Consider the following 56,826-nt stretch of genomic DNA (forward strand, 5'->3'; position numbering starts at 1 on the left):
GAGCGGGGAGCGGTGGCGGGGCCTCCTGCTTCGCTGCCACAGGCTCGGTCTGCACCTTGCACGAGGAGGCGGCGAGCGAGGCCTGCGCCTGCGGCATCAGGCCGGGCTCCGGCGCCAGCGCCTTCAGCAGGATCAGGCCGGTTGACGTCGGCGAGTCGATGATCAGCCGGTCGGCAGCGGTGATTTCCTCGTCCTCCGGCAGCTCGTTGTGCTGCGCTTCCGTCATCAGGTCGAGCTCGATCACCTTCTTGCCGGCGGAGCGGTCGTTAATCGCGTAATAGGCGACCTCGTTGCGGGTATAGAACGACACCGACGTATAGGCCTGGCTGACCGGCACGGTGAGCTTGAGCGGCCCGGTCGAGAGATCGTAGCGGCAGATCGCCACCGCGAAGGCCGGATCCATCAGCGGCATCGGCGAATGGCTCGGGTCGGCCAGCGGCAGCTGCGTCACCTCGTTGAGCTTGGTCATCGGCGTCAGCCGCGAATAGGCGTCCTGCGAGGCGATGCGCGGCAGCGCCAGCACGCTGACGAGATGCACCACGCCGCCGAGCAGCACGCCTGCGAGGATGGTGAGCAGCATGCGGATCATGGGCAGCCCGTCGTTGCGATCGAGGGCATCGGCGCGTCGCGCTGCGTGCGGGTCGCGACCCCAACCGGCGTGTCGTAGAGCCGCAGCATCAGCGCGTAGCGCTCGATGCCGCCGGTCGGCAGCCAGTTGCCGGCGCGCGAGCGCGAGGCGACGTGGATCTCGAACGTGCCGTCGGAGGCGCGCATGATCTCCTGGCTGGTGAAGCCGTAGCGCTGCAGCGTATTGGCGACCAGATGGCCCTTGCGGTCGAACAGCGTCAGCGTCCAGAACCGCGCCGCCGGCGTCACGCCGCTGACCACGATGTCGCAGCGGCCGTCGAGCGGCTTGTTCTTGTCGTCTGTGGTCGCCGAGAACGCGATGCCGTCGCCGGTGCCGATCGGCAGCTCGCCGCTGCGCGCGATGGTGGCGCGCGAGTAGGGGTCGACATCGGAGGTGCCGCTCTTCGGACGCGCGGTCCAGGCGCCGATCTTCAGCGTGCCGAGATCGGTGCCGCGGGTCGCCGTCGCATAGGTCAGGCCGAGGCCAACGGCCGTGGCGATGACGAGTGCCAGCAAGGTTGTGAGGAGGAGCCGCACGTCAGTTCTTGCGTGGCACGGCCGGTGTCGCGCCGTCCGGCCCGGCCGCGGCAACGTAGTTTTCGGGGAACGCCAGCGCGCTCGAGGACTCGGCCTTGCCGGTCTTCGAAGGTTCGTTCAGCGTGGTCTTGCCGGCGGTCTTGGCCGCGTCGTCGAGCAGCTTCTCGACCCGCACCAGGATATCCGCGCCGCGCTTGGTCAAAACCGGCGGCGGGCCCGGCTTGGTTTCCAATACGCGCGGCGCCGCGCTGGCCTGGGCATTGGCTTGCGCCGGCTGCGGCGGCAGCTTCTGGCCCATGCCGACGCCGACGAGCTCCTTGACCTCCACGCCCTGATGCGCGGCGACCATGATGTCGTGCCAGGTCTGCGCCGGCAGCGAACCGCCGGTCATGCGGTTGGTCGGCGAATAGTCGTCATTGCCGTACCAGACCGCGCAGGTGAAGTTGCCGGTGTAGCCGACGAACCAGGCGTCGCGATAGGCGTTGGTGGTGCCGGTCTTGCCCGCGGTCGGAATGCCGTCGAGCGCGGCGCGGCGCGCGGTGCCTTCGCTGACCACGTGGCTCATCATGCCGGCCATGTCGGCGGCGATGTTCGGCGGAATCGCCTGGCGCGGTTTCGGGCCGTCGCGGTCCCAGCGCCACACCAGGTCGCCGGCGCCGGTGCGCACCTCGAGCACCGAATGCGGCGTCACCGCCTTGCCGCGGTTCGGGAAGGTCGCATAGGCGACCGCGTGCTCCAGCACCGTGACTTCGTCGGAGCCGATCGGCAGCGACGGCGTATCGGGCAGCGGCGCCTTGAGGCCGAAGCGGCGCGCGACCTCGACGATCTTGGCGCGGCCCGCCTTCGGCCCTTCCTTGCCGCCCATCATGATCGAGAGCTTGACCGGCACCACGTTGATCGAGCGGGTGATCGCCTGCGTCAGCGTGACCTGACCCGAATAGGAATGGCCATAGTTCTGCGGGCACCAGTTGCCGATGCAGACCGGGCCGTCGACGATCTTCGAGTTCGGCGTGAAGCCGTTCAGCAGCGCCGTGGTGTAGACATAGGGTTTGAACGACGAGCCCGGCTGGCGATAGGCGTCGGTGGCGCGGTTGAATTGGCTCGCACCATAGTCGCGGCCGCCGACCATGGCGCGGATGCCGCCGTCGAGATCGGACACCACGGTCGCGGCCTGCGTGGCGTGATAGTCGCGCCCGAACTGCCGCAGCTGGTTCTCGATCGCTTCCTCGGCCGCCTTCTGCACGTTCATGTCGATCGCGGTGCGGACCACGAAGACGCGCTCGGTGTAGGATTTCGGGAAGGTGTCGACCAGCTTGCGCATCTCGTCGAAGGCGTAGTCGAGATAGTAGTTCGGCGAGTTCTCGTCGCGCCGGTCGACCGCGACCGCGGGATTGCGGCGGGCGCCGAACACCTGGCCCTCGGTCATGAAGCCGGCATCGACGAGGTTGTCGAGCACGACATTGGCGCGGGCGCGCGCCGCGGGCAGGTTGATGTGGGGGGCGTATTTGGTCGGCGCCTTGAACAGGCCGGCGAGCATCGCGGCCTCCGCGAGGTTCACGTCGCGCACCGACTTGTTGAAGTAGAAGTGCGCCGCGCCGTCGACGCCGAAGGTGCCGCCGCCCATATAGGCGCGGTCGAGATAGAGCTTCAGGATCTCGTTCTTGGTGAGCCGCGTCTCCAGCCAGATCGCGAGGAAGGCTTCCTTCACCTTGCGCTCGATGGTGCGCTCGTTGTTCAGGAACAGGTTCTTGGCGAGCTGCTGGGTGATCGACGAACCGCCCTGGCGGACGCCGCCGGCCTGCGCGTTGGTGACGAGCGCGCGGGCGAGGCCCGGCACGTCGATGCCGAAATGGTCGTAGAAACGGCGGTCTTCGGTCGCGAGCGTCGCCTTGATCAGATTGTCCGGAAAATCTTCCAGCGGGATCGAGTCATTATGCTTGATGCCGCGGCTGCCGATCGGGTTGCCGTAACGGTCGAGGAAGGTCACCGCGAGGTCGGACTTCTTCAGCCAATCCTCGTCGGCGGTCTCGCGGAAAGCCGGGATCGCGAGCGTCAGCATCAGGATCATGCCGCCGAGCCCGAGGGTTGCGGCCTCCGACAGTGGCTCGATGAACACCCAGCGCTTCCAGCGGCCGACATAGAAGCGGTCCATGAAGGTGGAATAGCGCTCGTAGAGCTCGCGCAGGCCCTTGCCCGACGAGAACAGCGTCGAGTCGATACGCGCATCGAGGTCCAGGAAGAAGTTCCGGACCTTCTGTTTCCAATGCGACGGCATGATCTGAAAGGACCGGACCCTTGATCAGTTCGACAGCGCTACGGGTGCCCAAAACGGGCACGGGCCAGCGTCTTGCTTCGATGTTGCGGCAATCCCAAGGCGCTTTTGCGTCGTTGGGGACTCGTTCGTTGTTCTATCCGAGCGGCTGCCATAAACCAATGGCGCGGCTTGTGAATTTAATGAAAGCCCTAACGCTGCCCACCGGCTTTTTCGACCCCGCAATACCACCCCCTTGCGGAGGGAGCGCCGGCATCCCAAGAAGAGTTGCACCGTCATTTCAGGGATATCATGACTGCACCGCCCAAGCGCCCGTCGGACCAGGAGGGATTCTTCTGGAAAACCAAGACGTTGGAAGAAATGTCCAACGCCGAATGGGAGAGCCTGTGTGACGGCTGCGCACGCTGCTGCCTGGAGAAGCTCGAGGACGAGGACACCGGCAAGATCTATTTCACCCATATCTCCTGCAAGCTGCTCGATTCCGGCCTCTGCACCTGCAAGGACTATCCGAACCGTTCCGACCAGGTTCCGGATTGCGTTCGCCTGACGCCCGAAAATGTCCGGACGCTGAACTGGCTGCCGCCGAGCTGCGGCTACCGGCTGGTGGCCGAGGGGCGGGACCTCTATTGGTGGCATCCCCTGATCTCGGGCGATCCCAACACCGTCCATGAAGCCGGAGTCTCGGTGCGCGGGCGGGTGGAAGGCACCGAGCTCGACGTCAACGACGCCGATCTCGAGGATCATATCGTGCGATGGCCCGCTCTGCTGCCGAAACGGGCACAATTGAAGAAGCGGCCGAAGGTTTCCAAGGCGTGACGATGACGCTGTTGGCGTCGTTCTCTGCGGCTCTGCGATCACGTCACCGCGAGAACATCGCGGCGGGATGCACCCATGCGCTGGGGTGCCTGCCTCAGCATTCAATTGCTGCATAAATTGCGAACCAGAGAATGATTCCATCGCGGGACGCGCCCGCGCAGCAGCATTACGCCCCAAATGAACAAGTATGAACGGCAGAGCCGTTTTCCTGCCGAACAATCCACATTGCCTGAAGACATTGCCGAAGAGCTGTCTCATCTCCCGAGCGAGGTGATCGAACTCAGCGACGCGCCACCACTGGCGCCGCCGGCACCGCTCAATCCGGACGAAGTCCGCACCATCGTTATCAGCCTGATGCTGACGATGTTCCTGGCCGCGCTCGACCAGACCATCGTCGCGACCGCGCTGCCGACGATCGGGCGCCAGTTTCACGACGTCACCAATCTGTCCTGGGTGATCACGGCCTATCTGCTCGCCTCCACCGCGGTGGCGCCGGTGTTCGGCACGCTGAGCGACATCTATGGCCGCCGCGTCATGATCATCACCTCGCTCAGCCTGTTCGTGGTCGGGTCGGTGCTGTGCGCGATCGCGCCCAGCATGACCATGCTGATCGTTGCCCGCGGCTTGCAGGGGCTCGGCGGCGGCGGCATCATGCCGGTGGTCCAGACCGTGATCTCCGACGTGGTGAGCCCGCGCGAGCGCGGCCGCTATCAGGCCTATTTCTCCAGCGTCTGGATGGCCGGAGGCATCCTCGGCCCGGTGGTCGGCGGCGTGTTCGCCGAGCACCTGCACTGGTCGATGATTTTCTGGATCAACCTGCCGCTCGCGGCGGCGGCGCTGGCGCTGCTGCTGCCGAAGATGAGCAAGATCCCGGTGTTCCACCGCAAGCGCAAGGTCGACTGGCTCGGCGGCGTGCTGCTGATGGCCTCGGCCGTCGTGCTGATGCTGGTGCTGACCTGGGGCGGCACCAAGCTGTCCTGGCTGTCGCCGACGATTACGGCGATGATCGGCGCCTCGATCGCGCTTGCCGGCGCCTTCGTCTGGCACGCGCGCCGCGCCGACGAGCCGTTCCTGCCGCTGTCGCTGCTCGGCGGCTCGGTGGTGCCGTTCGCGATGGGGGCGGGCGGCTGTGCGCTCGGCGCCATGGTCGGCCTCACCGTCCACCTGCCGCTCTATTATGAGGTGGTCTATCACCTCACCGCCAGCGAGGCCGGCCTCGCGCTGATCCCGCTCGCGGCGATCTCGACCTTCGGTGCGGCGATCGCCGGCCGGACGATGGCGAAGGCCAAGCACTACAAGCGTGTCGCGATCGTCGGCACCTCGGTGGCCGCGATCTGTGCCGTCGGCATGGCGGTGACGACGCTGCCGCTGTGGGGATTGTTGCTGTTGATGAGCGTGTTCGCGCTCGGCCTCGGCACCACTTTCCCGATCAGCGTGGTGTCGCTGCAGAACGCGGTGGCGCGGCCGCAGGTCGGCACCGTCACCGGTGCGATGAACTTCTTCCGCGCGATGATGGCCTCCTTCACGGTCGCCGCCTTCACCACCATCCTGCTGATGACGCTCGGGACCGACATCTCGCTCGCCGGCGAGCATCATGCCGCGGCCAGCACCGTCAGCGCGATCCCGATGGCCGACATGATCCATGCGTTCCGCTACGTGTTCGGCGCCGCCGCCGTGCTGCTGACCACCGCCTCGATCTGCATGATCACGATGGAAGAGCGCCCGCTCGCCGGTCCCGCCGCCCACCCGCCGGCGGAGATGGCGGAGTAGGGGCGGTCGCCTCATACACCGCTGTCGTCCCGGCGAAAGCCGGGACCGATACGCCGCGGCGGATGTTGTGAATGGGACTCGTCGTTCCAACATCGCGTAACAATCAGCATCCGTGGTTATGTGTCCCTGCTTTCGCAGGGACGACACGGAGCTTGTCGCACGGCCAGTGGGCAACAATTCGCGTTCTCGCGACATGAATTGCCCGAGCCTTTGCTTTTTGTTCCGCTTTCTCCGCTTCGCTCGCCCTACGTAATTTGCGCAGCGGGGAATGACGATCTGAGAGATCGGCGCCCCACGACCTTTTATTCCCCCCTCTGCCTCAAATTTATTCAGCCGCACCGCGCCGACCCACTACTTTAGTCGCCGTCCATGCATGACGATCTGCGCGCAGTTTCACTTGCTGCGCATTTTGTCGCGGCTATAGTCGCGCCCCAAGAGCTCGAAGCAGCCGAAGAAAAAGAGGAGAGAAACAGGGTGACAAGAACATCGCGACTCCCCGTGCATGCGATGCAGAAACTTGCAGGAGCGGCCGTGTTGGGCCTGTTGGCTGCGCCCAGCGGAGCGCTGGCTGCCGACACCCTCAAGATCGGCGTGATTGCCGAAGCGCAGGCGATTGCCGGTGCATCGATCCCGCAGGCGGCGCAACTGGCCGCCGACGAGATCAACGCCAAGGGCGGCATCGACGGCCGCAAGATCGAGATCGTCAGCTACGACAACCACTCGTCCTCGGCGGATTCGGTGCGTGCGTTCCAGCGCGCCGTCAACGAGGACAAGGTCAACGTCGTCATCTCGAGCTACATCAGCGAAGTGGTGCTGGCGCTCGAGCCCTGGGCTTCGCGCCTGAAGACGCCGTTCGTCACGCCCGGCGCCGCCTCCAACGAGATCAGCAAGAGCGTCCACGCCGATTACGAGAAGAACAAGTACACCTTCCACGGCTACCTGACCTCGGCCGCGCTGGCGCTGTCGGTCTGCGACGCCGCCAAGGAGCTCCTGGTCGATCAGAAGCACATGAAGACCGCGGTCATCATGAGCGAGGATGCGGCGTGGACCAAGCCGCTCGACGTCGGCTACGAGGAGTGCCTGCAGAAGATCGGGCTCAAGGTCGTCGACCATATCCGTTTCTCGCCCGACACCACAGACTTCACGCCGATCTTCAACAAGGTCGAAGGCTCCAAGCCCGACGTGATCATCACCGGCATCTCGCATGTCGGCGTGCAGCCGACGGTGCAGTGGAAGAACCAGCAGGTGCCGATCCCGATGTTCGGCATTTCCTCGCAGGCGACCAATGAGACCTTCGGCAAAGACACCAATGACGCGGCGGAAGGCGTGCTGTATCAGGGCGTGTCGGGCCCGAACGTCGCGGTGACGCCGAAGTCGGTGCCGTTCGCGGAGGGCTTCAAGAAGCGCTACGGCAACTATCCGTCCTACGCGGGGTACACCGCCTATGACGAGGTCTACTACATCGCGGATGCGGTGAAGCGCGCCGGCTCGGTCGAGGCCGACAAGATGGTCGATGCGCTGGAGAAGACCGACTGGGAAGGCACCATCGGACGCGTCCAGTTCTACGGCAAGGACGATCCGTTCACCCATTCGATCAAGTACGGCAAGGGCCTGATCACCGGACTGATGCTGCAGTGGCAGGGCGGCAAGCAGGTCGCGGTCTGGCCGAAGGAGGTCGCCAAGAGCGACCTCAAGTTCCCGAGCTTCGTCAAGGTTACCACGAATTAGTTGATGATCATGCTCCCGGGCCCCTCCCGGGAGCATCGGTCTTCGGTTCCGCGTCCTCCACAACAGGCAGCCCTGCTGCCGCGGCCAATCTGAGATGCTTGTCCTACAAATCCTGATCGATGGCTTTGCCATCAGTGCGCTCTATGCACTCGGCGCGACCGGCTTCACCCTGATCTTCGGTGTCTCCGGCGTTCTCAATCTCTCCCACGGTGCCATCATGGTGGCCGCAGCGGTTGCGGCCTGGGCCGCGGCCAGCGTGCTGCACCTCGACATCTACACCGGCGCGCTGTTCGGTGTCGGCGTCGCGCTGATCGTGTCGTTCGCGACCTATTTCGCGGTCGTCAAGCCGATTCAGAATTCGAGGCGGATCCCCAACGAGGAGAAGGAAATCTTCGTCCTCACCGGCACCCTGCTGTGGGGCATCATGATCCAGGAGCTGATCGCCTATTTCTTCACCAACAACGCCAAGACGGTGCTGCCGATCGTCGAGGGCGTCGTCGATATCTTCGGCAACCGCACGCCGCGCAACAATATCTTCACCGCGCTGGTCTGCTGCCTCGTGATCGGCCTGCTGTGGCTCCTGGTGAACCGCACCAGGACCGGCAAGGCGGTGCTGGCGGCCTCGATGAACCCGCGCGGCGTCACGCTGCTCGGGCTCGAGCTCACCCAGATCTACATCGTGGTGTGGGGCATCTACGGCATTCTCGCCGGCATCGCCGGCGTGCTGCTCGGCATGTTCCTCGGCGTCAGCTCCTACAGCGTCGGGCCGCTGACCGCGAGTGCGTTCTCGATCGTCGTGCTCGGCGGCCTCGGCAGCGTATCAGGCTCGCTGATCGCGGCCTTCGTCGTCGGCTATCTCGAGACCATCACGGCCTACATGATCTCGCCAGCCTATCGCACCATTCCGGCGCTGCTGCTTCTGGTGTTCGTGATGTATATCCGGCCTCAAGGCCTGCTCGGGAGGCGCTGAGATGGCCAGCTTCTTTTCTTCGCGCCTGTTCTTCATTTCGCTGGTCTGCGTGGTGGTCGCGGCGACGCTGCCGTTCTACGTCTCGGGCTACATCCTCGGGCTGCTGACCGTCGCGTTCTATTTCGGCGTGTTCGCGATGGCCTGGGACCTCCTGTTCGGCTTCGCCGGCGAGGTGAATTTCGGGCCGACCTTCCTGATCGGCACCGGCGCCTACACCGCCGGGATCCTCAACAACCAGTTCGGCTGGTCGGTCTATGTCTGCATCCTGCTCGGCGCATTGGCGTCGGTCGTCGCGGGCTTCGTGCTGGCGCTGCCGGCGCTGCGGGTGAGGGGACCTTATTTCGGCCTGACCACGCTGGTGGCGGTCTTGATGCTGCAGAACTTCGTCGTGGTGTTCGCCGATCTCACCGGCGGCGAGATCGGGCTCACCATCCCCGACGTCATCACCATCAATGCCGGCGCCAATTACTGGATCGCGCTCGGCTTCATGACCGTGAGCGCGGCTATCCTGTACGGCCTGTCGCAATCGCCTGTCGGTCTCGTGCTGCAGGCGAGCGGGCAGGACCCGGTGCAGGCCGGTGCGCTCGGCTTCAACATCGTCAAGCACAAGCTCGCGGCCTTCATCGTCAGCGCCTTCTTCTCGGGACTGTCGGGCGCGCTGCTGGTGTTCTATTTCGGCACCGCCTCGGTCGGCACCGTGGTCGACGTTGCGGTCGGCGTGAACGTGATCGTCTCCGCCGTGCTCGGCGGCCGGCGTACGGTGCTGGGCGCCGCGCTGGGCGCGATCTTCCTGATCGTCGCCGGCGAATTCTTGCGCCCGACCGGCGAGCTAGCGACCTTCATCGTCTCGGCGGTGGCGCTGCTCGTCGTCCTGTTCTTCCCCGGCGGTTTCCTCGGAGCGGCCCTGTCACGCGAGGCGCGCTCTTAAATGGATCAGACTGTGACCACAGCAACGCTCACCGTCCGTGGATTGACCAAGCGATTCGGCGGCTTGACCGCCGTGAAGAACCTCTCGTTCGACCTGCATCCCGGCGAGATCCTCGGCCTGATCGGACCGAACGGCTCGGGCAAGTCGACCGCGATGAAGAGCGTGATGGGCATCGAGCGTCCGACCGCGGGCGAGGTGCTGTTCGAAGGTGAGAACGTCGCCGGGCTGCCTGCGCACAAGATCGCGCGCAAGGGCTTCGGCATGGTGTTCCAGCACTCGCGGCCGCTGAACCGGCAGACCGTGCTGGAGAACATCATGGTCGCGCTGTTGCCCGACAGCCTGTTCATGCTGTTTCCCGACAAGGCGCTGACCGAGCGCGCCAAGTGGATCGCCGAGCGCGTCGGACTGGGGGCGGTGATGGACCGCCGCCCGCCGACGCTGCCGTTCGCCGACCTGCGCCGGCTGGAATTGGCCAAGGCGATCGCGCGCGATCCCAAGGTTGTGCTGGTCGACGAGCCCTTCGCTGGTCTCACCAGCGCCGAGGTCGGCACCTTCTCCGCATTGATCCGCAGCTTCCGCGACGAGGGCCGCGCGGTGATGCTGGTCGATCACAACGTCAAGAGCGTCGCGGCGCTGGTCGACCGCGTGCTTGCGATGTATCTCGGCGAGGAGATCACGACCGGCCGCGCCGAGGACGTGATGAAGAACGAGACCGTGCGGCGGGTCTATCTCGGCGGCGCGATCGAGACCCACGCGCGGCCCGAGACCTCGTTCAAGGACAAGGTGCCGCTGCTGCAGGTCGAGAATGTCAGCGTGCATTACGGCAAGGCGCAGGCGCTGGAGAACGTCTCGATCCACGTCCATGAGGGTGAGTTCGTCTCCGTCGTCGGCCTCAACGGCGCCGGCAAGACCACGCTGTTCAACACCATCTCGGGCTTCCTGCCCTATACCGGCGAGATCCTGCGCGGCGGACAGCCACTGCGCGGCACGGGGCCTGCGAAGATCGCCCGCTCAGGCCTCGTGCAATGTCCGGAATCGCGCGAGCTATTCGGCGAGATGACGGTGCGGGAAAATCTCGATCTCGGCGGCCAGCATCTCGACGACGCGGCGAGGGCCAAGCAGCTCGCCTGGTTGTTCGAGCTGTTCCCGATCCTGAAGGAGCGTCAGGGCCAGATGGCGCAGACGCTGTCCGGCGGCGAGCAGCAGATGCTGGCGATCGGCCGCGCGCTGATGATGCAGCCGCAGATCCTGATCCTGGACGAGCCGACGCTGGGGCTTGCGCCTGTTATCCTCGAGCTGCTGTCGAAGGCGCTGGAGAAGCTGCGCCAGACCACCAAGATCACGGTGCTGCTGGGCGAGCAGAACGTGACGTTTGCGCTCCCGCATGCCGACCGCGTCTATGTTCTGGAGCACGCGCGGATCGTCTGGGAGGGCGATCCGGGCCGGTTCGCCGCGGAGGCCGGCAAGGACTTTCTCTGACGTTCGCAGTTTGAAAAGAAGAAAGCAAAACAAGGGAGATCATGATGACAGCATATTCCACCGCGACCCGCGTGAGCCTGTTGGCCTCGGCGCTCGCGCTCTGCCTCGCGGCGCCGGCCTATGCGCAGTCCAAGGACCCGATCAAGATCGGCATCATTGCCGAAGTGCAGTCGATCGCGGGTGCGGCGACGCCGGGCGGCGCGCAGATCGCAGCCGACGAGATCAACGCCAAGGGCGGCGTGATGGGCCGCAAGATCGAGATCGTCACCTACGACAACAAGAGCTCGTCGGCGGACTCGGTGCGCGCCTTCCAGCGCGCGGTGAGCGAGGACAAGGTCTCCGCCGTGATCGCGAGCTATATCAGCGAGGTCGTGCTGGCGCTCGAGCCGTGGGCCTCGCGGCTGAAGATGCCGCTGATCACGCCCGGCGCCGCCTCCAACGAGATCACCAAGGCGGTTCACAACGACTATGAGAAGAACAAGTACACCTTCCACGGCTACCTGACCTCGGCCGCGCAGGCGCAGCTGGTCTGCGACGCGGCCAAGGAGCTGCTGGTCGACCAGCTCAAGTTCAAGTCGGTCGCGATCATGAGCGAGGACGCGGCCTGGACCAAGCCGCTCGACGTCGGCTACGAGGCCTGCTTGCCGAAAGCGGGCCTGAAGGTGGTCGAGCACATCCGCTTCTCGCCCGACACCACCGACTTCACGCCGATCTTCAACAAGATGGAAGCCGCCAAGCCCGACGTGATCGTCACCGGCATCTCCCATGTCGGCGTGCAGCCGACCGTGCAGTGGAAGAACCAGCAGGTGCCGATCCCGATGTTCGGCATCAGCGCGCAGGCGCTGAGCCCGACCTTCTGGGGCGACACCAACGGCGCGGCCGAGGGCGTGCCCTCGCTCGCGGTGGCGACGCCTGATGTTGCCGTCACGCCGAAGACCAAGCCGTTCGCGGCGGCGTTCAAGGCCAAGTTCGGCACGCCGCCGGCGTATACCGGCTACACCGCCTATGACGAGGTCTACATCATCGCCGAGGCAATCCAGCGCGCCGGCTCGACCGATCCGGACAAGATGGTGACGGAGCTCGAGAAGACCGACTTCGAGGGCACGATCGGCAAGATCCAGTTCTACGGCAAGAACGACGAGTTCACCCACGGCATCAAGTCCGGTCCGGGCGCCGTGACCGGCCTCGTGTTCCAGTGGCAGGGCGGCAAGCAGATCACGGTCTGGCCGAAGGCGATCGCCGAGGGCCAGATGAAGTTTCCGAACTTTGTGAAGCTGTCGCAGTAATCGCGGCGCGAGTGTTAAAGGCGACCAGGGGCGGTCATGCGGTGGCCGCCCCTTTTGTTATTTGCGCGTCGGCGGCGCCGTCTGGATCGTCGGCGCGGCCGCCGCGAGTAGCGCGGCGCGGTCGCCGTTGCGCGGCGGATAGATGCGCTGCTGGTTGATGGTCTGCTTGGTGAGCTTGGCGGCAGCGCCTGTGGTGTGCACCTCGCGGTCCCAGCCGGTGGTGTAGAGCGCGCCCCAGGCGCCGAGATCGAGCACTGTCACATACCAGTCGATATTGAGCGGCAGCAGCTTTTCACCAAACAGATCGGCGACCACATTGTGGCCGGCGAAGCGGCCCATCGGCCGCGCGAACTGGCAGGACATCACGGTCGGGTGCTCGCCGTCGATCAGGCAGGCGGCGACGTCGCCGGCGGCGAAGACATCCGGCAGGCCTTCGACGCGCATGGTGTGGTCGACTTTGATGCGGCCGAGCGAGTCGCGCCTGGCCGGCAGCGAGGTGGCGAGGGGGCTGGCGCGCATGCCCGCGCACCACACCACGGTTTTGGTCGGAATGATCTCGCCCGAGTTGAGCGTGATGCTGTCGGCGCCGATGGCGCTGACCCGGACATTCAGCCGCATCTCGACGCCGAGCGTGGCCAGCGCCTCGTTGATGACCGGGCGGCCATGCACGCCGAAGGTCGCGCCGACCACGGGATTGGGATCGATCAGGATGACCCGTTGATCGCCGGTGATGCCGGCGTGCGCCAGCTTGGCCGGCATCTCGGCCGCGACCTCGATCCCGGTGAACCCTGCGCCGACGACCGCGACCGTCGCGCGTGCCTCTGACGGCGGCTCTTTGCCGAGCGCCGCCAGATGCGCGTCGAGACGCATCGCCGCTTCATAGGTGTCGACATCGAAGCTGTGGGCGGCCAAGCCTGAGATGGCGGGGCGGACCAGCTCGCTGCCGGTGGTCAGCACCAGCCGATCGTAGCTCAGAACCTCCGTGCCCGCGCTGGTCTTGACCGTGGCTGCGCGCGTCGCCGGATCGATCGCCGCGACCTCGGCCACCCTGTGGCTGACGCCGACCGGATCGAGCAGGTCCTTGAGCGGCAACGCGACGTCGCCGAGATCGACCTCGTAATTGCGCACCCGGATGTTGTGATAGGCGTTGCGATCGACGACGAGGATTTCGGTATCCGCTGCTCGTGCGCCGATCTCGTCGCGCTTGCGGGCTGCACCGAGCGCGGCCCACAGTCCGGCAAAGCCGGCCCCCAGCACCAGGATGCGCGCCATCTCTCCCTCCGAAGTTGCACCGGAGGGAGCTTGCCTGCGCCGGCGATGTCAAATCAAGTGGCAGAAAGGCGTGTGAGGTGCCCTCACGTCCCCGGCCGCGACACCTCGGTCTCCTTGCTGGTGATGAATTCCAGCAGCACCGGCACACCTTCCTTGGTCTTCTGGATGCCGCGCTTGATCGCGGGGATGATGTCCTCGGGCTTGGTCACCCGTTCGCCGTAGCCGCCGAACGCGCGGGCCATCGCGGCGTAGTCGCCGGAGATGTCGGTCGAGCGGTATTTCTCGGTCGAAATCGGCATCACCTTCAATTCGATCGCCATCGAGAAATTGTTGAGCAGGATCGACATGATCGGAATCCGCTCGCGCACCGCGGTCTCGAAGTCCATCCCGGTAAAGCCGATCGCGGCGTCGCCCCAGACATTGATGCAGAGCTTGTCCGGCTTTGCCAGTTTGGCGCCCATCGCAAGGCCGAGGCCGTAGCCGAGCTGCGTGGTCTTGCCCCAGCCGATATAGGACAGCGGTTCGACCGACTTCCAGAACGGCGAGAGCTGGTCGCGCGGGCTGCCGGCGTCGTGGGTGATGATGGTGTTGTGGATGTCGACGGTGTGCTGCAGGTCCCACAGCACGCGATAGGGATTGAGCGGCGCGTCGTTGTGCGTCAGCTTCGGCATCCACTTGGCGAGCCACTCCTTGTGGGAGGCGGTGATCTCCTCGGCGACCGCGCTGGCGTTGCGGTCCGTGGTCACGGTCTTGCCGATCTCCTCCAGCAGCGCGTCGAGCACCAGGCCGGCGTCGCCGACCAGGCCGACCTTGGCCTCGACATCCTTGTTGATGTGGTTCGGATCGAGCGTCGAATGGATGATGGTCTTGCCCTTCGGCATCGCGATGCCGAACGACGTCTCGGTGAAGGAGCAGCCGATGCCGAGGATCACGTCGGCTTCGGAAAGAAACTTCGGCACCGCGCGCGGCACCGCAAGGCCGCCGGAGCCGAGCGAGAGCGGATGCGTCTCGGGGAAGGACGACTTGCCGCCGAGGCTGGTGGTGACCGGTATCGCGAGCCGTTCGGCGAGGCGCTTCAGCTGCGGCCAGGCCTTTGCATAGTGCACGCCCTGGCCGGCATAGATCACCGGACGTTTTGCATTCACGAGCAGCGCCGCTGCCTCTTTCACATGCACGGGGTCGGCGCCATAGCGGGTGCGCAGCACCGGCGTGTAGTTCAGGGGCTCCGGCACCTCCTCGTTCCACATGTCGGCTGGGATTTCGACGATGACCGGCCCGCCGCGGCCGTTCTTCAGTTTGGTAAAGGCGCGGCGGAAAATGTTACAGACCTCCGCCGCGATGTTGATCGGCTCCGACGATTTTGAAAACGCCTTCATCGCCTGGCTGGAATTGAAGTTCGGGTCGATATTCGCGAGCCGGCGCGCATAGCCCATCGGCAGCACCAGGACGGGCACGGATTCGCCGTAGCACTGCGCGACGCCGCCCATCGCGTTCTCCGCGCCGGGGCCGTGCTGCATGCAGAAGGCGCCGATCTTGTCGCCCGAGGTGACGCGGGAGATCGCGTCCGCCATGTGCACGCCGATGCGCTCCTGGCGCACCATCACCGGGCGGATGTCGGCATTGGCGGCGTATTCGATCAAATGGTTGACCGGGTAGCCCGTGAGGATCTCGATGCCCTCGCGCTTCATGATTTCCGCGATCGCGGTGCCGAGCTTCATGACGGTCACTCCCATTGCATGCGGCCGGTTCGTTCCGGCCTCGTTGTCGCCTGTCCGATAAAGGAACAGGATTCCGCGGCACCGGTAAAGCGCGGCCGGGGCCGGATCAGGTAGTCCTGATATGCGTTTACGACTGGAGCTGTTTTCGCTCAGACAGGATCAGAACGGAGCTCTTAAATTCTTGTTTTGACGCGTTTTCTTTGCGCGAGCCGGTGTCGCCTTCGCTTGAAAGCGCTCCGGTCGCGGCCCGGTGCCTCGCCCGGCGGCAACCCGATGCAGGCAGAACTAGCATGGAAATTCGCTGCAACTTTTAAGCGACCGTTCATCCTTTCCCTCAATGGGCCGTCAACCAATGTGGCCTAGTTTGGCCGGCATATTACTACGGCGCGGGAGAAAAAGCCGCGAGCGTCGGACAGGAGCTTTTCATGCGCGCGTTGATGGCAAGGTTTCTGCGTGATGAGGTCGGGGCGACGGCCATTGAATACGCCATCATCGCCGGCGGCATCAGCATCGTGATCGTCGCCGGCGTCAGGGGCATCGGCACCAGTGTGAGCGGCCAATTCAATGCCGTCAGTTCGGCATTCAAGTAAGCGCTGCCGGCAGCCCGGCATTTTCCGGATTCAGTCGTCCCCGTTCAACGCGCGCAGCATCGCGATGCGCGCGAACATCAACCAGCCGGCACCTTGTTCCGCCGCATTGATCAGATGCTCGACCGCGATCTGCCAGCGCGTCTCCTGCTGGGTGTCTTCCGATAGCTTCATGATGTAGTCGGCAGCGTGCTGCAGCGTCACCAGCGTGCCGCCGCGATGCAGCGCGATTGGTTCGTCAAACGGCGTCGACCAGGGCATCTCGACCAGGACATCTCAGGCGCGGCGGACCGGGCTCAACTTGCGGTCGCTGCGCTAGTGTCCCGAATCCGAAGTTCGCATCATTTGCCGCACCTTCGGAGCGAACTTCGGATTCGATAAGGACACTAGCAAACTTATGATTCTAGTGTGCTTTATGAATGCGAAGTTCGTGAAAGTGGCTGCCGCGAAATCGCACGAACTTCGCATTCAGCACACTAGCCTGCCTTCTTCCGCGCCGCGGTGCCCTGGGCGCGCGTTGTCTTCTCGGCCTTCTTCGGCTCGGGCTTGGCGGCCTCCTTGGGCTCGCGCTTGCCGCTGCCCGAGATCGGCAGCAGCATTTCGCGCTGGCCCTCGATGCGCTTCTTCGGCTTCTTGCCCTTCGCGGCCTTTGCCTCGGCCTTGGCGGGCGCGGCCTGCTTCTCGTTGGCGAGGCTCTTTTTCAGGGCGTCCATCAGGTTGATGACGTTGCCGCTGGTCTTCGCCGCGGGCTTGGCAATCTTGATGCCGTCGCGCTTCTGGTTGATCAGGTCGATCAGCGCCTGCTCGTAGCGGTCCTCGAACTCCTCCGGATCGAAGTCGGCGGACTTCTGCTCGACGATGTGCTTGGCGAGATCGAGCATGTCCTTGGTGATCTTCACATCCTGGATGTCGTCGAAATACTCCTTCTCGCTGCGCACCTCGTACGGGTAGCGCAACAGCGTGCCCATCAGCCCGTTATCCAGTGGCTCGAGCGCGATGATGTGCTCGCGATTGGTCAGCACCACGCGGCCGATCGCCACCTTGTTCAGGCTGCGGATGGTCTCGCGGATCACCGCAAAGGCGTCGTGGCCGACCTTGCCGTCGGGAACGAGGTAGTAGGGGCGGATCAGATAGCGGCTGTCGATCTCGCTGCGCGGCACGAATTCGTCGATCTCGATGGTGCGGGTCGAATCCAGCGCGATGTCGTCGAGCTCTTCCTTGGTGACCTCGATATAGGTGTCGGTGTCGACCTTGTAGCCCTTCATGATGTCTTCGGTAGAGACTTCCTCGCCAGTCTCCGCGTCGACCTTGGCATATTTGATGCGGTGGCCGGTCTTGCGGTTGATCTGGTTGAAGGAGACCTTTTCGGTATCCGATGTCGCCGGGTACAGGGCAACCGGGCAAGTCACGAGCGAAAGGCGCAAGAAGCCCTTCCAATTGGCGCGAGGGGCCATAGGGAAACTCCGGGGAAACTCCGATTACGCAACCGACGGAACGGTCAAGGATAACACCGGGAACCCCAGTTTGAAACAACACGGCCCGGTGAATCTCGCAACGGCGTTAACCGTGACCTCGCGCTGCGCCCGTTTGACGCGGCGGCGGGACTGCGGTTGGGCAGCCGTTGAAGCGCTCGGAACATCACTCCCGATCACGCGTTGGCTGTCGAAGGGGAGCGGCAAACGCCGGAATTACAGGCACTTAAGCAAAGAGGTTGCCATGGCAACGGAACGACACGGTCAAATCGTCGAAACCCCGACAGAGGCGCGCCAGGCCGAGCCTGGACCTTCGGTTCTCGCGCTGCTCACGGCCTCGACAGGGCTGGCTGTCCTGATCCTCGGCATAGTCTGGTTCGCCTTTTTCCGCGTGTGAGGCGATGATCATTGGTTGGCTGCGTGCGAGGACTTGATTGTTAAACTGAGAGGCGGGGCGAAGCGGGCAGATTGCTCCCGGGAAAAATCCGTTCGGTCGATCGCACGGGCTTCCGGCGCGCCGCTATCCCGCATGCGGGCCACATCGCATGGTCAAGCTGCACGATCGTCTTGACGTACGGACGCGACGCCGATCGGACCAGAATGCAAGTGGAAATTCCGGCGCGCGGGCTGCCGCGATCGCCGACGTCGAATTCCACATCGTGTCGAATGGAATTTCCCTGAGCGATGACGTGCGGCTTGGCAGCGTTTTGCAGCGGTGATCTGTGATGCGCGCGGCGAATGGCTGCGGCGACGCGTCACGAGATCATCGAAATTGACTGCTAGCTGATTTGAATCAGATACGTCCTGAGCCTGAGATGTTCTATTCGCAAGAAGAAAAAAACTCGTTGCTGGCCCGCCTCAAGGAGAAAAGCGTTTCAGGTGTCTTCGTCGGATTGACGGTGCTGGCGATGGCGGGGTGGATCTATCTTCTCAGCTCGATGTTCCTGAAATTCATGCTCTGGTGGTTCTCCTGAGACGTTGTCTCGCGAGAACAACCATTGTTGATGCCTGATCATTGTTGCGCCGTTCGATTGCACAAAAATTCCAGCGGCTGAACAATCTTTCGGCGCGTCCAATCATGATGTCGTCACAACTTCGAATGTTAATAACATCGGGGCGAACGTGGACGATTGTGATGGTTTCTCCTGCTCTGATTCTCGCGGCGGTGTTCGTCGCAGGCTTCTTCTCCGGTTTCGCTGCGCGTTCGTGGCGGTCGCACAAGCGCCGCGCGCAATATCGGATCTATGCACCGTATGTGGCGCCATCAGCCGCGAAATCGTCGAGGCGGGAACAGCCGGTCAGTGCGTTCGGCCACATGCGTCGCGCGTTCTAGCGGAGTAGTTCGATCGAGGTAGCGCGACTGTGCGTGGTGAGTTGGGGTTGGCTGGCAACATGCAATCGGTCATCATGTCCGCGTCCGTTGCGGCAGGCGGGTTGGTTGCGCGCCAGCGTGCGGCTGATCTCGTCGCCAGCCCCGCGGATCGCAAGGGAACTTTCACGTCATGAGTGATCTCAGGGGGCATTCGCCAAGGCGGTATGTCGTCGATGTCAGTGGCAAGCGCGTGCTGGTCGGGCTAACGCTTGAGGAGACATCGGAGTTCGAGGACCTGGACTCCTCGCTGCCGGGACTGGCGGACGGAGACGATAAGGGCACGGGCCTGGTGCCGTCAGCGGGTGAGGGACGGTGGCTCGAACTCTATGACAAGCATGACAAGGCCTGGATCAAGTGGAAAGCCGACCTGAGGGCCGGGCATGAGGGCAATTCATCCTTTTTTAACTAAGACCGGGCGATTTTTGACCTGTGCTGCCTGAATGGGCCCGAACCGGATACTGACAGATGTTTCAGCTGTTTTTGCGGTCTCGCGCGCATGACCTGATCAGGTCGCGCCGCGGCGAGGAAGGTTTCAAGGCACGCTCGGCCGAGCGCGATGCCGAGACCGATCGCGCCCGGATCGGATCGATCATGGCCGCGATCGAGGCCGCGTTGCAGGCAGCCGAAAGCGAGCAATCCGGTCTTGGCCGCCGTGTCGATGATGTTCTGGCCCGCGCCGCGGTGACCCTCGGCAACGGCACCGACGAATATCTGGAACGCGAGGCGCTTGACAACTATCATCAAGACCTGTTTGACGCCGAGATCTCCAACGGCCAGCGCCGGCTGAAGGAATTGGCGACCGAGATTGCGCACTTCAAGTTCATGAAGGCCGCGGTCCTGAGCCGCTTTCCGGACTACAAGCCTCCGGCCGCCGGCAACTGACGCCTAGCGGCGCGCAACGTGCAGGCAGCTGCGGCTGCCGCGTGTAACGGCGTTTCCCGAAGGTCCGGCGCAAGGCGAAAGGCACAGGCAAAACGTGGTGATCGCAGGCAATCTACTCGTCACGGGCTGCGCCGGCTTCATCGGCTTCCATCTGGCGGAGCATCTGCTGCGGGCAGGGCAGCCCGTCATCGGCCTCGATAATCTGAACGACTATTACGACCCGGCGCTCAAGCGCGCGCGCCTCGATCTGCTCAAGCAGCACCGTGGGTTCACCTTCGTGGAGCTCGACCTCGCCGACCGCGCCGGCATGAAGGCGCTGTTCGAGCGTTATCGCTTCGAGGTCGTGGTGCATCTCGCTGCGCAGGCCGGCGTGCGCTATTCCCTGCAGAACCCGCACGCCTATGCGGATTCCAATCTGGAGGGCTTCCTTAACGTCCTCGAGGGCTGCCGGCACACCGCGTGCAAACACCTGTTGTTTGCGTCCTCATCGTCAGTCTATGGCGCCAACACCAAGTTGCCGTTTTCGGTCCACGACAATGTCGACCATCCGGTCAGCCTGTACGCCGCGACCAAGAAGGCCAACGAGCTGATCGCCCATTCCTACAGCCATCTCTATCGCGTACCGACGACCGGGCTGCGGTTTTTTACCGTGTATGGGACGTGGTATCGGCCCGACATGGCGCTCTATGCGTTCGCCGACGCGATCACCAAGGGCAAGCCGATCCGGCTGTTCAACAACGGCAACATGCGGCGCGACTTCACCTATGTCGACGACGTGGTCGAGGCGATGGTGCGGTTGATCGGCCGTGCGCCCGAGGGCGACGTCAACTGGTCGGGAGCGCATCCCGATCCGGGTTCGAGCCGGGCGCCGTGGCGGGTCTACAATATCGGCAACAGCAGGCCGGAAGAATTGATGCATGTGGTGGCGCTGCTCGAGCAGGGCTTCGGGCGGCAGGCCGAAAAGCAGTTGCTGCCGATGCAACCGGGAGATGTACCGGAGACGTCGGCCGACGTCTCCGACCTGGAGCGTGAAATCGGCTTCCGCCCGCAGACGCGGATCGAGGATGGCATTGCCAGGTTTGTCGCCTGGTATCGGGCCTATCACGACGTCGATCGGGCCTAGGCGCCGCGAGAATCGTCGTCGCTTTTCAACTCGCGGTCAGGGCTTGATCTTCGCGCAAACGCGATCCCCGTTTGTTGCGACGGAAAACCGCTTCGCACTTTTCCGGATCATGCTTTAGTGCGCTCCTTGCGAGTCCGGACTCGAGAAAAAAACTGGTTCAGCTTGGAACGGAGTGTGGCAATGCGAGTTATCTCGGGTTTTGCGATCGCTTCAGCCGTGGTCATGATCTGCAGCATAATGGTTCCGGCGCACGCGATCGACGTGCAGGTGGCGCGCGCCTGCGATGCTTTGGTGGCGAAGGCATTTCCGCCGCTACAGCCCGGCAATCCTGCTTCCGGCAGCGCGCGGGGCGGTGCGAAAGCCCAGCGCGACTATTTTAAAAAGTGCGTCGCCAATGGTGGCAAGATGGACGACGATGCGCCTCCTAAATCGAAATAGCGCGCGATCGCGACGCGCGTGGCGAATTAGCGATGCTTATGGCGAATCTTCGCTGCCGCTGCTGTTTGTGGCGACTGTGCAAGCGCGTGCGAATGGAGCGCCAAGCGCGCGAAAGGCGTTCGCTCCCTCTGTTCAAGTCGGACGCCTCGGTCCCGCTCATTTGAATTAGAATAGCGTTAGCGCGGTTGGGGCCGGCGGAGGCGAAATCGCGCTTGATCCGATGTCCAGCGTTGAATTCATTTTGCAAGGTTGCTCGAGCGCTTCAGGACACCCTCAACCGCTTCAATATTCGCAACCGGTCGAAACACTCTGCGATCCTTGATGGACATGGCAGCAGCAGATTTTGCGTCTGGGGAGCAGCTTGGTGGAATATCTTGTGTGCGCCTGAACGCGTCCTTTGATGTGCGATCGCTGTAACACGGCGACATTGTGATAGCCGAACAATGCGCGTTCAGCATTGCACGGCACGGCGGCCATCAATGATCACCAAGCAATATCATGCGCTTGGTAGAGCTTCTGCCCCGCATTGAGCCGCGTTGTCCAGCCGCGCGCCTTATCGCTGCCGCTGCCAACTCATCGGTACGACACATCAAAGGCCGCCGATCGAGCGCTTCGCGATCAGGTTGTGGAACCTGATTGAGAAAATTTAACTCGGAGCCGCGTTGGTCGCAAACCTGCCCCATTAACCGCCTTCCATGTGCGCGGAATAACCCTGTCATCGAAACTTCAATCACATCGCTCATACCCTTAACCGCAGAGCGAGGGCGCGCCATGAAGCAGCACAAAGTTCAACATTTGCATCAGCCGATCGAAGAGGCGTTGCTCGCGACCAATCAATCGCTGCGCAACGAAGTCGTTGCGCTGATGCTTGATATCGCTGAGTTACGTGAAATCCAGGAACGCCCGGGCTCGTCGCGTTCGTTCGGCATGTCTCGTGAGCAGAACACCCCGCGCGTCGCGCTGCGCCGGGTTCACAGCTGAAGTTCGTCAGCCTATTTCTCACCGGCAAGATATGCGGCCACATCCTCGCCAATCCGGCGAGCATGCTGGCGCGCCTGCAGCTGCGGACAATTCAATTCTAAATTGAAGAATGCGCCGGCCCGATGCTCGTTCAGGCGAGCTGGCGGACGTTGTTGCGGACAATCGCGGTCGTGAGGGTTGGGGCGGTCAGTGTTCCTGCGGCACGGACTTGTGCGCCCCGACATCGGACAGACGCTCGCGCAGGATCCAATTCTGCAAGACCAGTTCGACCGCGGTATGCCGGAGCTCGCAATTCTCTGCGACGAGGCGTTCCAGGATGTCGGCCGCCTCGCTGGACGCGGGTTGGTTCCCCTCGAAGACCTTGAGACGCGCCATGGTGTCGATCCTCGCAAAAAGAATGTTGATCAGAGACTGGCTCTGACAAGCGTCAGCGCAGAATGGTTCGTGGATTATCGGGCGGACGTGGTTCCGCCTGATGGCCTTGGGTGGGAAAGCGCTTAATTGATAATTCGTGGATCGAGTTATGAGCGTTAGATCTCGTGAAAATAATCCTCAAATATGTTGAAACCCTCATGACACCTAACGTCCTAGTAACTACTGCTGGGCGTGTACGCCCGCAAGCGGTCGGACGCGAAAGTCGCGGGATTAATTTGTTAGAAATTTGTGAAAGTTGCGCTTGACCGATGAGGCGATTATCGCGGCGGGGCATGGCGCACTCACAATCTGTCGAGAGACCGATTGAATATTCTCATTTGAGAATGCAAACAGTGCGCCAGTTATCCAGATCAAACTCTCATACACAGAAAGTCGTATAACTTTTTTTATCGGGCCCTTTCAGCGGAGGAATATTCCCCGTATATTCCGGTAAATACCTTGCAGCTTCGGCGTTTCTTCGCACTATGTGTTGCTGCCGACCGGCAAGTTCGAGGCTCCCGAAAGGCCCCCGGGAAACCCTCAATTTGAATTTCCTGTTGCATTTACATAGCTTATAGGCCATGCGATGATTGCTAATCTAGGGGGCAATGAGATGACCAATGAGGCGTCATTCTACTGAGGAGATCAGTTCCAAGGTCAAACAGGCCGAGGAACTCATGGCGCGGGGGCAGTCCCAGGCCCAAGCGTGCAAGGTGCTGGGCGTTAGCGTGATGACATTTCATCGCTGGCGCAAGCAGGAGGCCGCACGTGGCCACCAGGCGAATGGTACTGTTACCGAATTCGCCTCTCGCACCGATGATCGAGATGGGATCCCCCCTGTCCATAACCGTATTGATGAATTACGGCTGGAAAATGAACGGCTGCGCCGGATCGTGACCGACTTGCTGCTCGAGAAAATGAAGATCGAGGAGAAGCTTGCGCTCAGGTCCAGCGGCGGGAGCGGCTTGCCCCGCCGTGGTGAAGCCCAAAGCTGACGTAACCTATCTGTTAGTGGATGCGTGGAGGCCTGGGAGCCAGCAGTAGCTGGTCGCTCAGATGTGCCTTCTCCGACCTTGCGCGCAGTTCTTCGAAGATCGGACGCAGTCTGGCCTGTGCAAGGTCCAGGCCTCTGACGATGTCCTGATTCGGCATGTCCGCCGGGAAGCGGGCCGCTCGCAGCTTTGTCTCGATCGCCTTGACCAGCACCTCGACGTCGTCGCGGTGCTGGCCTGCGACGAGTTCGGCACCCATCAGGCGGATGAGATGGAGGAGGGCCACCAGCGCGGCCTCGGTTTCGCCAGCCGATGAACTCATGCGCGCTCTCTATCCGATATCCGCAGCAGGTCTTGCGAGCTCACGACCCGCCTGATAATACACATATGAATTGTTAACACGAATGTTAATTCCCGATGACCGACCTTTCGGACGCTCGATTGACGAAGGTACCGGTTAACTTCGGCGCCTTCTCGTTCGCTTTCGCCTCTCTCGAGGTATTCGCCGTCGCGTTCGAGATGATAATCGTCGTGCTGTCCAGCATCGTTGGCGGCGCGGCCTATCACCTCTTTTACTACCACACGGTTTATAGCAACAGCTTCGAGGGTTTTCTAGGGATCGGGGTCCTCGCCGCCATCCTTCACATGTTCGTGGCGAAGTCGCAGGGCCTCTACAATGCGCAGGTGCTGGCCGGTCTCGACCGGCGCTGGAGCAGCCTGCTCGGCGGGTGGCTGCTGGTCGTTCTGCTGATGACCTTGATCATCTTCCTTCTGAAGGTGGGTTCCGGCGTCTCGCGCGGATCGGTGATGTCATTTGGCCTGATCGGCGGCCTCGGCCTGGTCACTGGACGGATGCTGCTGCAGGCGCCGCTGCAACGCGCGATCGACCGCGGCATGCTGGCCACGCGCCGCGCGGTCGTGGTCGGGATGGCGGACGAATTGTCCCGGGTGCGGCAAGCGAGCCTGCTGAGCGATTTCGGCGTTAGCGAGGTGCGACGGGTCCAGCTCTCCGGATCGTCCGACGACGCCGGCGACCGGGCTGCCGTCGCGTCAGCCATTCGTGCAGCCCGCGAGTGCGGCGCCGACGAGATCATCCTGGCCTTGCCCTGGCAGCAAGAGCCGCGCATCCAGTTCGTGTGCGATCAGCTGCGGGCATCGCCGCTGCCGGTGCGGCTGCTGCCGGACCGGACCGCGGAGCGGTTCCTGGCGCTGCGGATGGTGGCGACCGGCCCGATCCCGACGCTGGAAATGCAGCGCTCGCCGCTTACCTCGCTCGAGCGCGCCGGCAAGCGGCTGTTCGACATCGTGGCATCCAGCGGCCTCCTGGTGCTGTTCGCGCCGCTGCTGATCGGAACGGCGATTGCGATCAAGCTCGACTCCAGGGGGCCGGTCCTGTTCCGACAGCGCCGTAACGGCTTCGACGGCGAGCAATTCACCATCCTCAAATTCCGCTCGATGCACGTGCTCGAGGATGGCGATGTCATCACGCAGGCCCGCCCGAACGATCCGCGGCTGACCGGGATCGGCGCGACGCTGCGCCGCCGCAGCATCGACGAGCTGCCGCAGCTGGTGAACGTGTTGCGCGGCGACATGTCGCTGGTCGGGCCGCGGCCGCACGCGCTGGCGCATGACGACAAATATTCGAAGCTGATCGCGAGCTACGCGCAGCGCCAGCACGTCAAGCCCGGCATCACCGGTCTCGCGCAGGTGCAGGGGCTGCGCGGCGCGACGCCGGCGATCGAGGACATGCAGCTGCGCGTGGCGCACGACCTCATCTACATCAAGAGCTGGAGCTTCGTGCTCGACCTGCGCATCCTGCTGCGCACGGTCGGCGCGGTGCTGCGTCACAAGGGCATCTGACGGCTGGGCATCCGGCGCCAGGCGCGCCTTACTCCGGAATGCTCTGGTTGGCGTCCTTGAATTCCGCCTCGATGATGCGCCGGTTGGCGTCGCCAGCCACGCGATAGGCCTGCCCGATCGCTCCCTTCAGCTCCGGCGCGCGGGTGAGGATCAGGCGGATCTGCCGCTGCAGCAGATCGACCAATTCGACATCGCGCGCGGTGTCGACCTGCGCCAGCAGGATCAGGCGCGGCGCGATCAGGTCGCTGCGGTTGAAGCCGGTGTAGTAGGACATCTTCAGCGCCTTCGACGCGGTCGGGTTCAGCCAATCGAACCGTCCCGTTGCCGAGGCGAGGCCGAACCAGGCGCCGGCGTCCATCGGCGAGAGGCGAAGCGCGCGCGTGAACGCGGCTTCGGCCGCCTCCGGCGACGTCTGCAATTCGCTCCAGCCGTCGCGCAGCCACAGCTCGCCTCGGACCATGCCGACCTCTGCGGCGATCGCCGGTTTGCCGCGCAATGCATCGGCGGCAAGCCACCAGGCCGACAAGGCCAGCGTCGCCGCGCCGATCGCGGCGGCGGCCGGCACGAAGGCCGGCGAGAGGCGCCTCGCATTCCGGCCGATCGCCTCAGCCATCGTGTTAGCTATCGTGTCAGCCATGGTGCGCGGCCCGGTTGCCGGTCATCAGCAGGGTTCGCCGTGCTCCCTCGAGCTTGACGCAGGTCAGGCGGCCGGTCGCATAGGCGCCGGTGTCGATATTGATGCGGTTGCGCAGCAGCTCGGCCTCATGCACCGGCGTATGGCCGTGGACCACGACCTTGCCGAAATCATCTTCCGACATCAGGAAGTCGTCGCGGATCCAGAGCAGATCCTCCTTGCGCTGCTGGTTGAGCGCGACGCCGGGCCTGACGCCGGCATGGACGAAGAAGTAGCGCTTGTGCACATAACAGAGCGGCAGCGAGCGCAGGAACGCGAGATGGGCCGGCGGCATCTGGCGGATCAATTGCCGGGCGAGCGCCCTTCGTTCGGAGGCGTCGGGATTGGGCGAGGGCGTCAATCCGTAGGACATCAGCGTTTGCAAGCCGCCGAACTGCCGCCATTGCGCGAGCATGTCGGGATTGACGAGAAACTCCAGCAGGCAGGCCTCGTGATTGCCGAGCAGGCAGACCATGCTGCGGGTGCGGCGGCGTTGATCGAGCATGGCGATGACATCGCGCGAATCCGGTCCGCGATCGATATAGTCGCCGAGGAACACCTGGATGGGTCGCGCCGGCCGGAACCGACCGATGTCGGCATCGATGCGGGCGCAGATCTCGTGCAGCAGATCGGCGTGACCGTGGATATCACCGACGGCGTAGATGCAGGTCTCGTCGCCCTCATGTTCGCGATCGCCGGTCTGGCCGACAAGACGCTGGAGGAAGCTGCGCATCTGGCGTCTAGCCCGCCTGCAACCGTGAACGGCTGATCCGCTGTGCCAGTCCTGTTCCGATCACGGCTCCCAACACGATCACTCCGGGCAGCGCCGGCAATTCCGGCAAGGTGAAGCTGGCAAGCAGCAGCGTCAGCAGGATGGCTGCGGCCGATGCAGGGTAGGACCAGTCGCGGCCGCGATTGCGCGCACCGGCCGTGAACGCTGCGATGCCGACGATGATAGCCGCGACTAAAGTCCAGAACATGGCGGAGCCGAACTGGGCGATCAAGGCCGCCGCGCTGGTCGCAACCGCCGGCCGCGTGGTGGCGCCCTGCCAGTCCATATAGGTCGACGCCAGCGTTGCCGTGGTGCCGGCGCCGCTGCCGAGTGCGGGCAGGTCGGCGAGCAGATTATGGGTCGATTGCACGAACTCGGACGGTGCATGAACAAACGCGACCGCAAGCGGCACGTCGGGATGGCGGTTGGCGATCGCCGTCGCCAGGGCGATCAGCGCGATCGCCGCCGCAGCAGCAGCGCTGCTCCAGCGGTGCAGGTGAAGCTTCCGCGCGGCGAAGGTCATCAGGACGAGGGCGATGCCCGCGGCGAGTGAGATCGCGGCGCCGCGCCCTCCGTACCAGCAGGCGCTGGCGGCGCAGAACAGCGCGCCGGCGGCGAGTAGCCAGCGCAGCCGCGTCAATTGGGCTGCGGTGCGGCCGTCAGCGTGTCCGCCGACGTCGAGCGCGCGCGCAAGGCTGAGCGGAACGCCAACGAGAACCACGACCAGGAATCCGTTTGCCGTCTCATCGCGCGCAGCACCAAGCCAGACTTTGACCGGATCGCTTGATGGCAGCAGGATCAGGGCCGCGACGGCCGCCGTTGCTGCAATGGTGCGGGCCACCACATCGGCGCGGCGGGCGTCGATCGCGATCGCGGCGGCGGTGATCATGACTGACGTGAGTGACAGCCAGATCAGCAGCGCGCCGAGGCTTGCGCTGGTGTCGATCGTGATGCTGCCGCTGAGCTGTGCTCCCAGTGTTTCGCCGGCGAACTTCCACACCGGATGTGCCAAGGAAGCCAGTGGCAGCATCTGCAGGATGATCCAGAGCATCGGCAGAAGCGCCGCCGCAACAGCGGGCCCGGCGACCGACATCAGGAACGACAGCTCACCTGGACGGATCGCCACGAGGCTTGCGAGCAGCCCGAGCGACGTCGCCGCGCCGACGGGACCCGTCGCGAGCGATGCGTCGATGAGACCCAGCGGAATCGACGCCCCGATCAAGATGCAGATGAAAGCCGTGACGTTCCACACGAGAGGGGGAGGTCCTGCGGAGGATGAGACGCAAGACAGCGGGATGCCCCGGGCTTGCCGCGAGGTCAACGGAAATCGGCCACGCCAAAAGGGGCAGTGTTATGCCCTGCTATTGCGAACGGCGCAGGGCGAGACGCGGCGTCGAGGTGCGGGACCAGAACAGCGGCGCGAAGGTGCTTGCCAGATAACCGACTTGCAGCGCTACGATCGCGGTGATCATGAGCAGCGCGGTTTCCGACCACGACAGGCGGACCACGCCAATGGCCGCCAGCAGCGCGAGCTCCGCGAGCGCCACCGGCGCCAGCACCAGACAGTGCTGGCGCAGCCCGAGAACGGTGCCGCCGATCAAATTGCCAAGGAAAACAAATAACATAACCAAACCCTGCGCCCGCACGGTAGCGGGCCGGGCCTAAGCCGGGGTTAATCCGCACGCCGCAAGCGGGCCGGCGCGGCGCCGGCCGACGCGCGAATGGCCAGTGGATTTGTTAATAGATTAACATTCAAAACGGGCGCAGATCGCCGTAACTATAGGCGGCCCAATAGTCGCGTCCGCCATATGGTCCATAGGCGCCGTAGAGCGGTGCGCAGGAGTAGCGATCGGGACAGCCGTGCCAGCAAACCCGTTTCCACTGGCAGACGTCGCCATGACAATATTGCAGCCGCTGACAGTTGCCGCCGACCCGTTGCACGGCGCGCGGCGCCGGGGAAACGCTTAGTTCTGCGGCAAAAACCGAGCTGCCAACAGAACCGCCCAGCAGCAAGGCGACCATTCCCAACGCGATCGCCAGTGGCTTCATGCGGGTCATCGAACCCTCAATCGGTTAACTCAAACCATCTCATTCACAGATAACGGGAACACCGGACGAAATCAAAGCCGGAGTGACGGTGCGCCGGGCTTTGTCTCACGGCGGTGCGCCGGTGTCGCCGAATTGCCTCACCTCGCTAACATTATTTATCAATTGCATCGCAATATATCGCGGAACCTTGTGATTATGATAGTCGGCGTGTTACGGCACGGCCGGAGTATTTAAATGTCGCGTGCGGTTTTCATTCGGGTAATGTTATTGCTTGCGGCCGCCTGTTGGGTCAGCGGTTGCCACTACATGCCGACCAACGGTCCGACGAGCTCCGATGTCGTGGCCGGGCAGCGCGATCCCGAAAGCCTGCCCTATGCGATGGTCAAGATCACACCGCAGATCGAGAACGTGCTGGCGTCATTCGCGCCGCAACTTGCCGGCGGCATCCAGGGCCCGCCGCCGAAGGATATCCGCTTCGGCATCGGCGACGTCGTCAGCGTCACGATCTTCGAGGCCGCCGCCGGCGGTCTGTTCATTCCGGTCGAGGCCGGCGTGCGTCCCGGCAACTACATCACGCTGCCGAACCAGAACGTCGATACCGACGGCAACATCTCGGTGCCCTATGCCGGCGCGATCCGCGCCAAGAGCCGCACGCCGACCGAAGTGCAGCGCTCGATCGTCGATGCGCTGAAGAACCGCGCGATCGAGCCGCAGGCCGTGGTCGCCCTGATCGAGCAGCGCACCTCGCTGATCTCCGTGCTCGGCGAGGTCAATTCGCCGAACCGCTTCCCCGCCAACGCAGCGGGTGAGCACGTGCTCGACGCCATCACGCGCGCCGGCGGCCCGAAAGGGCAGGGCTTTGACACATGGGTCATGCTCGAGCGCGACGGCAAACGTACTACGGTGCCGTTCGGCCAGCTGGTCTACGAGCCCAAGAGCAATATCTACGCCCATCCCGGCGACACCATTTATGTCTACCGCGAGCCGCAGACCTTCGTCGCCTTCGGCGCCTCGGGCGCGCAGGGCCAGTTCAATTTCGAGGCCTGGCGCATCTCGCTCGCCGAAGCGGTCGCCAAAGCGGGCGGCCTGAACGACTCCTCGGCCGATCCGGCCTCGGTGTTCGTCTATCGCGGCGAACTGCCGGAAGTGGCCGCCAAGCTTGGCGTCGACGTCAGCAAATATTCAGGGCCGATCATCCCGGTCGTCTACAACATCAATTTCCGCGATCCGGCCGGCTATTTCCTGGCCACGCGTTTCCAGTTGCGCAACAAGGACGTGCTCTATGCGTCGAACGCGGCATCCGTCGAGGACGCCAAGGTGATGCAGCAGATCCGCCTCGTGACCGCAACGGTGAACGATCCGATCGTGGCCGCCTACAACGCAACCTTACTTCGTAATTCGATCAAGCTTGCGCCCTGATATTGGGGCGTGAGCCGGCACGGCCGGCTTCATGACACGTTTGCGACTAGCTTCCGGCTCGGGCGAGGCGACGGCATTGCCGTGGCCGGTGCGCTGGTCGTCGTGGCTGTTCTGCGCCGTCGTCGCCTTGGCGCCGCTGCCGCTCGGCTCGGTCGGCACAGTTGCGCCCGCGATCTGGTCGATCCTGCTCGGGATTTCACTGCTCGGGGTGTTGCCGATGCGCCTGCGCGGCAGTCAGCTCATGATCCTCGCCGTGACGGCGCTATTGACGGCGCTTGCCATGCTGGTGCTGCACGAGCAGTCGGCGCTCCACCCCTGGTCAGGCGTGGCGCCGAACGCGTTGTGGGCACAGGCCGGCAAATTGCTGCCTGCCGAGCTGCCGCCGGCCGTGTCGATCGCGCGCGGTCAGCCGTTCTATTCGATCGGCGTCGGAATCGTTTGCCTGCTCAGCTTCGCCATCGGCGTCATGCTCGGTGCCAACCGCGGACTGGCGCGCGGGTTGTTGCGGGCGGTGGCCGCGGCGGGCCTGGTCTATGCGATCTGCGGCATCATCACTTTCGCGATCGATCCCACCCGGATCTACCTGCTGCACGAGAAGCAGGCGCACCTGGCGTGGCTGACATCTCCGTTCGTCAATCGCAACACTGCCGGCATCTATTATGGTTGCTGTGCGCTGATCTGGCTGTTGTTCGGCTGCGAGCTGATCGAGCGGCATTGGCCGTCGCGCCGCGCCAGCCTGTCACGGCTGCTCGCGCGCCTCGATATGCCGGCGCGGCGCCGGCTCGCCGGCCATGCGTTCGGCTGGCTCACCTGCCTGCTGGCGATGTTTCTGACCGGCTCGCGCGGCGGCGTCGGGATCTCGCTGCTCGCCGCGGTCGCAGCTGCCGCAATCTTGTTTCGCAACCGCGTGCCGCGCCGCTACGGCATGATCGTGGCGCTCGGCGTCGGCAGCCTGATCGCGCTGGCACTGCTGCAGCTTCTCGGCGGCGGTGTCGGCGCGCGCTTCAGCACGATGGGCCTGTCGGACGAGGGACGGTTCTCGACCTATCGCGCAACGTTGCGGATGATCTGGGATCACCCGTGGCTCGGCGATGGTTTCGGGACCTTCGAATGGGTCTATCCGGCCTATCGCACCGACGACATCTCGCTGCGCGGGACCTGGAACCGGGCGCACAACAGCTGGCTCGAACTGGCGTCCGACGGCGGAATGTTAATGGCCGGCGCCGCCATGATCGCGCTGCTCGCAGCGTTCGGCGTGCTCGCGCATGGCGTGCGGACTCGTCGCCGCGACGTGATCGTGCCGCTCGCGGCGCTCTGCGCGTCGGCCGCCGGCGCGCTCCATTCGATGATCGATTTCTCGCTCCAGATCACCGGCTATGCCGTTGTAATCGCGGCCCTGCTCGGGGCAGGCCTGTCGCAATCCTTCCGCTCCGGCGGGGGCGGCTCCGATGGCGGCTCCGATCGTGACGCCGGTGTTACGGTCGGGCGGCCGGTTAACGCTGATTTGGCACGCCGAAGCGGGGGCGCTGCCGGCGAGGCTATTTAATTGGCGCGATAACTCTGACTATGCTAACGAACTGTTAGTATTCGTTAGGGAGATAGCTGTGTTCACATTTGAGCGATCCGGCGGTTTTTCCGCTCCGCGCCTCGCGATGTTGCTGATGCTGGCGCTCGCGGCGCCCGGCGGCGCGGCGATGGCGGAGACTCCTGGCGGGCTGATCCAGCTGTCCCAGGCGGTCACCAATTTCAAGGCCAATCCGGAGCAGCTGCTGACCCAATATCCGAATGCGGGCGTGGAGTTGACCTCGCGGGCGCGCGATTTCGCCCTCAACGATCCGACATCGCTCGATCCGCTGATTGCGCTGCTCGCCAAGGCAAGCAAGGACCAGAAGACGGCGATCGCCGCCGGTCTCGCCCAGGCCGCGCGCATCGTGGTGCGCAGCAACCAGACCTACGCGACGCGCATCCAGCAGGCGATTGCCGACACCAAGGATCTCGACACCGTGATGGCCTTTGCCGCAGCGTCGGGTGACAGCGGCACCGCCGCAACGGGCGCCGGCGGCGCGGGCAGCGCCGGTGCATCCGGCGGCCAGACCAGCGCGCTGGGCGCCAGCGGCGCCGGAGCTGGCACGCTCGAGGCCATCGACGGAAACAGCGTGAACACCGGCATCTTCAGCTTCACCTCGTCCGTCAGCAGTTCGGGCAGCACGACGACCGGTACGGCCACGGGCACCGGCACCACCCTCATTTCAACAGTAACTCCCTGAGCGGGCTTCCGATCGCCAATGGAGAACTCTCTGCAGCAACGCGCTTCGGTGTCGGCGGCGGGACGCTTCGCAGAATCATTGGAGGGCGCGAGGGCAGGATCCATCCTGCCGGCGCGGCGATAGGACGAGATGCTTCAGCGCAACCAGATTTCGCCGTCCGTCGACTTAAGAAATCGTCCGGCCGAACTGCCGTCGCTGGCGGAAACCTTCGACGCCTTCGTCACCTATCTGCTCCGGCAATACTGGGTCATCCTCGGGACCGCCGCGCTCTGCCTGTTCGGCGGCATCTGTTACCTGATGACTGCGGCGCCGAGCTATACGGCGCTCGCCACGATGATCATCGACACGCGCAAATTCCAGGCCTTCCAGCAGCAATCGCCGGTGAGCGAGGCCCCGATGGATTCCGCCGCGGTCGAGAGCCAGGTCGAAATCCTGAAGTCGGAGAACGTGGCGCTCGCGGTGATCCGCGACCTCAAGCTCAACGAGGATCCGGAATTCGTCGGCTCCAGGGCCGGCGCGGTAGGAGCCGTGCTCGATTTCGTGTCCGGCCTGCTCGCCGGCGGTGCGCCGCCCACCGAGTTCGACCGGACCCGGCGCGCGGTCCGCACGTTCCAGAAGCAGCTCGACGTCCGCCGCCGCGGCATGACCTATGTGATCGAGGTCAGCTTCCGCTCGCTCGATCCCGAGCGTGCGGCACAGATCGCCAATGCCGTCGCGGACGCCTACATCGTCGACCAGCTCGATTCCAAATATCAGGCGACGCGCCGCGCCAGTGTCTGGCTGCAGGACCGCATCCAGGAGCTGCGCACGCAGGCATCCAACGCCGAGCGCGCGGTGCTCGACTACAAGAAGACCAACAACATCGTCACCTCCAGCGGCAAGCTGCTCAACGAGCAGCAGCTCGGCGAGCTCAACACCCAGCTGCTCCACGTGAAGTCGCAGGTCACCGACGCCAAGGCCAAGCTCGACCGCATCGAGGCGGTGGTGAAGGGGGGCGTCCCCGATGCGACGGTGGCCGATACCCTGAACAACCAGGTCATCACCAAGCTGCGCTCGCAATATCTCGAGCTGGCCAACCGCGAGGCCGACTGGTCGTCGCGCTACGGCTACAATCATTTGGCCGCCGTCAACCTCCGCAACCAGATGCGCGAGATCCAGTCGTCGATTGTGGACGAGCTGAAGCGGCTCGCCGAGAGCTACAAGAGCGACTATGCGATCGCCCTGCAGCGCCAGAACGAGATCGAGCGCGCCGTCAACGACTCGGTGTCGCAGTCGCAGTCCACCAACCAGGCGCAGGTCACGCTGCGCGAGCTCGAGAGCTCGGCGCAGACCTATCGCTCGCTCTACGACAATTTCCTGCAGCGCTACATGGAAAACGTGCAGCAGCAGTCGTTCCCCGTCAGCGAGGCGCGGGTGATCACCCGTGCCTCGCGTCCGCTCAGCAAGAGCCATCCGCAGACCTTGGTCGTGCTCGCGCTCTCGGCGCTCGGCGGCCTGATCGCCGGGCTCGGGCTCGGCGTGTTGCGCGACCTCTATGACCGGGTGTTCCGCACCGCTGAAATGGTCGAGACGATCCTCGAGGCCGACTGCGTCGCCATCGTTCCCCGCGTCTCGCCGGGCCAGATCAAGGCTCCGGTCGCCGGTCGTCCCAATCTGCCGATCGGTCCGCGCACGATCCGGCGCGGCGATGAGCCGGTGCTGTGGGCGGCGATCGATTCGCCGTTCTCGCGGTTTTCGGAAGCGATCCGCTCGATCAAGGTCAATGCCGACCTCAACGTCACCAAGCCGTCAAAGATCCTCGGCCTGACCTCCGCGCTTCCCAACGAGGGCAAGTCGACGCTGGCCTTCGTGTTTGCGCAACTGGTTGCCCAGAGCGGAGCCCGCGTGCTCCTGATCGATTGCGATCTGCGCAATCCCTCGCTCAGCCGCAAGGTCGCCGCGACTGCCGAGCGCGGCATCCTCGACGTGCTGTCGAACAATGCGACATTGCAGGACACGCTGTGGCGCGATCCCGAGACCGGCCTCGCCTTCCTGCCTGGCGCCACGCGATCGCGCATCGCGCATTCGCACGACGTGCTGGCCTCCGACCAGATGAGGGATTTCATCGACGGGGCCCGCAGCCACTATGACTACGTGATCGTCGATTTCCCGCCGCTCACGCCGGTGGTCGATGTCCGTATCACCGCACACTTCGTCGATTCCTTCGTTTTCATCGTGGAATGGGGCAAGACCCAGGTGCAGGTGGTCGAGCGCGCGCTGCGCAGCGCGCGAGCGGTCAACGAGAACCTGCTCGGCGTCGTGCTCAACAAGGCCGATATTGCCGCGATGAGCCGCTATAGCGGCTATGGCGGCAAGAACTACTATTACAACTCGCACTATGGGCGATATGGCTACACCGACTGAGACGCACGGTGGGATGCCCGGGCGCGCAGCCGCCTGGCTTGCGCGCGGCTTGCTGGCCGCGCTCGCGTGCTCGTCTGTCGCCTGGGGCACGACCACCTTGCCGGACTTTGTCGACCAGACCCGGCTCGACGGCGCAAAGGACCTGATCCTTCGCAACGTACCGGTCAGCGACGCCGAGCTCGATGACCTCGGTCCGCTGCTGTCGCGCGCCGTGGCGGAAAGGGATTGCATGCCGGCCATCGATCGCAGCGCGGCGGTGATCCGGTTGCGGCGCGCCGAGAACGCGCTCGCATCCGGCGAGCAGGTCGACGCCCGGATGGGCGAGCTTGACGAAGCTGTCCGCAAATCGCTCGGCTGCGCGCCGGCCGATCCCTATCTCTGGCTCGTGCTGTTCTGGCTTCGCAATACGAGGCAGGGTTTGAGCGACGCCAATTTCGACCTGCTGCGGGTGTCGTACCGGCTCGGACCGAATGAGGGCTGGATCGTGGTCAAGCGCAGCGCGATGGCGCTCGGAATGTTCGACGCGCTGCCGCCTGACCTTTCGTCCGACGTGATTGCCGAGTTCGCGCGTCTCGTGAAGACCGAGCTGTACACCGAGGCAATCGATCTCCTGAAGGGACCGGGCTGGGCGCACCGTGACAAGCTGCTGGCCGGCCTCGCAGCTGTCCCGCAACGGAACGTCGACATCCTGACCCGCACCATGGCCGACATTGGATACGATCTCGACCGCCGCTCGCCGGCGGAACGGCGCAATTGGGAGCACAAATCGAACGACCGCTTCGACGAGCTTGCCCCAATGCCGCCGGAGGCGAGAGCCAGGCCATGACGATGGAATTTTGCGTCGGACAGCACAACGCGCATTATGAGGGCGTCTATTCGGCGCAGGAGCGCGACTGGCGCCGCGTCTGCGCGGTCGACAAGGCCGATCATATCGCCGGCTTGCTCGGCGCAGCCGCCGCGAGGGTCGGCAATGTGCTCGAGGTCGGCTGCGGCACCGGCGCCGTGCTGGCGCGGCTGTCGGCGATCGGCGTCGGCCGCGATTTCACCGGCATCGACGTCATCGATCCCGCGACCAATCTGGAGATCGACGGCGCGGCTTCAACTCCATTCCGCTGGTCCAGCTATGACGGTGCGACGATCCCGTTCGCCGACGGCGCGTTCGACCTCGTCTATGCCAGCCACGTGCTGGAACACGTGCCCGAACCGCGCGCATTGCTTTACGAGCTCGCCCGGGTCTCGCGGGACTTCATCTATGTCGAGGTGCCCTGCGAATTGCACGCGCGGACCAGTCGCCGGGCGCTGCAATCGACGCTCGACATCGGCCATATCAATTTCTACACGCCCGATACGTTTCGGCTGCTGCTGGAGACTGTGGGGCTCAAGGTCAAGGACTTCGGCACCTGGGACCACAGCCTGCCGGTGCATGCTTTTCATTCGTCGCGGATGAAGGGGCTCGCGAAGAGCATCGTGCGGAAGTCGTTGTTGACGGTCAGCCCAGGGGTCGCGACCCGACTTGCGACTTATCATTGCGGGGCGATCTGCCGGCACGACTCGGCGCCGCCACAGGACCGATAAGCCATGGCGCCGCGCGTGGTCGTCTTCAACAACATGATCACACCCTACACCAACCGGCTCTACAACGAGCTAGTTGACCGTGGGCTGGATCTCGCGGTGCTCTCCTGTACGCCGCAGGAGGCCGATCGCTCCTGGGCCGGCTCGTTCACGCCGCGCTACATCACGCGCACGGTGCCGGGTGTATCGATCCCGCTGTCGCGGTCGCGTCACACCCACGTCAATATCGGGGTCGGGCGCGCCTTGAATGCGCTCGCGCCCGACGTGCTGTTCGTCAACGGTCTTTATCCCTCGATGCTGGCCGGCGCGGCATGGGCGCGCGCCAACGGCAAGGCGCTCGCGCTGACGATCGACGGCTGGCGCGAGACGATGCCCAACACCGCCTATCATCGGCTGGCGCGGCCCTGGCTGCTGCGCCAGTGCGACGCAGTCGTATGTTGCAGCGACAAGGGCAGGGCGTATTTCCGCGGCGAGGGTGTTCGCGCCGACGATCTGTTCGTGGTGCCGTTGGTGCCGGCATGGGATCCGCCGGCGGTTGTGTCGGCATTCCACGACCGTCCATTTCATCTGCTCTGGTGCGCCCGACTCAATGACGACGCCAAGAACGCGATCTTCTTCGAGAACGTCGCGATCGCGCTTGGCCGGATCGTGCCCGGGCTGAAGGTGCGCGTGGTCGGGTCCGGCACCGCTGAACAGCGCATGCTGGCGCGGCTCGGGGGTGCCGGCATCGATGTCAGCCACGACCGCTATCTGCCGTGGCAGGCGATATCGGACGTCTTTCTGCAGTCGCGGCTGCTGCTGCTGCCTTCATTGCTGGAACCGTGGGGCCTGGTGTGCAACGAGGCCCTGCAGTGCGGGGTTCCCTGCCTGGTGTCGCCTCATGTCGGGGCAGGCGGCGAGTTGGTGCGTAACCAGGACAACGGCTATGTTTGCCCGCTCGATGAACAGGTTTGGGTCGACGCGGCGCGCGGCTTGCTCGAACATCCCGTGCGCTGGGAGGCGATGTCGCGGCAGGCCCGGCAGAGCGTGCGACGCGATGCGCTTGCCGACGCCGCGGCGCGTTTCACCGCCGCAGTCGATCATCTCTTGAGGGCGCCGGCCCGGCAGGAGGCCGTGCAATGATCGGCAGATGGTGGCTGCGAACCGATGTCTTTCTGCACGCCTATCTGGTGATGGTGCTCGGCTGCATCTATTTCCTGTTCAATTTCATCGAGGGCATCTCGTTCGCGGAAAGGGCCGGGGAATCCACGCTGTTCCGCGGCGCATGGCTGCTGCTCTACATCCTCTTGATGCTGCACATTGCGATCGATCGGAACCGCTTCGGGCTGCTGATGCTACAGTCGCACCTCTATCTGACGTTCATCGCCTTCGCCCTGGTATCACTGGCGCTGAGCGCCGACCCCGCCGGCTCGTCGATCAAGTTCGCGATGTATCTGCTGACCACGATGTTCTCGGCGTGGGTCGTGATCAGTTGCCCGGTCGATCGTCTCGTCGATACGCTGTTCCGGATCGGGATCGTTGTGCTGATCGTTCACGTCCTGCTCTTTCCGGTGATCGGCTCGCAATGGGATTACGACCCGCTGCACCGGCCGACGGTGCTCGGAACCCAGGCCTATGCCGGCGTGTTCGGCCACAAGAATCTTGCGGGCGCCTTCTTCGGCCTCATGGTGCTGATCTGTTTCGTGCGCATGCTGGCAGGACCGCGGCGGCAATTCGGCTGGACGCTGCTGCTGATGGGATGTCATTTCTTTGCGCTCGCTGCAGCGGGCGCTGCAGGACCGCTGATCAGCATGTTGACGGCGCTTGCCGTGACCTTCGGGCTTCTGCTGGTGGTGCTCGGGCACAGGGGCGCTGCCTCGATCTATTGGCTCGGCCTCGCTTTTGTTGCGCTTGTCGTGTTCGCCGTGCCGAGCGACGAGTTGTATGGGCTGGTCGGCCGCAGCGGAAACCTGACCGGCCGCTCGTTCCTCTGGTCGGTCTGGCCGCACTTCTTCTGGCAGCACCCCTGGCTCGGCTACGGGTTTTCGGGATTCTTCAACGAACTGCCGAACTCGCCCGTGAACGAGCTGACGAGCATGGCGCCGTGGAACACCGAGTTCGGTTCGTTCGAGAATTCCTATCTCGACGCCTTTCTCCAGTTCGGCCTGCTCGGCGGTGCGCTCTATCTGCTGCTGCTGGCGCTCGCATTGTGGAACAGCATCGTCTTCGCGTTCGAGCGGAGAGGGATGTACTGTATGGCGCCCTTCGCGATGCTGCTGTTCGTCGTGATCGCGTCGGCCAATGACTCCAGCCAGCTGCTGCACAATTATTTCGGCTGCGTGCTGGTGTTCTGGTGCTATTTCGGCCCGGAGGCCAGGCTGCAAATGGCGCCGCGGCGGACATTCAACAGACTACGGGTGAGTGAGGCGTGAGTGCGTTGACCGACAGGCTGGACCGGGCGGCGGCTCAGACCCGGGTCGCCGGTGCGATGAGCGGATTGCTTCGCCGGCTGCGGCGTGCCGGGGGCAATGTCGCGCTTGGCCTGATCGATCAGGCGTTGCTGAGCGGGTCTGCCTTCGTGCTGACGATCGTGCTCGCCAACGTGCTCGACATCAGTTCATTCGGCAGGTTCAGCGTCGCCTGGTCATTCTCGATCCTGATCGAGGCGGTGTTTCTGCGCGGCCTGTTCGACGACGGGCTGCCGGCGACCGCGCATCGGATCCCGAAGTCGCTATGGCCGCAGCTGCGGCTCGGCCTCTATCTGTCGTCACTGCTCGTCTCGGGCGCGCTCGGCCTGCTGCTGGTGAGTGCGGGGCTTGTGATCGCAGCCGCCGGTGGGGACGCCGGCGGGCTCGTGATCGCAACCGGGCTTGCGATCCCGGCGGTTCGCCTGCAGAGCATGTTTCGCCGGATCTGCTATCTCGACGGCAGACTGCCGCGCGCGCTGGCGTCCTCGCTGACCTACTGCGTGGCGCTGATCGTCTCGGCTGGGCTGATGATCGCGCTCAAGCTCACCGGCGCCGCCGCGGCGATGGCGTGCATCGCGATCTCGGCCGCGCTCGCCGGCAGCCTGCTGCTGGCCCACACCCGCGAGCTGGCCTGGCCGCAAGCCAGAATCTTCCGCGGCTCGCTGCGGCGGCTGTTTCGGAACGGTCGCTGGTTCGTCGCGACCTCGCTCACCTACTGGATCGGCAGCATCGGGCTGATTCCGGTCTGCGGCTTCCTGATCGGGCTGGACGCGAGCGCGTCGCTGCGGATCCTGCTCTTGGTGTTCGCACCGCTCAGCCAGTTCTGCGCGACGATGTTCTCGGTTCGCCTGCCGGAAATCGCGGCCGAACTGCGCGCCGGCCGGCGGAGCGCGGTCGCCGCTGCCGCGCGCGAAAATGCCCTGCTGCTTGGGTCGATCGCGGCCGCTTACGGCACGGTGGTCGTGCTGCTCGGCCAGCGCATTCTGGCGCTTGTCATCCACGGACAGAGCTATGAGATCGGCACCGGCAGCCTCGCCTTGATGGGCGCGGCGATGGCGCTCGACGCGGTGTGGCTCGGCCTCGCGCTGCCGCTGTTTGCGACCGGCAAGCCGCAGCGATTCATGCTGAGCCGGATCGCCGGCCTCGTCGCGCTGTGCTGCGTCCTGCCGTTCGCGGCGGAGACCTGGCAGGTGATGGGCGCGGTTGCGGCGATGGTGGCCTCCAGCGCGGCGTCGGTAATCACGGTTGTGCTGACCAATTCGGCGCGGGAGCGGACATGACCGGCGACGCGTGCGGCGGCTCGCTCGAAAAGCTGCATATCGGCGCCTTCAATTGCGGCATCGACGGCTGGATCAATACCGACATCACGATGCACCTGTGGATCGCGCGGATGCCGTTCGCGGCGAAAGCGCTGCATCTCGCGGGCCTGCTGAGCGATGCCCGCTATGCCGAGCATCGCCAGGGCAGGTTCGCCGGGCTGCGCCACATGAACCTGACGAGGCCGCTGCCGTTCGCGGATCGCAGCCTCTCGGCGGTATTCAGCGCGCATGTCTTCGAGCACCTGTTTCCCGACGAGGTCGAGCGGCTGGCGCGCGAGATCGCGCGGGTGCTGGCGCCGGGCGGGGTGTGCCGGATCGTCGTCCCCGACATGGAGCGGATCGTCGCGCTCTACGATCCGGCGGCGCCGCAGGCATTCCTCAGGAGCGTGTTCGAGATCGATCGCCGCAAGGAGGCCGCCTTCGCGCATCACTGGGGCTTCACCCGGGCCTCGCTCGCCGCGCTGTTCCGCGACGCCGGCTGTTCGGAAACCTACACCCGTGCCTATCGCGAGGGGGTCTGTCCCGACATCGACCGGCTCGACAACCGGCCGGACGAGTCGATCTTCTTCGAGGCCATCAGGTGAGCGCGACAGGAAAATCGACGGACCGTTGCGTGAGGGATCGCGCATGCCGTGCCAGATCGAACCGACCGGTAGCAGGAGACTGACCTTGCTGGGTGCGATTCAAGCCCGATTTTCCAATGCAGCGCGCCAGCGGCGCGGCGAATTCCTCGTTCGCACTGTGAACCTGCCGTTCGACGCGAAAATTCTCGATCTTGGCGGCGGCACCGGCCGGCACATTCGCGCGATCCTGCCCCGCCATACCGACATCACGGTTTGCGACATATCGGCCGACGATCTGAAGGCCGCGCGCGAGCGCTTCGGCTTCAAGACGGTGCTGCTGCGGGAGACAGAGCGCCTGCCGTTCGACGATCAGGCGTTCGACTTCTGCTTCTGCTCGTCGGTGATCGAACATGTCACCGGGCCGAAGCAGGATGTCGTCACGATCGAGGACGGAGCGGCGTTTCAGAGCATCGCGCGCGAGCATCAGAACCGTTTTGCGGGCGAGATCTCGCGGGTCGCGAAGTCCTTCTACGTGCAGACGCCGTACCGGTATTTTCCGATCGAAAGCCATACCTGGCTGCCGGGCATCATCGTCCTGCTGCCGAGGCGGCTGCAGATCGCGCTGATCAGTATATTCAACCGCTTCTGGTTCAAGCGCACCGCGCCCGACTGGCACCTGTTCGACTGGCGCGAGATGACGGAAACCTTTCCCGACGCGAAGATCTATCGCGAACGCTATCTCGGCATGACCAAATCGCTGATGGCGATCAAGGCCTGAGGCAGCTATCCGCCTGCCACGTCAATCGTCGCGCCGGGCCAGGACGTTGATCAGCGTGCCGACCGTCGCCTGGCGATCGAGCACCGGCGGGAGCGGGGAGCCGGCAAAGCTGCTCCCCAGCATCGTGAAGCCATGTTGTCGCAGCAGATCCTGCATGGCCGCCGGCGAGGTGTCGAATTTGGAGAACGCAAGATAGCGGAACAGCGGCCGCGCCGACACGCGTGAAGAGGCCGCATGCGCGAGCTTGTAGCTCCGGCGCAGCAGCGATCCGCGGTTGGGGATGGAGAGCAGCAAAAGCCCGCGAGGCCTGAGCACGCGATGAATCTCGGCGAGGCACTGCGCCACGTCGGGAACATATTCCAGCACGCTCGCGCATAGCGCGCCGTCGAAGGATCGATCGGGAAACGGCAGGCTTGCGATGGTCGGAATCTGCTGGAATGTGAGCCGCCCTGCGAGCGTGCCGCCGGCGCGGCGGCCGTGTGCCGCCGCAATCATCTCCGATGATGCGTCGACGCCGGTGACGTCGCAACCGCGTGCGGCGAGCAGGCGGGACAGCGTTCCGGTGCCGCAGCCGGCGTCGAGCCAGCGCTGCAAATTGAGGTCCGCGTTCCCGAGCAGACCGAACATCGCGGCCGTCCGCGCCTTGAAGGTGCGGCTCTGATGCAGCGTCTCCCACCCCGACGAAATCTCGTCGTGAAAGCGGATTTCGGGTCGCTCGCGGGTCTGGCCCATGGTGGCCATGATAGTCCCTACCAGTGGAAGCCGCTCACTTTGGCGCGCACATGCTCGGGCAATCCGATCTCCGACAGTTCGAGCACGACCTGGTCGGGACGCGTCGCCGTCAGCGCCGCAACGAAGCGCGGATCGGCCGTCGTCAGCACGATAATGTCGGCCCACTCGATGGTTGCCGTCACGTCGTCGTTCAACAGGCCGACCAGCTCCGGATTGCGCATCAGGAAATCCCGGTTGGCGCCGATCAGTTGCGACAGCTGCACATTGGGGTCGTAGATCCGGATGTCGCGCCGCTCGCCGCGCAGGCTCTTCACCAGCCTCACGAACGGACTGTCGCGGACGTCGTCGGTGCCGGCCTTGAAGCTGATGCCGAGGAAAGCGATGCGGCGGCCCTCATGCGACAGGATCCAGTCGGCGCCGCGCGACATGATCATGTCATTGCTCGGCAGGATGCTTTCGAGCACCGGCGTCGACAGTCCGCGGCTGTGCGCCAGGTGCTTCAGCGCCTTGACGTCCTTGGGCAGGCAGGACCCGCCGAACGCAAAACCCGGCCGCAGATAGGCCGGCGAGATGTTGAGTCGCGTGTCCTGCATGAAGATGTTCATGACGTCGCGCCCGTCGATGCCGAGCGTCTTCGCGATCGTGCCGATCTCGTTGGCAAAGCTGACCTTGAGCGCATGCCAGCTGTTGTCGACGTATTTCACCAGTTCCGCGGTCTCGACCGGCGGCGTGATCTTGGCGCCGGGCAGATCCTTGTAGAGCGCCATTACGCGGTCGGCGGTTTCCTGGTTGAAGGCGCCGACCACGGTCTTGGACGGCGCGTTGAAATCCGCAATCGCGCTGCCTTCGCGCAGGAACTCCGGATTGAAGGCGAGGTCGAAGTCGCGTCCGATTCTGTTGCCGGACGCTTCCTCGATCAGCGGGCCGACGGTGCCGCGGGTGGTGCCGGGCAGCACGGTGGAGCGGATCGTCACGGTATGCGGCGCGTTCTTGGCGCGCAGTCCGCGGCCGATCTCGATCGCGACCTGTCGGATCGCGGTCAGGTCGAGATTGCCGTTGCCGGACGAGGGCGTGCCGACGCAGACCATCGATATATCGCTGTTGACGATCGCTTCGGTGGCGTCGGTGGTCGCGGTCAGCTGACCGGTTGCCACAGCGCGAGCCACCTTGTCCGAGATGCCCGGCTCGACGACCGGCGATCTGCCTCCGCGGATCAGGTCGACCTTCGCAACGCTCTTGTCGACGCCGATGATCTGGTGGCCGAGCTCGGTGAAGCAGGCGGCGCACACCGTTCCGACATAGCCGAGGCCGAAAATGCTGACGTTCATGCTTCGACCTTCAACAATCCAGGACGTGCGCGTGGCCGCAGCCGCGTCGCGTTTGACGTGAGTGAGGTGGCTGCGCGTTCAAGACGATGCCCGTCCGGAGGCTGCGTTCGCGCTGGACGGTTGCGAGGTTGGCCGCTCGGCGGTTGCATGCGCGCGCGGTGCGGGGACCTTCCTGGCGAACAACGCCTCATAGGCCGCGAGCAGCTTCGGCTCCTCATGTGTCCACGACAGCGCGCGCTCGACGCGGTCGCGGCCAAACGCCCCCATCGTTCGCCGCAACGACGAATCGTCGATCAACGTAATGATCTTGCTCGCGAAATCCCTCGGATCGTTCTTCGCGGCATAGAGCGAGGCGTCGAGCGCCGAGCGCCGACCCTCGCGAACGTCGAACTGAACGATCGGCCGTCCGAGCGCCATGTACTCCATGATCTTGTTCATGGTGGAGATGTCGTTCATGGGCGTGACGCGGTCCGGATTGACGCAGACGTCAGCGGTCGAGAGCATCGTGAACAGCGCCTCATCCGCGATGGCGCCGGTGAAGTTCACGTAGTCGGAGAGCTGCATCTCCTCGCAGAGCTTGACCACCGCATTCCACTCCGGTCCGGTGCCCGCGATGTTGAACTGGATGTCGGTGCGGCCGAGATCGTGCACGATGTGGCCGATCGACTGCAGCAAGAGATCGATGCCTTCCGACTGGCCGATCACGCCGACATAGCCGACGCTGTGGCGTCGGCCACGGCGCCAGGCCGCATCGGCCGGCCGCGAGCGCACCCGGTCGAGATTGGGGCCGGATCGCACCACGAAGACGCGATTGGCGGGCATGCCGCCGCGCGCGATCGCGATCTCGCGATAGGATTCGTTGGTCGCGATCGAGATGCTCGCCGTCTTGAAGGTGAGATATTCGACCAGCCGCAGCAGATGCCAGAACATGTCCCTGCGGCCGAATTTTGCTTCGTAGAGTTCGGGATTGACGTCGTGATGATCGAACACGAAGCGCTTGCCGCCGAGCTTGAACAACAGGCCGATCAGGAAGATCAGGTCGGGCGGATTGCAGCCCTGGATCACGTCGAAGCCGTGCTTCCACGCGACCTTGATCGCAAGCAGCGTTTCCCAGAACAGTGCGACCGGATATTCGATCAGGTAGGCGGCGATCCCGCGCGCTTCCACCGGCATCGGATGACGGTAGATGTGAATGCCCTCGAGGCATTCGTAGGATTCGTCATGGCCGCGGCCCTTCGGGCAGATCACCGAAACTTCATAGCCCGCCTTGCGCAGCGACGTTGCTTCGCACCACACCCTGCGATCGAAAGGAACCGGAAGGTTCTCGACGATGATCAGGATCCGCCGCGGTGATGGTTCAGCTCTCGACATCTGCGATGATCTATACCATTGACCTAACAACATCACAATCCGACTAACATCGGCATTAACATGCGCGGCTTCCACTATGCAATCCCGGCACCGATGTGACGGCGACGAGACAGGGACATGGCAGGCAGAGTGAGGGATTGGGGCCAAAGGGCGTTGATTGCGCTGGTTTTGAGCGCGCTGCTGCCGCTGGCCTACAAATGGCCGCTGCAGTGGGCTGGCTTGACGGCATACGATGCACTCAATGCGAGCCGCGTGAATGCGGTGATCCCGCCGACGCTTTTCGGCATGACGATCAACGCGATCGGGCAGTCGGAGCCAAAGTCGCAGCCCTGGCCCGAGCTCAAATTCGACGGCGTTCGGCTGTGGGGCGCGATCTACTGGGCGCAGATCAATCCGGCGCCCGGCATCTACAATTGGGCGCGCTTCGACGCCATCCTGGCCACGGCGGAGCGCGAGCATGTCGAGATCGTCCTCAATCTCGCCTACACGCCGCGATGGGCCGCAGCGGTGAAGGATGCGCCGCCGGCGTTCACGCCGGGCGCAAGCTCACCGCCTGCCGATCTCGCGTCATGGGATGACTGGGTGCGTGCGGCCGTCACGCGTGCCGCCGGCCGCATCAAATACTGGGAAATCTGGAACGAGCCCGAGGATCCCAAATATTACTCGGGCGATATCGCGACCATGGTCCAGCTGCAGAAGCGGGCCTACGAGATCATCAAGACCAGCGATCCCGCGCTGACCGTGCTGACGCCGCCGTCCAACGGCACGCCGGACGGGTATCGCTGGCAAGAGGCCTTCATGGCGCAAGGCGGCGGACAGTATGCCGATGTGTTCGCCTTCCACGGCTACACGAGCGAACCCGAAGCGGTGCTCGGAATCATTGCGCGCTTCAAGAAAATCCTCGCCGCGCACGACCTGTCCGCGAGACCAATCTGGGACACCGAGGCCGGCTGGTCGTCCTATGAGGACAATCCGGACGGGTGTCTGGCGCGCGCCTACATCCTGAAATGGATCAGCGGTGTCGACCGGTTCTATTGGTACGAGTTTGCCGGAGGCGGCAGCGACTTTGGAAAATTATGGGACCCGGCGCGCGGGCTGCTGCCGAGCGGAGTTGCCTACCGCACGATCCAGTCCTGGCTGGTCGGTGCGAGCGTCGTGGCGGCAGGCAGGACGTCGCCGTCGACCTGGCGCGTCGAGCTTCGCATGCCGGATGGCCGCAACGGTCTGATCCTCTGGACCACCAAGGGCCGGTCCGTTGATCGGGTCGACCCGCATTTTAGCCGTTACCAGGGCCTCGACGGCGGCGAAGGACCTGTCGCCAACGGCGAGGTCGAGATCTCGCCAAAGCCGGTTCTGTTGCTGGAATGATAACAATGTTAAGCGTCCGGGAATGAGATAATTATGACGATGTTTCCTGGCTTCATTGCGGGCGTTGGGCGCGATACAAGGAGCGCTGTTAACTTGAGGCGATTGACCGACCGTGAAGCAGATCGCGCAGAACTATAAGAGCGGCGAGCTCAAGCTGATCGATGTGCCGGCGCCGCGCTGCCGCCCCGGCGGGGTTTTGGTGCGCACGGCGTTCTCTGCGGTGTCGACCGGCACCGAGATGATGAAGTTCACCGAAGGCCGCCTGTCGCTGCTCGGCAAGGCGCGCGCGCGACCCGACCAGGTTGCCAAGGTGGTAAGCTCGGTCCGTCAGCAGGGGTTGCTTGCGACCTATCAGAAGGTGATGAACCGACTCGATTCCTACACGCCGCTCGGCTACTCGCTGTCGGGCACCGTGGCGGAGGTCGGCGAGGGCGTCGGCGGCTTCTCGGTCGGACAGCGCGTCTGCTGCGGCGGCAATCAATATGCAACCCATGCTGAATATAATTGGGTGCCGGTGAACCTCTGCGTCCCGCTGCCGGACAGCGCTGCGCTGGACCAGGCCGCCTTCACCACGATCGCCTCGATCGCGCTGCAGGCGATGCGCCAGTCGGAAATCCGTTTCGGCGAGACCGCCTGCGTGATTGGCCTTGGCCTGATCGGGCAGATCATGGTGCGGCTGCTGCGCAGCGCCGGTGTCGTGGTCGTCGGGCTTGACCGGCTGGAGGCGCGATGCCGCGAGGCGGAGGTTGCGGGCGCCGTAGCCTGTGCCGTCGCATCGGATGATGCCGCGGCCGGATTCCGCGCCCGGATCGACCAGCTGACCGCCGGCAACGGCGTCGATTGCGTGTTCATCACCGCAGGCAGCGACGATCCCGATCTCGCATCGCGTTCGGCGGCACTGCTGCGCGACCGCGGCCGCATTGTCGATATCGGCAAATGCACGCTGAACCTGCCGTGGAACGAATTCTACGACAAGGAGCTCGACGTGCGCTTCTCGCGCTCCTACGGCCCCGGCCGCTACGATCCGCTTTATGAGGAGGGCGGCATCGATTATCCGATCGGTCATGTGCGCTGGACCGAGAAGCGCAACATGGAAGCGATCGTCGCGCTGCTCGCCGACGGGCGGCTCGATTTTTCCTCGCTGATTTCCGAGATGGTGCCGCTGGAGCAGGCGACGTCGGCGTTCGAGCGCATGAGCCGGGGCGAGGTCGGTCTCGGCATGGTGTTCGCCTATCCGGACGCCGCTCCGCGCGCGATGCAGATGATCTATCGTCCGGCGGTTGCCCCGCGCAGCGGCCGGGTGCGGCTCGGCGTCATCGGCGCCGGAAATTATGCCTCCAGCATGCTGTTGCCGCAGCTTGCGAGTAACCAGCGCGTCGATCTCGTCGAGGTCGCCACCAATACCGGCCTGAGCGGCGCCACTGCGGTCCGCAAGTTCGGCTTCGCGCGTGCCTCGACGGATGCGGCCTCGGTGCTCGGCGCCGACGACATCGATGCCGTGCTGATCGCAACGCGCCATGCCTCCCATACCGACCTCGCGACGCAGGCGCTGCGCGCCGGCAAGGCGGTGTTTGTCGAAAAGCCCTTGGCGATCGATACAAACTCGCTCGATCGATTGGAGCAGGTGATCCGGGAAACCGGCAACAATCGGCTCATGGTCGGCTTCAACCGCCGCTTTTCGCCGCTGCTGCAGGGCATGCGCGCGGCGTTCGCGCCGGCAGGACCGCAGACCCTGCAATATCGGGTCATCGCCGGGCCGCTGGAGAAATCATCCTGGTATCTGCAGGCCGAGAGCGAAGGCAGCCGCTTCGTCGGCGAGGGCGGCCATTTCATCGACGTGTTGTGCTGGTGGCTCGGCGCGGGGCCGGTGCGTGTCTCCGCGAGCACGGCGGGCAAGGACGTCGACAATCTCGTCGCCACCTTCGATTTTGCCGACGGTTCGGTCGCGAGCCTCAGCTATCTCACCGGCGGCGATCCGCGGGTGCCGAAGGAGGCGCTCGAGATATCGGCAAGCACGGGCTTTGCCGCCTTCGACAATTTCTCGGGCTTCGAGGTCTGGCACGCCGGACAGCGCACGGCCAAGACAGCGCGGCTCGACAAGGGCCAGCGGCCGATGCTGGATGCCTTCATCGCGGCGGTCGCATCGGGGACCGCGATGCCGATTGCGCTCGACTCGCTGCTGGCGACCACGCGCGCGACGCTTGCCGTCCAGGAAAGCGCGGCCGCCGGGATGCCGATCGATCTGACGGCCGGCGCGGCAGAGCAGGGCGTCGCGCGCGCCTCGACTGCGTTGAGATGAATCCGGCCTGGTATCTGCGCAGGCTGCAGCGGATGGAGCCGTCCGAGCTTGCGGGACGGGTGAACGACCAGGTGCTGCATCTGCTCTGGCGGATCACTCCGCCCGATATCGCACGGCGCGCCAGCGCCCGGCTCGCTCCCGGCCCGCGGCAGCCGCGCCTGAAGCCGCTGCCTTTGCCCGTCCACGCCCCGGGACAGGCCGCCGAACGGTTGATCCAGAGCGCCGACCGGATTCTCGCCGGGCACTGGCGGATTTTCGCCAGAGACCATGAGGCCCTCGGCGAACGGCCCGACTGGTTCGTCGATATCAGAAGCGGCAAGCGGGCGCCGGCCGATGTGCACGCGTTCGCGGTTCCCTATCGTGACGAAACCGCGGTCGGAAACATCAAATACATCTGGGAGCCGTCGCGTCACCACCATCTCACGGTGCTCGCGGCCGCGTACTACCTGACCTCCGACGAGCGCTACGCGAGGCGCGCGGCCGAGCATCTGGTGAGCTGGTGGCGCGAAAATCCGTTCCCGCGCGGCCCGCACTGGATCAGCGGCATCGAGCTTGGCGTGCGGCTGATCTCGTGGGCATGGGTACGCCAGCTGCTGCAGAACTGGCCCGAGGCTGCTGCGCTGTTCGAAAACAACGATCTGTTCCTGACGCAGCTCTATGCGCATCAATACTGGCTGTCGCAGTTCCCAAGCCGCGGCTCCTCGGCCAACAACCACCTCATCGCGGAGGCTGCCGGGCAGTTCGTGGCGGCCTGCGTGTTTCCGTTCTTCCAGGACAGTGCGCGATGGCGTGAGCAATCGGCCGGCACGCTGGCACACGAAGCCGTTGCGCAGACGCTTGCCTGCGGCAGCAACAGCGAGCTCGCGACCGACTATCATGGTTTTGTGCTCGAACTGCTGCTGGCGGCGGCAGTGCAGGGCGAGTCGTCCGGACATCCGCTTGACGATGCGGTCTGGACCACGATGTGCCGCATGAGCGACGTCATTGCCGCGATGCTGGACGATCGCGGTCATCCACCGCGGCAGGGCGACGGTGACGACGGCATCGGCCTCTTGCTCGACGATCACGCCGGCAATCGCTGGCTCGGTTTGCTCGGCAGCGGAGCGCGCCTGTTCGGCGATCTGCCATGGTGGCCCAAATCGCCGGAGCCCGATCTGCGCAGCTTTGTGCTCACCGACGGCATCGAGGCCCGCGCGATCGCTGGGCGGCCCAAGCGCCGCCCGCATTTGCTTGAAGGGGCGGGACAGACCTTTCTGATCGATTCCGGCAGCGCGGTGTGGTGCCGTTGTGACCACGGCCCGCATGGCTTCGGCCGCATTGCCGCTCACGCGCATGCGGACGCGCTGTCGCTCGAATGCAGGATCGGCGGTGTGGAGATCTTCGCCGACGCCGGCACCTATTGCTACCACGGCGATCCGCGATGGCGCGCCTACTTCCGTTCCACGCTGGCGCACAACACGCTCTGCCTGTTCGCGCGCGATCAGTCGGTGTCGGGCGGGCCGTTTCTCTGGACACGGCATGCGCAGGGCCGGCTTGTCGCAGCAAGCGGCCTGGACGATCGCGATGCGGATGCGAGCTGGATCGCGGAGCATTCGGGATATCGGGACGAAGCAGGTGTCGTGCATCGCCGCTCGGTGCAATTGCAGCGTCAGGCGGCGCGGCTCGTCGTCACCGATGTCGTGCTTGCCGATGAAGGGCTTGCGGTGCCGGCGAGCCTCAGCTGGCATCTCGGGCCCGACGTCGAATGCAGGCTCGAAGGGCATAGGGCGCAGCTCGCATGGCCAGGCGGGCGCGGCGAGCTCGATCTGCCGGCGGCACTCAGCTGGATGCCGTACCGGGGTGACGAGACCATACCGGCCGGCTGGTATTCGCCGTCCTTCGATCTCAAGGTGCCGGCGACGACGCTGATCGGCTCCGGTACGCTCACGGGCGGCCAAAGCCTGGTGACCGAGCTGCGCTGGTTCTCAGACCCGGCCCGATCATGAAGATCCTGGTCGCTCACAACAGGTACCAGGGACGCGGCGGCGAAGACGTCGTGTTTGAAGCGGAAATCGACCTGCTGCGCGCCGCAGGACACAGCGTTGAAGCGCTCACGGTCAGCAACGCGGCGATCAATTCGCTCCCCGCGCGCATCGCGACCACGCTATCGATCGCCGATAATGCGGACGGAAAGCGGGTCGTGGCGGAGGCGATCGACCGCCTTCGCCCCGACGTCGTGCACGTCCACAATTTCTTCCCGCTGCTGTCGCCTGCGGTGTTCGATCTCTGCCGGCAAAAGCGCGTGCCCGCGGTGATGACGCTGCACAATTATCGCACCATCTGCACTGGCGGCATGCTGCTGCGCGACGGCCGCATCTGCCACAAGTGCCTGGACCGTGGACATCTTTGGGGCGTCGTACACCGCTGCTACCGCGGATCGCTTCCGGGCTCGATCGCTTCGGCCTACATGATCGCGCAGCACCAGCGCCGCGGCACCTGGACGCGTCCCGGGCTGCGCTTGATCGCGCTGACGCAGTTTGCCAAAACCCTGTTCACGCAGGCCGGCTTCGATGCAGACCGGATCGACGTGAAACCGAACTTCATGGCCGATCCGGGGGCCCCGGACCCGTCCACGCCGCGCAGCGGGCTGCTCTATGTTGGACGGCTGAGCCGCGAGAAGGGCGTCGGCGTGCTGCTCGAGGCCGTTGCCGGGACCGGCGTGCCCTTGCGCGTCGTGGGCGAGGGGCCTGAGCGCGTCGCGCTCGAGGCTCGGGCGCCCGGCAATGTCGCGTTCCTTGGCGGGCTCTCGCGCGGTGAGGTGCTTCGGGAAATGGCGAATGCCCAGGCATTGGTGGTGCCGTCGCTATGGTACGAGGGATTTCCAATGGTCGTGGTCGAGGCCTTCGCGCGAGGCACGCCGGTGATCGCCTCCGAGATCGGCGGACTTGCCGAGGTGGTGACCGCCGGCAAGACTGGCGCGCTGGTGCCGCCGGGCGACGCGGCCGCGCTCCGAAAGCGGATCAGTGAGGTGCTCGGCGCCGCCGAACTGACCGCCGCATGGGGACGGGCCGCGCGAGCCGCCTATCTCGAACTCTACGCGCCGGACGAGAACCGCCGGCTGCTCGAGGCCATCTACGCGCGCGCCGCCGGTGGATGATCGCCGCTGGCCGGCGCGCGGCCCGCGATCGGGCCTCGTCCCGCCGGTTCCACGGCGGCGTCGCTAACATATTGCGGCAAATCTGGTGTTAATTTGTTACAGTGCGGCGTCCGGTCGGCGTCGCGCCAGGTTTTGATCGCGCGGTCGAATGACGCTGATTCTGCGGGTGATTCCATGGATCTCGCTTGATCGAGCCCGCAAACTGCGGCCAGGCGGCGTTATAACACTGGCCGGTGGGGCGCCGGCTGCGAAGTTTGACGCTTTTTTGCAAAACGTCTCACGCGATGCAGAAATATTTTTTTCAGATCAGAAAATCCCGTCGAAGCGCTCACAGCGTCAGTGAAATTCAGCGCGCCCGCGGTATCCTGGGCCCCCGTGAAACCCCGTATAATCACTACCCTTTTTTGCGCCGCGGCTAACATTGGCGATTGGTCTGCGCTGAATGTTATAGCGCATTCGAAGTGGCGCTAAGTCTCACATAAACCTCGGGGAACCGAGTGTTAACAGCACATTGCTGATTGACACTCCGACTTGGCGGACTTAACAATGGACTTAACAAGTTCGTAACCTGGGTCCACATTTGGGTTGCATCGCAACAAACCAGTTGTGAATCAACAGCTTAAGTGTGGGCGAGCGGCTTGAATCCTCGTATCCCAAGCAGGGGCTACATCGATGGCGACTTACAATCTAGACCAGACGGACCTTAAAGCGGCGATCAACTCCACGATCGATCACTCGACCCAGCAACAGATTCTTGACTATCTGATCAACGCGGGGATCGGATACACCAGCCCGGATAACGGCGCGACGATTCCGGTGCAGGAGGGGTCTGGGATCACCAACCCGGATCCGAACGCCAATGTTCTGATCGAAACCAACCCCGTTAACACTGTCAACACCGACGCCAACCTGAAGGCGATCATCGAGGCGACCAATCAGGACGTCACGCTGACGGTGAACGGCAGCACCCCGGTGCTGGTCGCGACCGGCGACGGCAACGATCAGGTGTTCGTCAACAATACCGGCGACACGACGGTTCTCACCGGCTCCGGCAACGACACGATCTTCGGCGGTGCCGGTCACGACTCGATCAATGCGGGCTCCGGCAATGACGTGCTGGTCGACAACGCCTCCGGTCACAGCACGCTGGATGGCGGCAGGGGCAACGATCTGCTGTTCGGCTCCGGTGCCGACACCCTGAACGGTGGCGCCGGCAACGACACGATTTACGGCGGCAGCTCGTCGCAGCTGAGCGGCGGCAACGGCAACGACGTGCTGGCTTCCGGCAGCACCGCCGGCAATTCCAGCACGCTGGATGGCGGCAAGGGCAACGATGCGCTGTACGCTGGTGCGGGCAACGACAGCCTGGACGGCGGCGCCGGCAACGACTCGCTGTATGGCGGTTCCGGTGTCGACACGCTGTATGGCGGCAACGGCAACGATCTCCTTGTCGGCGGTGCTCAGACTGCTTCTGAGTTCGGCGGCAACGGCAAGGACGTGCTCTACTCGGGCAGCGATGCGTCGCACGCGACCTCGCTCGATGGCGGTAACGGCAACGACTCGCTCTATGGCGGTGCCGGCAACGACACGCTGTATGGCGGTTCCGGCAACGATACGCTGGTCGCCGGCTCCGGCACGCAGACGCTGATCGGCGGCGACGGCAAGGACTCGTTCGTCGGCTCTGAGACCGGTACGGCCTCGATGGTTGGCGGCTCCGGTCAGGACTACTTCTACCTGAACAACGCCACCAGCAGCGACACCATCGATGGCGGTGGCGGCAACAAGGACTCCCTGACCTTCCTGGATCACGCTTCGACTGACGTGAGCGACATCAGCTCTGGATCGAACGGTTCTCTGGACATCACCTTCAGCAATGGTCAGGTGACCCAGATCAGCAACATCGAATACCTGATCTTCAACGATGGTAACTCGACCAAGCTGTAAGATCCTAGGTCTGCACTAAGCGAAGGCGCCGCCCCAACCGAGGTTGAGGCGGCGCTTTTTTCTTTGATCGCCGGCATGACGCGTCAGGAATGGGGGATTGAATGATCGAATACGCGGCCGTTCATGATCGTGACGCACCCGCGATGAGTTCGGCTCGCATCAGTGGAAGCGCGTACGCGCATTCCGATTGGAACTTTGTCGACCGCTTCGCGTCAATTGCATCAACTCATCACAAGTTCCGCCTCGGGCATTTCCGACAAGGGATGTTAGAAGTTAGTCCGTCACATTCGGACCACGTAGCTTTTGTAAAGCCGTGCCGCTCGCTTGACACGACGGAGCTCTGGCCGATGGCTATCCGCGGCACTGGCGCCTTTGGTCAAGACGAACGATCGCTGCAGAACTCAGCCGCTTAACGAACCTGCGGAGCTCTCGAATTGGCCACGAAGAAAATGCTGAATGCCGGCGCTGGATCGACAGTTACCAAGCGCATCCAGCCGCTCCTGACATCGCATGAATGGGACGAGATTCGATTAGACGTCGACAGCGGCGTGAACCCCGATGTCGTCGGGTCGATCACCGATCTTGCCCGATTGTTCCCGGCGGCCTCGTTCGATGCGATCTGGTGCTCTCATGTCATGGAGCATCTCTATGCCCATGAGGTTCACCCCACATTCGTCCAGTTCCGCGAAGTGCTCAAACCGGACGGCTTCGCACTGATCATGTCGCCAGACCTCGAGGCGGTCGCTCAGCACATGCTGACACGCGGCCTCGGCGCGATCGCTTACGTCTCGCCGGCAGGTCCGATCCGGCCATTGGACATGATCTACGGGCATTCCGGCGCGATCGAGCAGGGGCGCCACCACATGGCGCACAAGACCGGCTTTTCGACCGAGCGGATGGGGAACCTGCTGCTCAGCGCCGGTTTCCCGACGGTGTCGGTTCGGAGCGGCAATTTCGAGATCTGCGCATTGGCGCTCATGCCGGAGGCCAGGGATGAGCGGATCAGGCCACAGCTGGAGGCCTGCGGATTCGACTTCCAGGAGACGGTGACCGCCGACTCGTGATTTGTCGATGTTAAACAATGTTATAAGGTTCCCTGGTTAAGTCGCACGAGAACGTGCTCGAAACTGGCTTCGCGGCCTGCCGTGATGCATATCTTTTTCGGGTGACGCGCTGAAAATGCTGCGTTAGCGAACTAACAGTGATAAGTTATATGTCGCTGGGGACCGGACCTTGCGCAGTCGAAACTTCGAGGCATCCATGACCAAACACCTCTCGCTCGTCGGCGCACCTTCGGTGGAGGCACTGCCACCTTCGGGTCTCGCTTGTCTTGTCATCGTGGCAAGACAGCATGGTTTGCATCTGACCCCGTCCCAGCTGATCCACGACAACCTCCTGGGCGACCAGGAAGTCACGCTGGCCGAGCTTTTGAAGTGCGCGAATTCCTCGGGCATGACGGCAAAGGCCGTCACGCTGGACTGGAAGGGCCTGAGCCATCTCAAGAGGGCGCTGCCGGCCATCGTTCGCCTGCGCGACGGCAGCCACATGGTGCTGCTGCGCCTCGAAGGCGATGAAAACAGCTCCCGGGTGGTCCTGCAGGATCCGAATGCCGGCGAGGACGCGCTGCTCGTCATCGATCAACCGCGCTTTGAGGACATCTGGTCGGGCGACGTCGTCATGGCCAAGCGCGACTATGAGATTTCGGACGAGACGCAGCCGTTCAGCTTCGGTTTTGTCGTTGCCCTGGTGTTCCGCGAACGGCGCATCATGCGCGACGTCGCGATCGCGGCGTTGGTTCTGGGCTTCATGGGGCTGGCACCGATCATGTTCTGGAGGCTGCTCTCGGACAAGGTCATTTTCTACAAGGCGTACAATACGTTCTACGTGCTGTGCGTTGCGATGCTGGTGATCATCCTGTTCGAGACGGCGTTCTCGTTCCTGCGGCAATACCTCGTTCAGAGCCTGACGGCACGCCTCGACGTCAAACTGTCGACCTACGTGTTTGAAAAGGTGCTCAATCTGCCGATCGATTATTTCGAGCAGAATCCCGTCGGCCTGATTTCCCGGGACATCCGCGAAGTGTTCCGGATTCGCGGCTTCCTGACCGGGCAATTGTTCGGGACGGTTCTCGATTCGACGACGCTGATCTTCTTCCTGCCCGTCATGTTCTTCTTCAGCCCGATCATGACGCTGATGGTCCTGGGCTTTGCCGCAATGATCGTGGTCTGGCTCATCCTGATGCTGCCCGTGTACCGGCGGAGCTCCTCGGCGGTTCTTGCCGCCGAAGGCGCGCAGGGGGCGTTTCTGATCCAGAGCCTGAACGGCATGAGGACCATCAAATCGCTGGCGCTCGACACGCGTCAGCGGCACATGTGGGATGTGCTCGTTGCGCGCGCCGCCAAGGCGCGTCTTGCCGAAGGCATGACCGGAAACATGATCCAGACGCTGGTCCGTCCGCTGGAACGGTTGGCGGTCAGCGCTCCCTATGCACTCGGCGTCTACCTCGCCGTATCGAGCGGCGATCCCGTCTATGTCGGGGCGCTGTTTGCCTTTCTGATGCTGTCGCAGCGTGTTGCCGGCCCGCTGATGAAGATGGCCCAACTCATCAACCAGTATGACGAGGCGCGCACCGCGGTCACCATCGTCGGCAATCTGGTGAATCAGTTGCCGGAGGAGGGACGCTCCGGCCATGGCGTGCGGGTTCCGCTGAAGGGCCTGATCGAGTTCTCCGGCGTCACGTTCAAGTACAAGGGCGCGGTGTCGCCGGCGCTGAACAATATCTCATTCGAGATTCCGCTCGGCACGACGCTCGGCGTGATGGGCAAGAGCGGCTCGGGCAAGACCACGATCACGCGGCTGTTG

55 protein-coding genes (1 of these 55 only partly in view) are annotated in these 56,826 nt (G+C 64.1%); 38 read left to right on the forward strand and 17 right to left on the reverse strand.

Going from position 1 to position 56,826, the window contains the following annotated elements; translation table 11 throughout:
- The 3 genes from AC1VNY_RS08460 to AC1VNY_RS08470 all read right to left on the reverse strand — a co-directional run.
- The coding region (locus AC1VNY_RS08460) for a DUF1254 domain-containing protein (protein WP_482404818.1) at nt 1-589 on the reverse strand (589 nt) is incomplete at its 3' end.
- Nucleotides 586-1,164 (reverse strand): DUF1214 domain-containing protein, encoded by a 579-nt coding sequence (locus AC1VNY_RS08465; protein WP_482404819.1) that lies wholly within the window; start codon nt 1,162-1,164, stop codon nt 586-588. The genes AC1VNY_RS08460 and AC1VNY_RS08465, both read right to left, overlap by 4 nt.
- Nucleotide 1,165: 1 nt before the next feature.
- Nucleotides 1,166-3,439, reverse strand: coding sequence for a transglycosylase domain-containing protein (locus AC1VNY_RS08470; protein ID WP_482404820.1), 2,274 nt, complete (start codon nt 3,437-3,439; stop codon nt 1,166-1,168).
- A gap of 288 nt (nt 3,440-3,727) precedes the next feature.
- Between AC1VNY_RS08470 and AC1VNY_RS08475 the strand changes: the two genes are divergently transcribed.
- The 7 genes from AC1VNY_RS08475 to AC1VNY_RS08505 all read left to right on the forward strand — a co-directional run bounded on the left by AC1VNY_RS08475 (nt 3,728) and on the right by AC1VNY_RS08505 (nt 12,413).
- Nucleotides 3,728-4,252 carry a YcgN family cysteine cluster protein gene (locus AC1VNY_RS08475; RefSeq protein WP_482404821.1) on the forward strand — a complete coding sequence of 175 codons (525 nt, stop codon included), beginning with the start codon at nt 3,728-3,730 and terminating at the stop codon, nt 4,250-4,252.
- A 177-nt stretch (nt 4,253-4,429) separates the two neighbouring features.
- A complete protein-coding gene (locus tag AC1VNY_RS08480) occupies nt 4,430-6,022 on the forward strand; it encodes an MDR family MFS transporter (protein ID WP_482404822.1) in 1,593 nt (530 codons plus the stop codon).
- 507 nt (nt 6,023-6,529) lie between these two features.
- Complete coding sequence (locus AC1VNY_RS08485) at nt 6,530-7,750, forward strand: ABC transporter substrate-binding protein (RefSeq protein ID WP_482404823.1); 1,221 nt, start codon at nt 6,530-6,532, stop codon at nt 7,748-7,750.
- 94 nt (nt 7,751-7,844) lie between these two features.
- On the forward strand, nt 7,845-8,720 hold the full coding sequence (locus AC1VNY_RS08490) for a branched-chain amino acid ABC transporter permease (RefSeq protein WP_482404824.1): 876 nt from the start codon (nt 7,845-7,847) through the stop codon (nt 8,718-8,720).
- A 1-nt stretch (nt 8,721) separates the two neighbouring features.
- Nucleotides 8,722-9,648, forward strand: a complete 927-nt coding sequence (locus AC1VNY_RS08495; protein ID WP_028345331.1) for a branched-chain amino acid ABC transporter permease — start codon at nt 8,722-8,724, stop codon at nt 9,646-9,648.
- Nucleotides 9,649-11,127, forward strand: coding sequence for an ATP-binding cassette domain-containing protein (locus tag AC1VNY_RS08500; protein ID WP_028331621.1), 1,479 nt, complete (start codon nt 9,649-9,651; stop codon nt 11,125-11,127).
- A gap of 41 nt (nt 11,128-11,168) precedes the next feature.
- The gene (locus tag AC1VNY_RS08505; RefSeq protein WP_016841804.1) at nt 11,169-12,413 is read left to right on the forward strand and encodes an ABC transporter substrate-binding protein; all 1,245 of its coding nucleotides are present in this window, start codon (nt 11,169-11,171) and stop codon (nt 12,411-12,413) included.
- A 57-nt stretch (nt 12,414-12,470) separates the two neighbouring features.
- Here the strand turns inward: AC1VNY_RS08505 and AC1VNY_RS08510 are convergent, their stop codons facing one another.
- A complete protein-coding gene (locus tag AC1VNY_RS08510) occupies nt 12,471-13,685 on the reverse strand; it encodes an NAD(P)/FAD-dependent oxidoreductase (RefSeq protein ID WP_482404825.1) in 1,215 nt (404 codons plus the stop codon).
- Nucleotides 13,686-13,768: 83 nt separating this feature from the next.
- A complete protein-coding gene (locus AC1VNY_RS08515; RefSeq protein WP_482404826.1) occupies nt 13,769-15,403 on the reverse strand; it encodes a thiamine pyrophosphate-requiring protein in 1,635 nt (544 codons plus the stop codon).
- Nucleotides 15,404-15,828: 425 nt separating this feature from the next.
- On the opposite strand from AC1VNY_RS08515, the gene AC1VNY_RS08520 reads away from it, so the two are divergent.
- Nucleotides 15,829-15,993, forward strand: a complete 165-nt coding sequence (locus AC1VNY_RS08520) for a Flp family type IVb pilin (RefSeq protein WP_016841801.1) — start codon at nt 15,829-15,831, stop codon at nt 15,991-15,993.
- 30 nt (nt 15,994-16,023) lie between these two features.
- On the opposite strand, the gene AC1VNY_RS08525 is transcribed toward AC1VNY_RS08520, so the two are convergent.
- Both AC1VNY_RS08525 and ku read right to left on the reverse strand, forming a co-directional pair.
- The gene (locus AC1VNY_RS08525; RefSeq protein WP_016841800.1) at nt 16,024-16,251 is read right to left on the reverse strand and encodes a hypothetical protein; all 228 of its coding nucleotides are present in this window, start codon (nt 16,249-16,251) and stop codon (nt 16,024-16,026) included.
- Nucleotides 16,252-16,466: 215 nt separating this feature from the next.
- Nucleotides 16,467-17,444, reverse strand: coding sequence for a non-homologous end joining protein Ku (ku, locus tag AC1VNY_RS08530; protein WP_482404827.1), 978 nt, complete (start codon nt 17,442-17,444; stop codon nt 16,467-16,469).
- A gap of 262 nt (nt 17,445-17,706) precedes the next feature.
- Between ku and AC1VNY_RS08535 the strand changes: the two genes are divergently transcribed.
- The 9 genes from AC1VNY_RS08535 to AC1VNY_RS08575 all read left to right on the forward strand — a co-directional run bounded on the left by AC1VNY_RS08535 (nt 17,707) and on the right by AC1VNY_RS08575 (nt 22,258).
- Entirely contained in the window at nt 17,707-17,859 is a 153-nt protein-coding gene (locus tag AC1VNY_RS08535) for a hypothetical protein (protein WP_016841798.1), read from the forward strand.
- Between the two features lie 148 nt (nt 17,860-18,007).
- Nucleotides 18,008-18,181: a hypothetical protein gene (locus tag AC1VNY_RS08540; protein ID WP_482404828.1), complete on the forward strand. Its 174-nt coding sequence runs from the start codon at nt 18,008-18,010 to the stop codon at nt 18,179-18,181.
- Between the two features lie 96 nt (nt 18,182-18,277).
- Complete coding sequence (locus tag AC1VNY_RS08545; protein WP_016841796.1) at nt 18,278-18,436, forward strand: hypothetical protein; 159 nt, start codon at nt 18,278-18,280, stop codon at nt 18,434-18,436.
- 161 nt (nt 18,437-18,597) lie between these two features.
- Nucleotides 18,598-18,795 carry a hypothetical protein gene (locus AC1VNY_RS08550; protein ID WP_028331616.1) on the forward strand — a complete coding sequence of 66 codons (198 nt, stop codon included), beginning with the start codon at nt 18,598-18,600 and terminating at the stop codon, nt 18,793-18,795.
- Between the two features lie 169 nt (nt 18,796-18,964).
- A complete protein-coding gene (locus tag AC1VNY_RS08555; protein ID WP_482404829.1) occupies nt 18,965-19,243 on the forward strand; it encodes a hypothetical protein in 279 nt (92 codons plus the stop codon).
- 56 nt (nt 19,244-19,299) lie between these two features.
- On the forward strand, nt 19,300-19,716 hold the full coding sequence (locus AC1VNY_RS08560; RefSeq protein WP_038387967.1) for a hypothetical protein: 417 nt from the start codon (nt 19,300-19,302) through the stop codon (nt 19,714-19,716).
- Nucleotides 19,717-19,810: 94 nt separating this feature from the next.
- Nucleotides 19,811-20,839 carry an NAD-dependent epimerase gene (locus AC1VNY_RS08565; RefSeq protein ID WP_482404830.1) on the forward strand — a complete coding sequence of 343 codons (1,029 nt, stop codon included), beginning with the start codon at nt 19,811-19,813 and terminating at the stop codon, nt 20,837-20,839.
- Nucleotides 20,840-21,019: 180 nt separating this feature from the next.
- Entirely contained in the window at nt 21,020-21,277 is a 258-nt protein-coding gene (locus AC1VNY_RS08570; RefSeq protein ID WP_482404831.1) for a hypothetical protein, read from the forward strand.
- Between the two features lie 771 nt (nt 21,278-22,048).
- Nucleotides 22,049-22,258: a hypothetical protein gene (locus AC1VNY_RS08575; RefSeq protein ID WP_016841790.1), complete on the forward strand. Its 210-nt coding sequence runs from the start codon at nt 22,049-22,051 to the stop codon at nt 22,256-22,258.
- Between the two features lie 186 nt (nt 22,259-22,444).
- Here AC1VNY_RS08575 and AC1VNY_RS08580 read toward each other — a convergent pair whose 3' ends face one another.
- Nucleotides 22,445-22,633, reverse strand: a complete 189-nt coding sequence (locus tag AC1VNY_RS08580) for a hypothetical protein (RefSeq protein WP_038387966.1) — start codon at nt 22,631-22,633, stop codon at nt 22,445-22,447.
- Nucleotides 22,634-23,292: 659 nt separating this feature from the next.
- Here AC1VNY_RS08580 and AC1VNY_RS08585 point away from each other — a divergent pair.
- Nucleotides 23,293-23,667: a transposase gene (locus tag AC1VNY_RS08585; RefSeq protein ID WP_461190899.1), complete on the forward strand. Its 375-nt coding sequence runs from the start codon at nt 23,293-23,295 to the stop codon at nt 23,665-23,667.
- Nucleotides 23,668-23,680: 13 nt separating this feature from the next.
- On the opposite strand, the gene AC1VNY_RS08590 is transcribed toward AC1VNY_RS08585, so the two are convergent.
- Nucleotides 23,681-23,986, reverse strand: coding sequence for a hypothetical protein (locus AC1VNY_RS08590; protein ID WP_038387964.1), 306 nt, complete (start codon nt 23,984-23,986; stop codon nt 23,681-23,683).
- 119 nt (nt 23,987-24,105) lie between these two features.
- Between AC1VNY_RS08590 and AC1VNY_RS08595 the strand changes: the two genes are divergently transcribed.
- Nucleotides 24,106-25,524 carry an undecaprenyl-phosphate glucose phosphotransferase gene (locus tag AC1VNY_RS08595; protein WP_482404832.1) on the forward strand — a complete coding sequence of 473 codons (1,419 nt, stop codon included), beginning with the start codon at nt 24,106-24,108 and terminating at the stop codon, nt 25,522-25,524.
- A 28-nt stretch (nt 25,525-25,552) separates the two neighbouring features.
- On the opposite strand, the gene AC1VNY_RS08600 is transcribed toward AC1VNY_RS08595, so the two are convergent.
- From AC1VNY_RS08600 to AC1VNY_RS08620, 5 genes are all read right to left on the reverse strand, one after another.
- On the reverse strand, nt 25,553-26,137 hold the full coding sequence (locus tag AC1VNY_RS08600; RefSeq protein ID WP_482404833.1) for a hypothetical protein: 585 nt from the start codon (nt 26,135-26,137) through the stop codon (nt 25,553-25,555).
- 16 nt (nt 26,138-26,153) lie between these two features.
- Entirely contained in the window at nt 26,154-26,930 is a 777-nt protein-coding gene (locus tag AC1VNY_RS08605; protein ID WP_482404834.1) for a metallophosphoesterase family protein, read from the reverse strand.
- Between the two features lie 7 nt (nt 26,931-26,937).
- Nucleotides 26,938-28,221 carry a hypothetical protein gene (locus AC1VNY_RS08610; protein ID WP_482404835.1) on the reverse strand — a complete coding sequence of 428 codons (1,284 nt, stop codon included), beginning with the start codon at nt 28,219-28,221 and terminating at the stop codon, nt 26,938-26,940.
- Between the two features lie 109 nt (nt 28,222-28,330).
- Entirely contained in the window at nt 28,331-28,594 is a 264-nt protein-coding gene (locus AC1VNY_RS08615) for a hypothetical protein (RefSeq protein ID WP_482404836.1), read from the reverse strand.
- Between the two features lie 127 nt (nt 28,595-28,721).
- Nucleotides 28,722-29,027, reverse strand: coding sequence for a hypothetical protein (locus AC1VNY_RS08620; protein ID WP_212055219.1), 306 nt, complete (start codon nt 29,025-29,027; stop codon nt 28,722-28,724).
- 297 nt (nt 29,028-29,324) lie between these two features.
- Here AC1VNY_RS08620 and AC1VNY_RS08625 point away from each other — a divergent pair, with 297 nt between their 5' ends.
- From AC1VNY_RS08625 to AC1VNY_RS08675, 11 genes are all read left to right on the forward strand, one after another.
- The gene (locus AC1VNY_RS08625) at nt 29,325-30,437 is read left to right on the forward strand and encodes a polysaccharide biosynthesis/export family protein (RefSeq protein WP_018270685.1); all 1,113 of its coding nucleotides are present in this window, start codon (nt 29,325-29,327) and stop codon (nt 30,435-30,437) included.
- Nucleotides 30,438-30,468: 31 nt separating this feature from the next.
- Nucleotides 30,469-31,983 carry an O-antigen ligase family protein gene (locus AC1VNY_RS08630; protein ID WP_482404837.1) on the forward strand — a complete coding sequence of 505 codons (1,515 nt, stop codon included), beginning with the start codon at nt 30,469-30,471 and terminating at the stop codon, nt 31,981-31,983.
- Between the two features lie 58 nt (nt 31,984-32,041).
- Nucleotides 32,042-32,704 carry a hypothetical protein gene (locus AC1VNY_RS08635; protein ID WP_338156257.1) on the forward strand — a complete coding sequence of 221 codons (663 nt, stop codon included), beginning with the start codon at nt 32,042-32,044 and terminating at the stop codon, nt 32,702-32,704.
- 129 nt (nt 32,705-32,833) lie between these two features.
- A complete protein-coding gene (locus AC1VNY_RS08640) occupies nt 32,834-35,107 on the forward strand; it encodes a polysaccharide biosynthesis tyrosine autokinase (protein WP_482404838.1) in 2,274 nt (757 codons plus the stop codon).
- 13 nt (nt 35,108-35,120) lie between these two features.
- The gene (locus AC1VNY_RS08645; RefSeq protein ID WP_212055214.1) at nt 35,121-35,933 is read left to right on the forward strand and encodes a hypothetical protein; all 813 of its coding nucleotides are present in this window, start codon (nt 35,121-35,123) and stop codon (nt 35,931-35,933) included.
- Nucleotides 35,930-36,682, forward strand: a complete 753-nt coding sequence (locus AC1VNY_RS08650) for a methyltransferase domain-containing protein (RefSeq protein ID WP_482404839.1) — start codon at nt 35,930-35,932, stop codon at nt 36,680-36,682. Before AC1VNY_RS08645 ends, AC1VNY_RS08650 begins: the two co-directional genes overlap by 4 nt.
- 3 nt (nt 36,683-36,685) lie before the next feature.
- A complete protein-coding gene (locus AC1VNY_RS08655; RefSeq protein WP_482404840.1) occupies nt 36,686-37,801 on the forward strand; it encodes a glycosyltransferase family 4 protein in 1,116 nt (371 codons plus the stop codon).
- On the forward strand, nt 37,798-39,090 hold the full coding sequence (locus AC1VNY_RS08660; protein ID WP_482404841.1) for an O-antigen ligase family protein: 1,293 nt from the start codon (nt 37,798-37,800) through the stop codon (nt 39,088-39,090). The genes AC1VNY_RS08655 and AC1VNY_RS08660 overlap by 4 nt, the downstream gene beginning before the upstream one ends.
- Entirely contained in the window at nt 39,087-40,406 is a 1,320-nt protein-coding gene (locus tag AC1VNY_RS08665; protein ID WP_482404842.1) for an MATE family efflux transporter, read from the forward strand. Before AC1VNY_RS08660 ends, AC1VNY_RS08665 begins: the two co-directional genes overlap by 4 nt.
- Nucleotides 40,403-41,029 (forward strand): class I SAM-dependent methyltransferase, encoded by a 627-nt coding sequence (locus AC1VNY_RS08670; protein ID WP_482404843.1) that lies wholly within the window; start codon nt 40,403-40,405, stop codon nt 41,027-41,029. Before AC1VNY_RS08665 ends, AC1VNY_RS08670 begins: the two co-directional genes overlap by 4 nt.
- A gap of 85 nt (nt 41,030-41,114) precedes the next feature.
- Nucleotides 41,115-41,786, forward strand: a complete 672-nt coding sequence (locus AC1VNY_RS08675) for a class I SAM-dependent methyltransferase (protein ID WP_482404844.1) — start codon at nt 41,115-41,117, stop codon at nt 41,784-41,786.
- A gap of 21 nt (nt 41,787-41,807) precedes the next feature.
- On the opposite strand, the gene AC1VNY_RS08680 is transcribed toward AC1VNY_RS08675, so the two are convergent.
- From AC1VNY_RS08680 to AC1VNY_RS08690, 3 genes are all read right to left on the reverse strand, one after another.
- Entirely contained in the window at nt 41,808-42,527 is a 720-nt protein-coding gene (locus AC1VNY_RS08680) for a class I SAM-dependent methyltransferase (RefSeq protein WP_482404845.1), read from the reverse strand.
- 8 nt (nt 42,528-42,535) lie between these two features.
- Nucleotides 42,536-43,846 (reverse strand): nucleotide sugar dehydrogenase, encoded by a 1,311-nt coding sequence (locus AC1VNY_RS08685; RefSeq protein ID WP_482404846.1) that lies wholly within the window; start codon nt 43,844-43,846, stop codon nt 42,536-42,538.
- A gap of 78 nt (nt 43,847-43,924) precedes the next feature.
- Nucleotides 43,925-45,217, reverse strand: a complete 1,293-nt coding sequence (locus AC1VNY_RS08690) for a glycosyltransferase family 4 protein (protein ID WP_482404847.1) — start codon at nt 45,215-45,217, stop codon at nt 43,925-43,927.
- Nucleotides 45,218-45,334: 117 nt separating this feature from the next.
- Between AC1VNY_RS08690 and AC1VNY_RS08695 the strand changes: the two genes are divergently transcribed.
- The 8 genes from AC1VNY_RS08695 to AC1VNY_RS08730 form a co-directional block, all read left to right on the forward strand.
- On the forward strand, nt 45,335-46,585 hold the full coding sequence (locus tag AC1VNY_RS08695) for a glycosyl hydrolase (protein WP_482404848.1): 1,251 nt from the start codon (nt 45,335-45,337) through the stop codon (nt 46,583-46,585).
- 112 nt (nt 46,586-46,697) lie between these two features.
- Nucleotides 46,698-48,884 carry a bi-domain-containing oxidoreductase gene (locus tag AC1VNY_RS08700; protein ID WP_482404849.1) on the forward strand — a complete coding sequence of 729 codons (2,187 nt, stop codon included), beginning with the start codon at nt 46,698-46,700 and terminating at the stop codon, nt 48,882-48,884.
- The gene (locus AC1VNY_RS08705) at nt 48,881-50,869 is read left to right on the forward strand and encodes a heparinase II/III family protein (protein WP_482404850.1); all 1,989 of its coding nucleotides are present in this window, start codon (nt 48,881-48,883) and stop codon (nt 50,867-50,869) included. The genes AC1VNY_RS08700 and AC1VNY_RS08705 overlap by 4 nt, the downstream gene beginning before the upstream one ends.
- Nucleotides 50,866-52,020, forward strand: coding sequence for a glycosyltransferase (locus tag AC1VNY_RS08710; RefSeq protein ID WP_482404851.1), 1,155 nt, complete (start codon nt 50,866-50,868; stop codon nt 52,018-52,020). The genes AC1VNY_RS08705 and AC1VNY_RS08710 overlap by 4 nt, the downstream gene beginning before the upstream one ends.
- 148 nt (nt 52,021-52,168) lie before the next feature.
- Complete coding sequence (locus AC1VNY_RS08715) at nt 52,169-52,363, forward strand: hypothetical protein (protein WP_461190915.1); 195 nt, start codon at nt 52,169-52,171, stop codon at nt 52,361-52,363.
- A 329-nt stretch (nt 52,364-52,692) separates the two neighbouring features.
- Nucleotides 52,693-53,964: a calcium-binding protein gene (locus AC1VNY_RS08720; protein ID WP_461319952.1), complete on the forward strand. Its 1,272-nt coding sequence runs from the start codon at nt 52,693-52,695 to the stop codon at nt 53,962-53,964.
- A gap of 449 nt (nt 53,965-54,413) precedes the next feature.
- Nucleotides 54,414-55,028 carry a class I SAM-dependent methyltransferase gene (locus AC1VNY_RS08725; RefSeq protein WP_212055416.1) on the forward strand — a complete coding sequence of 205 codons (615 nt, stop codon included), beginning with the start codon at nt 54,414-54,416 and terminating at the stop codon, nt 55,026-55,028.
- Nucleotides 55,029-55,224: 196 nt separating this feature from the next.
- On the forward strand, nt 55,225-56,826 hold the 5' portion of the coding sequence (locus AC1VNY_RS08730; protein ID WP_482404852.1) for a peptidase domain-containing ABC transporter. It continues 636 nt past the right edge of the window; only the first 1,602 of its 2,238 coding nucleotides appear in the window; the start codon lies at nt 55,225-55,227; its stop codon lies off the right edge, out of view.

This window comes from Bradyrhizobium ferriligni, from assembly GCF_056837965.1.

Coding starts and splice junctions, on each gene's coding strand:
- AC1VNY_RS08580 (WP_038387966.1), bottom strand. CDS start 22,633: ATGGCGCGTCTCAAGGTCTTCGAGGGGAACCAACCCGCGTCCAGCGAG.
- AC1VNY_RS08505 (WP_016841804.1), top strand. CDS start 11,169: ATGATGACAGCATATTCCACCGCGACCCGCGTGAGCCTGTTGGCCTCG.
- AC1VNY_RS08540 (WP_482404828.1), top strand. CDS start 18,008: ATGGTCAAGCTGCACGATCGTCTTGACGTACGGACGCGACGCCGATCG.
- AC1VNY_RS08715 (WP_461190915.1), top strand. CDS start 52,169: ATGACGCTGATTCTGCGGGTGATTCCATGGATCTCGCTTGATCGAGCC.
- AC1VNY_RS08490 (WP_482404824.1), top strand. CDS start 7,845: ATGCTTGTCCTACAAATCCTGATCGATGGCTTTGCCATCAGTGCGCTC.
- AC1VNY_RS08620 (WP_212055219.1), bottom strand. CDS start 29,027: ATGACCCGCATGAAGCCACTGGCGATCGCGTTGGGAATGGTCGCCTTG.
- AC1VNY_RS08630 (WP_482404837.1), top strand. CDS start 30,469: ATGACACGTTTGCGACTAGCTTCCGGCTCGGGCGAGGCGACGGCATTG.
- AC1VNY_RS08560 (WP_038387967.1), top strand. CDS start 19,300: ATGTTTCAGCTGTTTTTGCGGTCTCGCGCGCATGACCTGATCAGGTCG.
- AC1VNY_RS08525 (WP_016841800.1), bottom strand. CDS start 16,251: ATGCCCTGGTCGACGCCGTTTGACGAACCAATCGCGCTGCATCGCGGC.
- AC1VNY_RS08550 (WP_028331616.1), top strand. CDS start 18,598: ATGGTTTCTCCTGCTCTGATTCTCGCGGCGGTGTTCGTCGCAGGCTTC.
- AC1VNY_RS08535 (WP_016841798.1), top strand. CDS start 17,707: ATGGCAACGGAACGACACGGTCAAATCGTCGAAACCCCGACAGAGGCG.
- AC1VNY_RS08570 (WP_482404831.1), top strand. CDS start 21,020: ATGCGAGTTATCTCGGGTTTTGCGATCGCTTCAGCCGTGGTCATGATC.
- AC1VNY_RS08600 (WP_482404833.1), bottom strand. CDS start 26,137: ATGGCTGAGGCGATCGGCCGGAATGCGAGGCGCCTCTCGCCGGCCTTC.
- AC1VNY_RS08710 (WP_482404851.1), top strand. CDS start 50,866: ATGAAGATCCTGGTCGCTCACAACAGGTACCAGGGACGCGGCGGCGAA.
- AC1VNY_RS08500 (WP_028331621.1), top strand. CDS start 9,649: ATGGATCAGACTGTGACCACAGCAACGCTCACCGTCCGTGGATTGACC.
- AC1VNY_RS08655 (WP_482404840.1), top strand. CDS start 36,686: ATGGCGCCGCGCGTGGTCGTCTTCAACAACATGATCACACCCTACACC.
- AC1VNY_RS08705 (WP_482404850.1), top strand. CDS start 48,881: ATGAATCCGGCCTGGTATCTGCGCAGGCTGCAGCGGATGGAGCCGTCC.
- AC1VNY_RS08680 (WP_482404845.1), bottom strand. CDS start 42,527: ATGGCCACCATGGGCCAGACCCGCGAGCGACCCGAAATCCGCTTTCAC.
- AC1VNY_RS08470 (WP_482404820.1), bottom strand. CDS start 3,439: ATGCCGTCGCATTGGAAACAGAAGGTCCGGAACTTCTTCCTGGACCTC.
- AC1VNY_RS08670 (WP_482404843.1), top strand. CDS start 40,403: ATGACCGGCGACGCGTGCGGCGGCTCGCTCGAAAAGCTGCATATCGGC.
- AC1VNY_RS08585 (WP_461190899.1), top strand. CDS start 23,293: ATGAGGCGTCATTCTACTGAGGAGATCAGTTCCAAGGTCAAACAGGCC.
- AC1VNY_RS08685 (WP_482404846.1), bottom strand. CDS start 43,846: ATGAACGTCAGCATTTTCGGCCTCGGCTATGTCGGAACGGTGTGCGCC.
- AC1VNY_RS08510 (WP_482404825.1), bottom strand. CDS start 13,685: ATGGCGCGCATCCTGGTGCTGGGGGCCGGCTTTGCCGGACTGTGGGCC.
- AC1VNY_RS08695 (WP_482404848.1), top strand. CDS start 45,335: ATGGCAGGCAGAGTGAGGGATTGGGGCCAAAGGGCGTTGATTGCGCTG.
- AC1VNY_RS08475 (WP_482404821.1), top strand. CDS start 3,728: ATGACTGCACCGCCCAAGCGCCCGTCGGACCAGGAGGGATTCTTCTGG.
- AC1VNY_RS08575 (WP_016841790.1), top strand. CDS start 22,049: ATGAAGCAGCACAAAGTTCAACATTTGCATCAGCCGATCGAAGAGGCG.
- AC1VNY_RS08545 (WP_016841796.1), top strand. CDS start 18,278: ATGTTCTATTCGCAAGAAGAAAAAAACTCGTTGCTGGCCCGCCTCAAG.
- AC1VNY_RS08660 (WP_482404841.1), top strand. CDS start 37,798: ATGATCGGCAGATGGTGGCTGCGAACCGATGTCTTTCTGCACGCCTAT.
- AC1VNY_RS08625 (WP_018270685.1), top strand. CDS start 29,325: ATGCCGACCAACGGTCCGACGAGCTCCGATGTCGTGGCCGGGCAGCGC.
- AC1VNY_RS08495 (WP_028345331.1), top strand. CDS start 8,722: ATGGCCAGCTTCTTTTCTTCGCGCCTGTTCTTCATTTCGCTGGTCTGC.
- AC1VNY_RS08605 (WP_482404834.1), bottom strand. CDS start 26,930: ATGCGCAGCTTCCTCCAGCGTCTTGTCGGCCAGACCGGCGATCGCGAA.
- AC1VNY_RS08485 (WP_482404823.1), top strand. CDS start 6,530: ATGCAGAAACTTGCAGGAGCGGCCGTGTTGGGCCTGTTGGCTGCGCCC.
- AC1VNY_RS08615 (WP_482404836.1), bottom strand. CDS start 28,594: ATGTTATTTGTTTTCCTTGGCAATTTGATCGGCGGCACCGTTCTCGGG.
- AC1VNY_RS08520 (WP_016841801.1), top strand. CDS start 15,829: ATGCGCGCGTTGATGGCAAGGTTTCTGCGTGATGAGGTCGGGGCGACG.
- AC1VNY_RS08720 (WP_461319952.1), top strand. CDS start 52,693: ATGGCGACTTACAATCTAGACCAGACGGACCTTAAAGCGGCGATCAAC.
- AC1VNY_RS08590 (WP_038387964.1), bottom strand. CDS start 23,986: ATGAGTTCATCGGCTGGCGAAACCGAGGCCGCGCTGGTGGCCCTCCTC.
- AC1VNY_RS08690 (WP_482404847.1), bottom strand. CDS start 45,217: ATGTCGAGAGCTGAACCATCACCGCGGCGGATCCTGATCATCGTCGAG.
- AC1VNY_RS08650 (WP_482404839.1), top strand. CDS start 35,930: ATGACGATGGAATTTTGCGTCGGACAGCACAACGCGCATTATGAGGGC.
- AC1VNY_RS08640 (WP_482404838.1), top strand. CDS start 32,834: ATGCTTCAGCGCAACCAGATTTCGCCGTCCGTCGACTTAAGAAATCGT.
- AC1VNY_RS08515 (WP_482404826.1), bottom strand. CDS start 15,403: ATGAAGCTCGGCACCGCGATCGCGGAAATCATGAAGCGCGAGGGCATC.
- AC1VNY_RS08480 (WP_482404822.1), top strand. CDS start 4,430: ATGAACAAGTATGAACGGCAGAGCCGTTTTCCTGCCGAACAATCCACA.
- AC1VNY_RS08555 (WP_482404829.1), top strand. CDS start 18,965: ATGAGTGATCTCAGGGGGCATTCGCCAAGGCGGTATGTCGTCGATGTC.
- ku (WP_482404827.1), bottom strand. CDS start 17,444: ATGGCCCCTCGCGCCAATTGGAAGGGCTTCTTGCGCCTTTCGCTCGTG.
- AC1VNY_RS08645 (WP_212055214.1), top strand. CDS start 35,121: ATGCCCGGGCGCGCAGCCGCCTGGCTTGCGCGCGGCTTGCTGGCCGCG.
- AC1VNY_RS08725 (WP_212055416.1), top strand. CDS start 54,414: ATGCTGAATGCCGGCGCTGGATCGACAGTTACCAAGCGCATCCAGCCG.